Annotated in this window: 56 protein-coding genes and 1 other RNA gene (2 of these 57 running past the window's edge); 16 read left to right on the top strand and 41 right to left on the bottom strand. The window is 59.4% G+C overall.

Annotated features, from left to right (window positions below):
- The 4 genes from Q0864_RS10985 to Q0864_RS10970 form a co-directional block, all read right to left on the bottom strand.
- On the bottom strand, positions 1-785 hold the 5' portion of the coding sequence (locus Q0864_RS10985; protein WP_298569222.1) for an oligopeptide/dipeptide ABC transporter ATP-binding protein. The gene continues 190 nt to the left of window position 1, outside the view; the window shows 785 of its 975 coding nt (coding positions 1-785); the start codon lies at positions 783-785; its stop codon lies beyond the left edge, outside the window.
- A gap of 12 nt (positions 786-797) precedes the next feature.
- On the bottom strand, positions 798-1,694 hold the full coding sequence (locus Q0864_RS10980) for an ABC transporter permease subunit (protein WP_298569509.1): 897 nt from the start codon (positions 1,692-1,694) through the stop codon (positions 798-800).
- 58 nt (positions 1,695-1,752) lie between these two features.
- Positions 1,753-2,676 (bottom strand): oligopeptide ABC transporter permease OppB, encoded by a 924-nt coding sequence (gene oppB / locus Q0864_RS10975; RefSeq protein ID WP_298569219.1) that lies wholly within the window; start codon positions 2,674-2,676, stop codon positions 1,753-1,755.
- 181 nt (positions 2,677-2,857) lie between these two features.
- Positions 2,858-4,480 (bottom strand): peptide ABC transporter substrate-binding protein, encoded by a 1,623-nt coding sequence (locus Q0864_RS10970; RefSeq protein ID WP_298569216.1) that lies wholly within the window; start codon positions 4,478-4,480, stop codon positions 2,858-2,860.
- Positions 4,481-4,814: 334 nt separating this feature from the next.
- Here Q0864_RS10970 and deoC point away from each other — a divergent pair, with 334 nt between their 5' ends.
- Both deoC and Q0864_RS10960 read left to right on the top strand, forming a co-directional pair.
- Positions 4,815-5,834: a deoxyribose-phosphate aldolase gene (deoC, locus tag Q0864_RS10965; RefSeq protein WP_298569212.1), complete on the top strand. Its 1,020-nt coding sequence runs from the start codon at positions 4,815-4,817 to the stop codon at positions 5,832-5,834.
- A gap of 10 nt (positions 5,835-5,844) precedes the next feature.
- Positions 5,845-8,196, top strand: coding sequence for an aldehyde dehydrogenase family protein (locus tag Q0864_RS10960; RefSeq protein WP_298569210.1), 2,352 nt, complete (start codon positions 5,845-5,847; stop codon positions 8,194-8,196).
- 65 nt (positions 8,197-8,261) lie between these two features.
- On the opposite strand, the gene Q0864_RS10955 is transcribed toward Q0864_RS10960, so the two are convergent.
- From Q0864_RS10955 to Q0864_RS10920, 8 genes are all read right to left on the bottom strand, one after another.
- On the bottom strand, positions 8,262-8,939 hold the full coding sequence (locus tag Q0864_RS10955; RefSeq protein WP_298569208.1) for a DUF1523 family protein: 678 nt from the start codon (positions 8,937-8,939) through the stop codon (positions 8,262-8,264).
- An 8-nt stretch (positions 8,940-8,947) separates the two neighbouring features.
- Positions 8,948-9,214: a hypothetical protein gene (locus tag Q0864_RS10950; protein ID WP_298569206.1), complete on the bottom strand. Its 267-nt coding sequence runs from the start codon at positions 9,212-9,214 to the stop codon at positions 8,948-8,950.
- A gap of 2 nt (positions 9,215-9,216) precedes the next feature.
- Positions 9,217-10,578: a DUF6638 family protein gene (locus Q0864_RS10945; protein WP_298569204.1), complete on the bottom strand. Its 1,362-nt coding sequence runs from the start codon at positions 10,576-10,578 to the stop codon at positions 9,217-9,219.
- Entirely contained in the window at positions 10,575-10,916 is a 342-nt protein-coding gene (locus Q0864_RS10940) for a hypothetical protein (RefSeq protein ID WP_298569202.1), read from the bottom strand. The genes Q0864_RS10945 and Q0864_RS10940 overlap by 4 nt, the downstream gene beginning before the upstream one ends.
- A 212-nt stretch (positions 10,917-11,128) precedes the next feature.
- Positions 11,129-11,506, bottom strand: coding sequence for a hypothetical protein (locus Q0864_RS10935; RefSeq protein WP_298569199.1), 378 nt, complete (start codon positions 11,504-11,506; stop codon positions 11,129-11,131).
- Entirely contained in the window at positions 11,507-13,441 is a 1,935-nt protein-coding gene (locus Q0864_RS10930; protein ID WP_298569197.1) for an ATP-binding protein, read from the bottom strand. It abuts the gene before it with no gap.
- Between the two features lie 18 nt (positions 13,442-13,459).
- Positions 13,460-14,626, bottom strand: a complete 1,167-nt coding sequence (locus Q0864_RS10925) for a hypothetical protein (RefSeq protein ID WP_298569195.1) — start codon at positions 14,624-14,626, stop codon at positions 13,460-13,462.
- Between the two features lie 426 nt (positions 14,627-15,052).
- On the bottom strand, positions 15,053-16,129 hold the full coding sequence (locus tag Q0864_RS10920; protein ID WP_298569192.1) for a hypothetical protein: 1,077 nt from the start codon (positions 16,127-16,129) through the stop codon (positions 15,053-15,055).
- Positions 16,130-16,328: 199 nt separating this feature from the next.
- Between Q0864_RS10920 and Q0864_RS10915 the strand changes: the two genes are divergently transcribed.
- Positions 16,329-17,606, top strand: coding sequence for an acetylornithine deacetylase/succinyl-diaminopimelate desuccinylase family protein (locus tag Q0864_RS10915; protein WP_298569189.1), 1,278 nt, complete (start codon positions 16,329-16,331; stop codon positions 17,604-17,606).
- Between the two features lie 37 nt (positions 17,607-17,643).
- On the opposite strand, the gene panC is transcribed toward Q0864_RS10915, so the two are convergent.
- Together panC and panB are read right to left on the bottom strand one after the other, a co-directional pair.
- Complete coding sequence (gene panC / locus Q0864_RS10910; protein ID WP_248367683.1) at positions 17,644-18,480, bottom strand: pantoate--beta-alanine ligase; 837 nt, start codon at positions 18,478-18,480, stop codon at positions 17,644-17,646.
- Positions 18,477-19,304, bottom strand: coding sequence for a 3-methyl-2-oxobutanoate hydroxymethyltransferase (gene panB / locus Q0864_RS10905; protein ID WP_298569181.1), 828 nt, complete (start codon positions 19,302-19,304; stop codon positions 18,477-18,479). The genes panC and panB overlap by 4 nt, the downstream gene beginning before the upstream one ends.
- A gap of 153 nt (positions 19,305-19,457) precedes the next feature.
- Between panB and Q0864_RS10900 the strand changes: the two genes are divergently transcribed.
- Positions 19,458-20,927, top strand: coding sequence for an ABC transporter substrate-binding protein (locus Q0864_RS10900; RefSeq protein WP_298569179.1), 1,470 nt, complete (start codon positions 19,458-19,460; stop codon positions 20,925-20,927).
- Positions 20,928-20,975: 48 nt separating this feature from the next.
- Here the strand turns inward: Q0864_RS10900 and Q0864_RS10895 are convergent, their stop codons facing one another.
- From Q0864_RS10895 to Q0864_RS10885, 3 genes are all read right to left on the bottom strand, one after another.
- The gene (locus tag Q0864_RS10895; protein ID WP_298569176.1) at positions 20,976-21,884 is read right to left on the bottom strand and encodes a DMT family transporter; all 909 of its coding nucleotides are present in this window, start codon (positions 21,882-21,884) and stop codon (positions 20,976-20,978) included.
- A gap of 92 nt (positions 21,885-21,976) precedes the next feature.
- A complete protein-coding gene (locus Q0864_RS10890) occupies positions 21,977-22,717 on the bottom strand; it encodes a YebC/PmpR family DNA-binding transcriptional regulator (RefSeq protein ID WP_298569173.1) in 741 nt (246 codons plus the stop codon).
- A 92-nt stretch (positions 22,718-22,809) separates the two neighbouring features.
- Positions 22,810-23,262, bottom strand: coding sequence for an Lrp/AsnC family transcriptional regulator (locus Q0864_RS10885; protein ID WP_298569506.1), 453 nt, complete (start codon positions 23,260-23,262; stop codon positions 22,810-22,812).
- Positions 23,263-23,335: 73 nt separating this feature from the next.
- On the opposite strand from Q0864_RS10885, the gene Q0864_RS10880 reads away from it, so the two are divergent.
- The gene (locus Q0864_RS10880; protein ID WP_298569170.1) at positions 23,336-23,929 is read left to right on the top strand and encodes a LysE family translocator; all 594 of its coding nucleotides are present in this window, start codon (positions 23,336-23,338) and stop codon (positions 23,927-23,929) included.
- A gap of 32 nt (positions 23,930-23,961) precedes the next feature.
- Complete coding sequence (locus tag Q0864_RS10875) at positions 23,962-25,743, top strand: SLC13 family permease (RefSeq protein WP_298569167.1); 1,782 nt, start codon at positions 23,962-23,964, stop codon at positions 25,741-25,743.
- A gap of 15 nt (positions 25,744-25,758) precedes the next feature.
- Here the strand turns inward: Q0864_RS10875 and Q0864_RS10870 are convergent, their stop codons facing one another.
- The 5 genes from Q0864_RS10870 to mgtE all read right to left on the bottom strand — a co-directional run bounded on the left by Q0864_RS10870 (position 25,759) and on the right by mgtE (position 31,312).
- On the bottom strand, positions 25,759-27,537 hold the full coding sequence (locus tag Q0864_RS10870) for an SLC13 family permease (protein ID WP_298569164.1): 1,779 nt from the start codon (positions 27,535-27,537) through the stop codon (positions 25,759-25,761).
- Between the two features lie 66 nt (positions 27,538-27,603).
- Positions 27,604-28,488 (bottom strand): DMT family transporter, encoded by an 885-nt coding sequence (locus Q0864_RS10865; protein ID WP_298569161.1) that lies wholly within the window; start codon positions 28,486-28,488, stop codon positions 27,604-27,606.
- The gene (locus tag Q0864_RS10860) at positions 28,485-29,309 is read right to left on the bottom strand and encodes a TIGR00282 family metallophosphoesterase (protein ID WP_298569158.1); all 825 of its coding nucleotides are present in this window, start codon (positions 29,307-29,309) and stop codon (positions 28,485-28,487) included. Before Q0864_RS10860 ends, Q0864_RS10865 begins: the two co-directional genes overlap by 4 nt.
- Before the next feature lie 51 nt (positions 29,310-29,360).
- A complete protein-coding gene (locus Q0864_RS10855) occupies positions 29,361-29,930 on the bottom strand; it encodes a 5-formyltetrahydrofolate cyclo-ligase (protein ID WP_298569155.1) in 570 nt (189 codons plus the stop codon).
- Positions 29,930-31,312, bottom strand: coding sequence for a magnesium transporter (mgtE, locus tag Q0864_RS10850; RefSeq protein WP_298569153.1), 1,383 nt, complete (start codon positions 31,310-31,312; stop codon positions 29,930-29,932). Before mgtE ends, Q0864_RS10855 begins: the two co-directional genes overlap by 1 nt.
- 128 nt (positions 31,313-31,440) lie before the next feature.
- On the opposite strand from mgtE, the gene guaD reads away from it, so the two are divergent.
- Positions 31,441-32,727: a guanine deaminase gene (guaD, locus tag Q0864_RS10845; protein WP_298569150.1), complete on the top strand. Its 1,287-nt coding sequence runs from the start codon at positions 31,441-31,443 to the stop codon at positions 32,725-32,727.
- On the opposite strand, the gene Q0864_RS10840 is transcribed toward guaD, so the two are convergent.
- The 4 genes from Q0864_RS10840 to Q0864_RS10825 all read right to left on the bottom strand — a co-directional run bounded on the left by Q0864_RS10840 (position 32,717) and on the right by Q0864_RS10825 (position 35,840).
- Positions 32,717-33,028, bottom strand: a complete 312-nt coding sequence (locus tag Q0864_RS10840; protein ID WP_298569147.1) for a 5-aminolevulinate synthase — start codon at positions 33,026-33,028, stop codon at positions 32,717-32,719. The two genes, guaD and Q0864_RS10840, sit on opposite strands and share 11 nt — an antisense overlap.
- A gap of 125 nt (positions 33,029-33,153) precedes the next feature.
- A complete protein-coding gene (locus tag Q0864_RS10835; RefSeq protein ID WP_298569144.1) occupies positions 33,154-34,485 on the bottom strand; it encodes an 8-oxoguanine deaminase in 1,332 nt (443 codons plus the stop codon).
- Positions 34,486-34,606: 121 nt separating this feature from the next.
- Positions 34,607-35,413, bottom strand: coding sequence for a histidinol-phosphatase (gene hisN, locus Q0864_RS10830; RefSeq protein ID WP_298569141.1), 807 nt, complete (start codon positions 35,411-35,413; stop codon positions 34,607-34,609).
- 58 nt (positions 35,414-35,471) lie between these two features.
- Positions 35,472-35,840, bottom strand: coding sequence for a helix-turn-helix transcriptional regulator (locus Q0864_RS10825; protein ID WP_298569138.1), 369 nt, complete (start codon positions 35,838-35,840; stop codon positions 35,472-35,474).
- A gap of 314 nt (positions 35,841-36,154) precedes the next feature.
- Here Q0864_RS10825 and Q0864_RS10820 point away from each other — a divergent pair, with 314 nt between their 5' ends.
- Positions 36,155-37,126 (top strand): NADPH:quinone oxidoreductase family protein, encoded by a 972-nt coding sequence (locus tag Q0864_RS10820; RefSeq protein ID WP_298569136.1) that lies wholly within the window; start codon positions 36,155-36,157, stop codon positions 37,124-37,126.
- Here Q0864_RS10820 and Q0864_RS10815 read toward each other — a convergent pair.
- Positions 37,123-37,977, bottom strand: coding sequence for a LysR family transcriptional regulator (locus tag Q0864_RS10815; RefSeq protein WP_298569133.1), 855 nt, complete (start codon positions 37,975-37,977; stop codon positions 37,123-37,125). The genes Q0864_RS10820 and Q0864_RS10815 overlap by 4 nt on opposite strands.
- Before the next feature lie 124 nt (positions 37,978-38,101).
- On the opposite strand from Q0864_RS10815, the gene Q0864_RS10810 reads away from it, so the two are divergent.
- The 3 genes from Q0864_RS10810 to Q0864_RS10800 all read left to right on the top strand — a co-directional run bounded on the left by Q0864_RS10810 (position 38,102) and on the right by Q0864_RS10800 (position 39,941).
- A complete protein-coding gene (locus tag Q0864_RS10810; RefSeq protein WP_298569130.1) occupies positions 38,102-38,314 on the top strand; it encodes a hypothetical protein in 213 nt (70 codons plus the stop codon).
- Positions 38,315-38,432: 118 nt separating this feature from the next.
- Positions 38,433-39,167: a Bax inhibitor-1/YccA family protein gene (locus tag Q0864_RS10805; protein ID WP_298569127.1), complete on the top strand. Its 735-nt coding sequence runs from the start codon at positions 38,433-38,435 to the stop codon at positions 39,165-39,167.
- 69 nt (positions 39,168-39,236) lie between these two features.
- Complete coding sequence (locus Q0864_RS10800; RefSeq protein ID WP_298569125.1) at positions 39,237-39,941, top strand: SGNH/GDSL hydrolase family protein; 705 nt, start codon at positions 39,237-39,239, stop codon at positions 39,939-39,941.
- A gap of 84 nt (positions 39,942-40,025) precedes the next feature.
- Here the strand turns inward: Q0864_RS10800 and rpmG are convergent, their stop codons facing one another.
- The 6 genes from rpmG to gatC form a co-directional block, all read right to left on the bottom strand.
- A complete protein-coding gene (gene rpmG / locus Q0864_RS10795) occupies positions 40,026-40,193 on the bottom strand; it encodes a 50S ribosomal protein L33 (protein ID WP_008034579.1) in 168 nt (55 codons plus the stop codon).
- Between the two features lie 153 nt (positions 40,194-40,346).
- An RNA gene (rnpB, locus tag Q0864_RS10790) (RNase P RNA component class A) lies at positions 40,347-40,736 on the bottom strand.
- Between the two features lie 12 nt (positions 40,737-40,748).
- Complete coding sequence (locus Q0864_RS10785) at positions 40,749-41,432, bottom strand: N-acetylmuramoyl-L-alanine amidase (protein WP_298569502.1); 684 nt, start codon at positions 41,430-41,432, stop codon at positions 40,749-40,751.
- A gap of 5 nt (positions 41,433-41,437) precedes the next feature.
- Positions 41,438-42,214 carry a hypothetical protein gene (locus Q0864_RS10780; protein WP_298569123.1) on the bottom strand — a complete coding sequence of 259 codons (777 nt, stop codon included), beginning with the start codon at positions 42,212-42,214 and terminating at the stop codon, positions 41,438-41,440.
- A 42-nt stretch (positions 42,215-42,256) separates the two neighbouring features.
- Positions 42,257-43,738, bottom strand: a complete 1,482-nt coding sequence (gatA, locus tag Q0864_RS10775; protein WP_298569120.1) for an Asp-tRNA(Asn)/Glu-tRNA(Gln) amidotransferase subunit GatA — start codon at positions 43,736-43,738, stop codon at positions 42,257-42,259.
- Positions 43,738-44,025 (bottom strand): Asp-tRNA(Asn)/Glu-tRNA(Gln) amidotransferase subunit GatC, encoded by a 288-nt coding sequence (gene gatC, locus Q0864_RS10770; RefSeq protein WP_247033108.1) that lies wholly within the window; start codon positions 44,023-44,025, stop codon positions 43,738-43,740. Before gatC ends, gatA begins: the two co-directional genes overlap by 1 nt.
- A 149-nt stretch (positions 44,026-44,174) precedes the next feature.
- Between gatC and Q0864_RS10765 the strand changes: the two genes are divergently transcribed.
- Positions 44,175-44,873, top strand: a complete 699-nt coding sequence (locus tag Q0864_RS10765) for a metal-dependent hydrolase (RefSeq protein ID WP_298569111.1) — start codon at positions 44,175-44,177, stop codon at positions 44,871-44,873.
- A gap of 3 nt (positions 44,874-44,876) precedes the next feature.
- Here the strand turns inward: Q0864_RS10765 and Q0864_RS10760 are convergent, their stop codons facing one another.
- Positions 44,877-45,329 carry a nucleoside deaminase gene (locus Q0864_RS10760; protein WP_298569108.1) on the bottom strand — a complete coding sequence of 151 codons (453 nt, stop codon included), beginning with the start codon at positions 45,327-45,329 and terminating at the stop codon, positions 44,877-44,879.
- A gap of 71 nt (positions 45,330-45,400) precedes the next feature.
- Between Q0864_RS10760 and Q0864_RS10755 the strand changes: the two genes are divergently transcribed.
- Positions 45,401-46,393 (top strand): pseudouridine synthase, encoded by a 993-nt coding sequence (locus tag Q0864_RS10755; protein ID WP_298569105.1) that lies wholly within the window; start codon positions 45,401-45,403, stop codon positions 46,391-46,393.
- 12 nt (positions 46,394-46,405) lie between these two features.
- On the opposite strand, the gene xseA is transcribed toward Q0864_RS10755, so the two are convergent.
- Entirely contained in the window at positions 46,406-47,914 is a 1,509-nt protein-coding gene (gene xseA, locus Q0864_RS10750; protein ID WP_298569102.1) for an exodeoxyribonuclease VII large subunit, read from the bottom strand.
- An 80-nt stretch (positions 47,915-47,994) separates the two neighbouring features.
- Between xseA and purD the strand changes: the two genes are divergently transcribed.
- Positions 47,995-49,257 (top strand): phosphoribosylamine--glycine ligase, encoded by a 1,263-nt coding sequence (gene purD, locus Q0864_RS10745; protein ID WP_298569099.1) that lies wholly within the window; start codon positions 47,995-47,997, stop codon positions 49,255-49,257.
- A gap of 104 nt (positions 49,258-49,361) precedes the next feature.
- Here purD and Q0864_RS10740 read toward each other — a convergent pair whose 3' ends face one another.
- From Q0864_RS10740 to Q0864_RS10720, 5 genes are all read right to left on the bottom strand, one after another.
- Entirely contained in the window at positions 49,362-49,685 is a 324-nt protein-coding gene (locus Q0864_RS10740) for a 2Fe-2S iron-sulfur cluster-binding protein (RefSeq protein ID WP_298569097.1), read from the bottom strand.
- A 394-nt stretch (positions 49,686-50,079) separates the two neighbouring features.
- A complete protein-coding gene (locus tag Q0864_RS10735) occupies positions 50,080-50,427 on the bottom strand; it encodes a hypothetical protein (RefSeq protein WP_298569095.1) in 348 nt (115 codons plus the stop codon).
- 102 nt (positions 50,428-50,529) lie between these two features.
- Positions 50,530-51,399 (bottom strand): 50S ribosomal protein L11 methyltransferase, encoded by an 870-nt coding sequence (locus Q0864_RS10730; RefSeq protein WP_298569093.1) that lies wholly within the window; start codon positions 51,397-51,399, stop codon positions 50,530-50,532.
- 83 nt (positions 51,400-51,482) lie between these two features.
- Complete coding sequence (msrA, locus tag Q0864_RS10725) at positions 51,483-52,127, bottom strand: peptide-methionine (S)-S-oxide reductase MsrA (RefSeq protein ID WP_298569091.1); 645 nt, start codon at positions 52,125-52,127, stop codon at positions 51,483-51,485.
- 37 nt (positions 52,128-52,164) lie between these two features.
- Complete coding sequence (locus tag Q0864_RS10720; protein ID WP_298569089.1) at positions 52,165-53,400, bottom strand: MFS transporter; 1,236 nt, start codon at positions 53,398-53,400, stop codon at positions 52,165-52,167.
- 133 nt (positions 53,401-53,533) lie between these two features.
- On the opposite strand from Q0864_RS10720, the gene Q0864_RS10715 reads away from it, so the two are divergent.
- Positions 53,534-54,601 carry a YeeE/YedE family protein gene (locus Q0864_RS10715; protein WP_298569087.1) on the top strand — a complete coding sequence of 356 codons (1,068 nt, stop codon included), beginning with the start codon at positions 53,534-53,536 and terminating at the stop codon, positions 54,599-54,601.
- A 164-nt stretch (positions 54,602-54,765) separates the two neighbouring features.
- Entirely contained in the window at positions 54,766-55,191 is a 426-nt protein-coding gene (locus tag Q0864_RS10710; RefSeq protein ID WP_298569085.1) for a GFA family protein, read from the top strand.
- Between the two features lie 49 nt (positions 55,192-55,240).
- Here the strand turns inward: Q0864_RS10710 and Q0864_RS10705 are convergent, their stop codons facing one another.
- Positions 55,241-56,659, bottom strand: the 3' portion of a protein-coding gene (locus tag Q0864_RS10705) for a primosomal protein N' (protein WP_298569083.1). Its footprint extends 777 nt past the window's final position; only the last 1,419 of its 2,196 coding nucleotides appear in the window; its start codon lies beyond the right edge, outside the window; it ends in the stop codon at positions 55,241-55,243.

Here is a 56,659-nt window from a genome sequence, read left to right as displayed (position 1 = left end):
TCGATATCAAGCCGCGGCACGGCCTTCAGCAAGCCCATCGTATAGGGATGGGTCGGCATCTCGAACAGCCCCCGTGTGGTGCCGTATTCCATCTGCTGCCCGCCATACATGACCAGGGTTTCCCTGCACGATCCTGCAATGACGCCAAGGTCATGGGTGATCAGGATGATCGACATCCCGAAATCTTTTTTCAGATCATCAAGCAATTGCATGATCTGCGCCTGAACAGTCACGTCCAGTGCCGTTGTCGGTTCGTCCGCGATCAGAATATCCGGCTTGCACAGCAGGGACATGGCAATCATGACCCGCTGGCGCATCCCGCCCGAAAACTCGTGCGGATACATGGTGATACGTTTCTTCGCTTCGGGGATACGCACCGCGTCCAGCAGCTCGACCGATTGTCGCACGGCCTCAGATTTCGAAATGCCCTTGTGATGGGTCAGCACCTCGGCCATCTGGTCCGAGACGCGCAGGAACGGGTTCAGACAGGTCATCGGATCTTGAAAGATCATCGCGATCTTTTCGGCCCGGATTTTGTTCAGTTTGCTGGTCGGGATGTTCAGAATCTCGTCACCTGCCAGCTTCACGGACCCCGTCGCGTTGCCGTTCTGGGCCAGCAGGCCCATGATCGCAAACACCGTCTGGCTTTTGCCTGATCCGCTTTCACCAACGACGCCAAGCGTTTCACCGGCCTCAAGATCAAAGCTGATCTTGTCCACCGCGGTCACAGTCCCGTCGGTCGTGTCGAAATGCACGCTCAGGTCGCGTACTTCAAGAAGTGCCATATCGCAAAACCCCTAGCGGTCTTTCGGGTCCAACGCATCGCGCAGACCGTCACCGATGAAGAAGAAACAGAAGATTGTGACCACAAAGAAGAAGAGTGGGAAACCCAGATGCCACAACGTCCCATAGTTCATGCTTTTCACGCCTTCCGAAATCAGCGCGCCCCAGCTGGTCAGCGGCTCTTGCACGCCAAGGCCGAGGAACGAAATGAAGCTTTCGGTCAGGATCATGGTCGGCACCAGAAGCGTCGCATAGACCACGACCACACCCAAAAGGTTGGGCACGATGTGGCGCAGGATGATCCGCCATGTCGGCACACCAATGGCTATGGCGGCTTCCACGAATTCGCGGTTCTTGATCGACAGGGTCTGGCCGCGCACGATGCGGCTCATATCAAGCCAGGCCGTCAGCCCGATGCCGACGAAGATCATCGTGATTGACCGACCCGCGACGACCAGCAGCAGGATCAGCACGAACATATAGGGGATCGACATGAAGATATCGACCAGACGCATCATGATCGAATCGACACGTCCCCCGATGAAGCCCGCCGTCGCCCCGTAAAGCGTGCCGACCAAAACCGCGATCACGGCGCCGACAATCCCCACCGCCAGCGAAATGCGGCTGCCCTGAACGACCCGGTTGTAAAGGTCACGACCGTTCTCATCGAACCCGAAGAAATGGCCGTTCTCGATCGAGGGGCGACCCGCCTCTTTCACGTTGCCAAGGATGTCCCAGTCGATGGTTTCATTGTCAAATTGGCTGAGGCTCTGGCCAAACAGGGAAAAGAGCACAATCAGCGCCAATGCGACCACTGACACCATGGCCGCTTTGTTGGACAGGAAACGCGCGCGCGCATCTGCCCAAAGTGACCGGCCCTGAACCTCTTGTTCCAGCATGCCTTGCGCCATTTCGGCGGTTTTCGCCTGCTGGAATGGTTGTGCGAGTTTGTCTGTCATGTCGCGCTCCTCACAACCGGATTTTCGGATCGATCCACGCGTATAGGATATCAACCACCATGTTAAACATGATCGTCATGGATCCCAGCAAGATCGTCAGGCCCATCATCACCGCATAGTCGCGGTTGAAGGCCGAGTTTACGTAGAAATAGCCAATGCCACCCGTGCCAAAGATCGAGTCAATGATGAACGAGCCTGTGACCATGCCGACAAAGGCTGGTCCAAGATACGATATCACTGGCAACAGTGAGGGCTTAAGTGCGTGGCGCCAGATGATCGTGCGATCAGGCAGCCCCTTGGCACGTGCGGTTCGGATGAAGTTCGATCGCAGCACCTCTAGCATCGAAGACCGCGTAAGACGAGCGATCGACGCCATATAGGACGTGGACAGGGCGATCACCGGCATCACCAGATATTGCCATTGACCGCCATTCCAGCCGCCACCCGGCAGCCAGCCAAGCCAGAGCGTGAAGATCAAGATCAGGATCGGCGCCATGACGAAGTTCGGCAAGACCTGTGCACCGATCGTGACGCCAACGGCGAAGTAATCCAGCATGCTGTTCTGGCGGATCGCAGCGGACATTCCAAGGATGCCGCCGACCACAATCGCAATCACAAACGAGATGATGCCGTAGGTCAGCGTGACCGGGAAACCCTGCGCGATAATGTCATTCACCGACCGGTCTTTGTATTTGTAGCTCGGGCCAAAATCGAACTGTGTGATGATGCCAATGACATAATCCCACAGTTGCTTGAGGATCGGCTGATCCAACCCGTATTTTGCTTCGATATTGGCAAGGACCTGCGGCGGCAGTGGGCGTTCAGATGTGAACGGCCCGCCTGGCGCGGTCTGCATCAACCAGAACGAGGCAATCAAAAGAATGATGAGTGTCGGGATCGCGACGGCAACCCTGCGTATGATGAAATTTAGCATCTTTTCCCCGTGAGATGCGGCGCTGAGTGATCCTGACTGGTTCTCCCCCCTGACAGGACCCGGCCACGTGCCAGATCGGGCGTCTATCGCAAGAGTTGGGCGAGCAATCGTTGATCTGGATCAGAAACGCGTAAACGGTTGGGGCACCGCATGATCGCGGTGCCCCATTAAGTGCGAGGTGTTATTCGGCAACCTTGTAGAGGTTTTTCGAATACCAGTTCTGCTCTACGTTCTCGACCGGCCAGTTCTTCAGATCGGTTTGGATCATGTAGTTACCGGCATAGTGATAGATCGGAATGATCGGCATGTCGGCGGCGATCATTTCCTCGACCTTGGTATAGTTCGGCTGAGGATCGTCCATGGTCTTGGCATCGGCCAGAAGCTTGTCCACTTCTTCGTTGGCATATTTGGCATCGTTGTAGCCCGAGCCAGACTGAACCAGATCAAGGAAGGTCGACGCCTCGTTGTAGTCACCACACCAACCAGCGCGCGCAACTTCGTAGTTTTGCTCGCCGCGGGTGTTCAGGAAAGTTTTCCATTCCTGGTTTTCCAAGGTGACATTCACACCAAGGTTCTGCTTCCACATCTGACTGACCGCCAAAGCCACCTTCTTGTGCGCCTCGGAGGTGTTGTAGATCAGCGTAATATCCAGCGGATTTGACTTGTCATAGCCAGCAGCCGACATCAGCTCTGTGGCTTTCGCGTTGCGTTCGTCCTGGCTCCAGGTCGAATAGTCAACGGCAGGCACTTCAAACCCTGCAGTCGCTGCCGGAGTGAACGTATAAGCCGCCGTTTGTCCGCCTTGCAGCACCTTCTCGGTGATGATGTCACGGTTGATGGCATAGGACAGTGCCTGACGAACGCGCACATCCTTCAGGAATTCGGGCGCATTGTCCGACACGTTGATTGTGTAATAATAGGAACACAAGCGCGGGAAGACCGTAACTTCGTCTGGGTTGGTTTCCTTCAGCGACGGATACTGACCTGCCGGAATTTCGGTGCGGTCCAGTTCGCCGGCTTTGTAACGGGTCAGGGCGACGTTTTCATCGTTGATCACCAGCGACACAACCTTGTCGATGATGGTGTTGTCGTTGTCCCAATACATCTCGTTGCGTTCGCGGACCAGACGTTCGTTGGCGACGTGCTCGGTCAGCTTGTAGGCGCCGTTAACCACGATGTTCTCGGGCTTGATCCAGTCAGACCCGTGCTTCTCGATCGCCCACTTCGGGGCCGGGAAGGTCGAGGTGTGCGTGGTCGTCTTCGCGAAGTAAGGCAGCGATTGCTCAAGCGTCACCTCCAGCGTGTGGTCGTCAATCGCCTTCACGCCAAGCTCTTCGACCGGCATGTCGCCAGCGCTTACGGCCGCGCCGTTCTTCAGCCCCATGATTTCGACATACCACTGGTATTCCGAAGCCGTTGCGGGATCAGCCAAACGCTGCCATGCAAAGACGAAATCGCCTGCGGTGACAGGGGTGCCATCCGACCACTTGGCTTCGGGGCGCAGGGCAAATGTGTATACGGTCTTGTCGTCGTTGGTCTCGTAGCTCAGCGCGACACCGGGCACGAGGTTACCCTTTTCGTCCTGATTATAAAGGCCCTCGAACAGATCGCGCACGATTTCAGAGCCGGAAACGTCTTCGACGATTTGCGGGTCAACCGACGTGTGTTCGTCCAACACGCGATAGGTGAATGTCTGGTCGTCTGCGAGCGTCTCGCCGGTCACGGGGTGTGTCCCGGCTGCCAGCGCAGGGCTGGCGAGCGCGAAGGCCGAGCTCAGCAGGGCAGCTTTGATGGATACGTTCATGAAGGTACTCCCTTGTCTATTGCTATGGATGACGCGTTATTACAGAACTCAACCGTTCCGAGAGAGACTCAGCCCCCAGCGCTCACCGATGCAGCATCCTATGCGCATCGTGACGGTCGAAACAACTCATTACGGTGAGACAGTTTTTCCAACCACCAACACACGCAAAAAGTTGCCCGAACGGGTCGATTATCGTAGATATGCCGGCGCTTTTCGTCAAATCGCCGGAAGAGCCGGCGAAAACAAGGTTCTTTGGCTGCAATATTGCCAATTCGGGGCACCCGTGCGAACCTTGTGACAACATGAACCCAATGGACGCATCCGAGGGAAATCCGTGAAAAGCGAAGCGACATCTACCCGCGCCAAAGGGGGGGATCGGGCGGCGGCGCAGTTGCCGCAAGTGACTCACCCGCGCAACCCAGGCATGGAACTCAATATGGACTGGGTGCGCGCCACCCAAGCCAATACATCTGCCATCGAACGCCGGTGCTCCGCGCTGCCCGGTCGGCGTAGTGTAAAAAAGGATCATCAGGCGGCATGGCTTTTAAAAGCCATCACCATGATCGACCTGACCACGCTTGCAGGCGACGACACGCCCGGACGGGTGCGTCGCCTGTGCGCCAAGGCCGCCCACCCGGTGCGCCCGGAAATCCTGTCGGCATTGGGTGTGGGCAACATAACAACCGGGGCGGTCTGTGTTTACCACGACATGATCGCGCCTGCGGTCGAGACCTTGCGCCATATGGGGGTGGCGTTGCCTGTCGCAGCGGTCTCAACCGGCTTTCCTGCAGGGCTCAGCCCGTATCACCTGCGAATCGAGGAAATACGCGAAAGCGTTCGCGCCGGGGCCTCGGAAATCGACATCGTGATCTCGCGCCGCCATGTGCTGACCGGCAACTGGCAGGCGCTTTACGACGAGATGCGTGACTTCCGAGAGGCCTGCGGCGACGCGCATGTGAAAGCCATTCTTGCCACGGGCGAACTTGGCAGCTTGCGCAACGTCGCGCGCGCCTCGCTGGTCTGCATGATGGCGGGGGCCGACTTCATCAAAACTTCCACCGGCAAGGAAAGCGTGAACGCAACTCTTCCCGTCAGCCTGGTCATGATCCGGGCGATCCGCGACTACTACGAGGCGACAGGATACCGCGTCGGCTACAAACCCGCGGGCGGCATCTCGAAGGCCAAGGACGCGATCACCTATCTGGCCCTGATCAAGGAAGAACTGGGCGACGACTGGCTGACGCCCGACCTGTTCCGCTTCGGCGCCAGCTCGCTTCTGGGCGATATCGAGCGCCAGTTGGAGCACCACGTGACCGGCCATTACTCGGCCACCTACCGCCACCCGATGGGCTGAGGATTTAGACATGACCGTGAAAGAAATCTTTGACACGATGGATTATGGCCTCGCCCCGGAAAGCGCGAAGGAAGCCTTGGGCTGGATTGCCGAACGCAAGGGCCAGTTTGGTCTGTATATCGGCGGGCGGATGACTGGTGTTGGTGACACGTTTGCCACCCGCAACCCCGCCAATGGCGAAGTGCTGGCGCAGGTCACGCAGGCCACACCTGACGATGTGGACACTGCCGTCACCGCCGCCCGCAAGGCGCAGCGCAAATGGGCGGCACTTTCGGGCCACGAACGAGCGAAATACCTCTATGCTCTGGCGCGTTTGGTCCAAAAGCATTCGCGGCTGTTTGCGGTGCTGGAAACGCTGGATAATGGTAAACCCATCCGCGAAAGCCGCGACATCGACATTCCGCTGGTCGCGCGCCATTTCTATTACCACGCGGGCATGGCGCAGTTGCAAGACGCCGAGCTTCCCGACCGTGAGGCGCTGGGCGTTTGCGGCCAGATCATCCCGTGGAATTTCCCGCTGCTCATGCTGTCATGGAAAATCGCGCCTGCGATTGCGATGGGCAACACCGTGGTTCTGAAGCCCGCCGAATACACGTCGCTGACCGCCCTTCTGTTTGCGCAAATCTGCGACGAGGCCGGACTGCCCAAGGGCGTGGTCAACATCGTTACCGGCGACGGGCGCGTAGGCGAAGCCATTGTGACGCATGAGGATATCGACAAGATCGCCTTCACCGGCTCAACCGAAGTTGGCCGGGTGATCCGCCGCGAAACGGCAGGGTCGGGCAAGTCCCTGACATTGGAACTGGGGGGCAAGTCGCCCTACATCGTGTTTGACGACGCCGATCTGGATTCAGCGGTCGAAGGTCTGGTCGACGCAATCTGGTTCAATCAGGGTCAGGTCTGCTGTGCAGGCTCGCGCCTGATCGTGCAGGAAGGCATCGCCGACCGTTTCTATGCCAAGCTCAAGGCTCGGATGGACAAGTTGCGCATGGGCGATCCGCTGGACAAATCCATTGACGTGGGCGCCGTGGTGGACCCTGTTCAGCACGCGCAAATCACGAAGCTGGTCGAGGCGGGCGCAAGTGACGGCGAACTTTACCAAGCCCCCTGCCCGATCCCGGACACAGGCTGCTTTTACCCGCCCACCCTGATCACCGGCCTGTCGTCGGCGTCCATGCTGATGCAGGAAGAAATCTTCGGCCCGGTTCTGGTCGCCACAACCTTCCGCACCCCATCCGAGGCCGTCGAGATTGCCAACAACACCCGTTACGGTCTGGCCGCCACGGTGTGGAGCGAAAACGTCAACCTGACCCTCGACATCGCACCCAAGCTGGCGGCTGGCGTGGTCTGGGTGAACGGCACCAACATGTTTGATGCGGCCGCCGGGTTTGGTGGCGTGCGCGAAAGCGGGTTTGGTCGCGAAGGGGGCTGGGAAGGCTTGCAAACCTACACCAAGCCGCGCGCCAAGGCGCAGTCGTTGAAACCCATCGCCGCCTTTGCCGCCCCGAAAGAGGCGAAAGTTGATGCGCTCGACCGCACCGCGAAATTCTACATCGGCGGCAAACAGGCGCGGCCCGATGGTGGTTACAGCCAAGCGGTTTGGTCAAAACAGGGCGACCTACTGGGCCATGTCGGCATCGCCAACCGCAAGGACATCCGCAACGCGGTTGAGGCTGCGCACGCGGCCGCCGGCTGGTCCAAGACCACCGGACACCTGCGCGCGCAGATCCTTTATTATGTCGGCGAGAACCTCTCGGCTCGTGCGGAGGAATTCGCCGCCCGGATCGACGCCATGATGGGCGGGCGCAATGGCAGGAAGGAAGTTGAGGCAGCCGTCAGCCGCCTGTTCACCTATGCCGCATGGGCGGACAAATACGACGGCGCCGCAAAGCCCGTGCCCATGCGCGGCGTGGCGCTGGCGATGAACGAGCCGGTCGGCGTGATCGGCGGCTTCTGCCCGGACGACGCCCCCCTTCTGGGACTGGTGTCCCTGATGGCCCCGGCCATCGCCATGGGCAACCGCGTGGTGCTGGCCGCAAGCGAGCCGTTCCCGCTGGCCGCGACCGATTTCTATCAGGTGCTCGACACGTCGGACGTGCCGGCGGGCGTCGTGAACATCGTTACCGGAAGCCACGCAGAACTGGCGTCGCCCTTGGCGGGCCACCTTGGTGTGGACGCTGTTTGGGCGCAATCGGGCGCAGACATCTCGGCCATCGTCGAAGGCGAAAGCGCGGGGAACCTGAAACGCAGCTGGGTCAACAATGCGAATGCCCGGGACTGGTTCGGGGCAGCAGGTGAAGGTCGCGAATTCTTGGTCCACGCCACCGAAGTCAAAACCATCTGGGTGCCCTACGGCGAATAAGCCAACACCATTGAACGACAAAACGCCGCGCAGAATATCCTGCGCGGCGTTTTTTTATGTCGATCTTACTTCTTGCGCCAAGACCCCAACCAGCGCGAGAACCGGCCCCGCGCTTTGTCTGCACGGGCATCAACCGCATCCCACGCCTCGCCCGCATCTTCCAGCGCCGGATCTATCGAGCGTTCGCGGAACTGTCGCCACAACGCGCGCACAAAGCCGATGATGACAGCCAGCACGATGAAAAACATGATGTTGAACCACGGGATGATGGTCACATCCGGGCCTGTCACTGGACGAATGGCCACCGCGTTCGGGAACGCCGAAATTAGCTCGTTTCGCCAGCCGTAGTGGGTGATCACAGCCCATTTCGGGTTCTCAGGCGTGGACCGCAGATCGTCCACTTCGGTCTGCAAGCTCGCGGTGTCGAACTTGAAATAGAACGGCCATCCCCACCCCGTATCCTCGTTGCGGTAAACCATCACCTTTTCCGCATCGCTGCGGATGAAGCCCAGAAGATAGGTCTTCTTCTTCACGGTCTGAACAAACTGAACGTCACGGTTGATCAGGTTGGCCGATTGATCATCCGGCTTCGACCAGAAGATACGCGTCCAGTCCCCCAAATCCTGCCGTTCCTGATAGGTGTTCACGACCCGCACGACGTCATGTTGCGGCAAGACATAGTGAAACACGCCAAACAGGATCAGCGCGAGCAGGATACGGATGGTGATACGAATACGGCGCATAGTGAACCTCAGTTGATTAGGACAAGCGAAAGGATAACAAAGAGTGTTGGCACCACATACACCAGCAGGATCAGCTTGGGCCGGAAGCTTTTCTTATAGTCTTCCATCCCTTCGCGCAGCCACGCGTCACGATCGGTCACATCGCCATCGGGGTGTTCCTCGGCCCATTGATCCTCCAGCTTTTCCAACCGGATCGAGCGGGAATACAAGCTGACCAGCACGTAAACGATGCTAAGCCCTATGAACCCGAAAATGACTAGTCGCACCAATCCCATCGTTACCTCCTGTTCACTGCGCCCCACGGGCCGACAATCTCGATCATATCCTCACGCGCCCGTTTGCGCGCCGTCCGCGGCACTTTCATCGGGTCTTTGCGCCCGCCGAACAACGCTTCGCGCGCACCGGCCTTGTTCGCCATATAGTCACGATGCAGGAATTCTGCCACAAATTCACGCTTTTCGTCCGGCCATGTGGCATATGCGGCATAGAAAAGCTCCTTGTGGCAGATGAACAGCTGGCGGAAGTCCATCGGCGCAAGCTCGGACAACAAGCGGTTGATCAGGTCGCGATCCGGGTGGTCTGGCCGCGCGCGCAGGGTATAGAAATAGGCCGGATGACGGCTGTCGATCCGCGGCCACTGCCCGCCCGCTTCCGCCCAGCGCACCATCGCCGCCAAGCCGTGGAAGGCTGCGGGCAGATGCGACCCCAACCGCTGCGCCACGTGGCGCAGGGTGCGCGATGACATGTCACCCAGATCCAGCCCGGCAGACGTTGCGGCGTCCACCAGAATGAACTCCATCTTCTGGCGCAGGATCGTGGCCCCCGCGTCACCGCGTTCACGAACAACCTGTTCGACCAGATCGTTCTTGCTCAGGAAACTGGCCAGCCTGTTGGCCTCGGACGTGTCCAAAACCTTGCCCAGAGGCGGCGTGGGCAGTCGATCTTTATCACCCGACACGATCACCGCCGGACTTTCCACATCACGAAAGACATACAGCCCGCCAAAATGCGCGGTCCAGAAATTGCCCTGCTCGTATTCCTGCACGCCAAGGTCCACCGGCACGCGGGTGACGTCGCCCGTTTCGCGCGCCAACTCGATCATCTCGCCAATCAGATCGTCGTCATACCAAGCGTTTGGCGCGGTCTGAAAATGGTCGATCTTGTCGGCCAGCAGGCGGGCGTTCTTGACGTGGCTTTGGGTCGTGTCGGCTTCGATCACGATCTTGCGGATGTCGAACAGGCGCGACGGGTCCGAGATGTCATAGACCGAGTCCATCAGTTCACCCGCCACCGCATCATGGGCGGTCAGCGCGAAAAGCTTCGCCTCGTTATCCGCAATGAACTGCCGCAAAATCCCGCGCGAGGTCGAGAACAAGGCATTCAAAAGCGGCGCCTTCTTCTGGTCCACCGTCAGAATGATGAACTGCCGGTTGCAGCCATTGGGGTTGAGGTAGAGCGGGTCTTTGAATTCTTCTCCGATCTCGGGCGAAAACCCAGAGACGTCGATGTGAAATTCTTTCAGCTTCGTCTGCTTGCCCGAAAGCCCCTTGAGCGCGCGGTTATAGCGTTCGATCAGCGCCGGGCTGTCGACTCGAATGAGATTGCCAAACATTAGGCCGCGTTGGATGAGGCGTTTCATATGTTGGCACTCCGCTTTGATGCCCCATGGCGCAGGATGAAGGTGAAGACCACCGACCAGACCAGCAAGTAAAGCATGCCGTTGCCAATCAACATGCCGATTGCCAATTCGAAATTGTGGGTCATATCGGGCGCTCGTGGAATGATGCTTAGACCAGCGTCAATCGCCCAAACGGTCGTGGCCGCTGTGAACGCGAAAACGCCCGGTAGGGCCGAGAAAAACCGTGCGCCGCGATGCGTTGTCCACCGCGCCGTGAACCATGGCAGGGTCGCAAAGATCAACAGAGCAATTGCGTTCGCGATAAACGAGCCTGTGTCCGAACCGTATGAGCCTTCCATTACGTGATCCCCTTGGCATGGCGTTCGACGCCTACAAAGCGATGCGCCCGGCCCGAGGGTGGGTGCGGAACGCGCCCGCCCTGTGGGACGGGTCGGGCGCATCGCGGCGTTGCCGCGTGGAACCAAAACATCGAAAGTTTCTTTTTCAAGCTGCCAGTTGCGCCAAAAAAAGAGTTCAGGGTTTTCTGCCGACTTGAGGAGCATCCAGATGGTCATAATACAGCATCCTCTTGACTATCCTTCTTACCCGATTCAGCCTCTGGCTCGCTTGCAGTTAAGCCTAGCGCCAAAGAAATCAACGCTGATAGACCAGCGGTAGCGAAACAAAAGCTTATGATGCGCTTAAAGCGCACAAATTCAAACGAAAACTCTCGCCCATCATCTAGACTGCCGAAGAACGGAATAGCAGGATAAATAGCTGATGCGATGAACAACAAAAACAGTGCCGCCAGCAGCGCACCGCGCAAGGTGAGGGTTCGCGAGGCGCGGTTTTTTCCGATCCACCAGCCGATGTGTATCAAGAGGAACACCGGAATGCTGGCGACTATCAGGATACTAAGTAACCCTCCCAATCCTCCTGCTCCTCCCATTCACTTCCCCTCCAAATACCGCTTCTTCGCCTCTTCCTGACGGCCAAAGTCACGCACCATCGCCTCGATGGCGGCTTCGTCTGACTTATCGGCATAGCGGAATTCTGAATCGGCGTAGCGGTTGACCTCTTGGATCACCATGTCCGTGGTGATGGGCACGCGCAGCTCCTCGATCATGTCTTTCTTGGTGTCATAGTCTTTCAACAGGAACAGCTCGGGGTTTTCCATCCATTCGTCGGGCAATTCAAAGTCCATCGCGCGAACTTTCACGGCGTCGGTGATGTTCTTGATCGACCGGCCAGTGAAGCGCTCGTCCGCCTCCTGAATTGCTTTCAGATAGGTGCCCATTTTGGAGATGTCATCCAACTCGCCGATCTTGTCATGCACACGATCAAAAACGGCCAGAAGCCCGTTTTCCTGCGGGCGGGCGTGCGCCGCAAAGCTGCGCGCCACGGCAGACTTGATCTCTTGCGCTGCGTAAAGGTCGTGGTCGCCCAGCGGGATCGCGTGGTTCTTGCCCATGAGCAGGTGCAGGATGTCGATATAGTCCTCGCGCGTCCGTGGCCCGTCCACCAGGAACCGCGCACCGGCGCGTTGGCGCAGGGCGTCGTCCACATTCTCTGGGTAGTTCGAGAACATGCCGAAGGTGCAATTCCCGCGCACCACCGTATTGGCACCCGAAAAGCTTTCCATCAGAACCGCCGTGACTTCCTGCTGACCCGCGCTGGATTGCCGATCCCCCCGCTTGCCCGCGATCTGGTCGATGTCATCCACGGTGCCAAAGCCGATCACGTTGGGGTCGAGCACATTGTTGATGAACGCCTTGGCATTCTGGCCCGACTTGCCCTGATAGCTGTCGATATTGTCGATGCCGAAATTCTGATAGCGGAAGGGATAGCCCGCCACCGCGCAGTAATCATTGATCAGCCCGGCCATCATCTGGATCAGCGTTGTCTTCCCAGTTCCCGGCTTGCCGTCGCCCATGAAGGTGAAGATGAAGCCACCCAGTTCCGCAAACGGGTTCAGTTTCCGCTCGAAATCATAAGCCATCAGCATCTTGGCCAGCTTCATCGCCTGATATTTCGCGATGTGGTTGCCGACGACCTCGTTCGGCTTCTTGAACGTCATCGTGATCTTGGACCCGCGATGGGCGCGGGCGGGGGTGAAGCCGGAAATCGTCAGGTCGTCCGCTTCGACCCGGTAATTGGCGGATGTGAAGGGGCCAAGATGCGACGCGGTCTGGGCGCGCAGGGCGACCTTTTCCATCAACTGTTCGACAAAGGCCAAGACAGTCGCGACCAGCTTGTCCTCGGAGGTCACAAAGGTCGCAAGTTCCTGATCCAACTCCCACAGCGCGCCTTTCAGGGCGAGCGGCGCATTGTCGGTCAGGATTTCCTCGACCGCGCCGACCTCGATCGAGGCCTCGCTGGCGTGGTCTGCCAACAGGAATGAGGTCGCATTGGCGAATACATGCAGGACGATCAGCGCCTCGGCAGTCAGAAGCTCCGAGAAGGCGGTTTTCTTGTCAGCCCCCAGACGCCCTTCCAGATTGGCGCGACGCAGAGCAGCCAGTTCAGTCTGCTCGGCGAACCCCTCGCCCACTGCCAATGCGACGGCAATCGCGCGGCGCAGCCCATGCAAAACAGTCGCCTGAAGCGGAGAGATCAGCGGGTCGTCCCCGTCCGATCCCTCGATCCGTTCGGCCAAATGCACACCTTCAGGCCGCGCGGTCGAACGCGTCACCAGACCCGGCGTGGTGGTGCGAAACCGACGCGAGCGGGCGATGCCGGGGCTGCGTTCAGGGGCGGGCGCGGCTTCCTTGGGTTTGGCAATCCGGGGCGTGTGGTCAAACCCATCCAGATGCCCGGCAGCCGCCGCGTAATGCGCACGAATTTCTTCCTCGCGAAGTTCCATCAAGTCGGCAGGCAGGCTCATGTGGGTCTCACTCCTAAATCAACGGTAACTCAGCACCCGGCCACCGGGGCTGACAACAAATTTACGCACGTCGTGGAACCCAGCGGGGTTTTTTTCAGCAAGCACCTGAAACGGACGTTGGGGCATGATGATTGCGCGTTCCATCCGGGTGGCACCGATGTTCGAGCCGGAACCTGCAAACGGGTCCAGTGCAAAAATCTCGCGCTCGACTTTGCCGAACCAGCCGGATTTCTCTTCCTTGACGCTTTGGCTTTTCAGTTCTTCAACTGTCCAGGCCAACGCCCAATCTTCACCGGGCGGGCTTTTCGCCTCGGCCAGCACCTCGCGCAGCGGGCCGGTCTGCTGGGTGAACGTATGGCTATACATCGGCCCCACATGGAACCGGCGCAGGCGCTTGGGGTGCAGGTCGTCGAAATCCTTGTCGAACCCGGTGGCAATGGTCACCAGTTTCAATCCCGCCATACTTTGCGCCATCAAATGCGACTGCACTTGCGGCCAGCGGCGTTCGTCCTTGGGCAGCGCGGTGCGGCCGGTATCCTCCAGCTCCATCAGATAGACAGTGGGCAGGTTCACCTCGCTGTCATAAACCGCCCAATGCGCCAGATAGACGCGACGCGCATCACGCCCTTCGCCTTTGTTCATCTGCCAGATCACGTCCGGGTGCATCTGCGGCCAGAACAAATCGCCCTTCGCAAGCTCTTCATAATAGAGCCGCTGGGACAGTGAATATTGCAAATCCTTCGGCACCGTCAGGTCGCCCACGATCTGGCTGACCATCTGGCTTTTCAGTTCATCGACCGAGGCCATGCCTTTCAGATGCGTCCCCGCCTGCGCAGCGTCCGAGGCCATCTGTAAAAGCTCCGCATGGACCGGAAACCCGCTGTCGCGCCGGTCAAAGGTCAGCGTCGCAGCACCAAGCCCATAGGCTTTGTCGGACATATGATACTTGTTGGCCAGCGCCTTGAAGCTAAGGCCTAGTTTGATGAGGTAGCGCGCCAGCACGTCAACCTCATCACGGGTGAGCTTCCCCTCAACCTCCATCTGCCCGGCGACACGGGCCAGATGCGCCGTGATCTTCTCGAACTTCGAGAAATACCGCCGCGTGATCCGCGTGTCGGTCAGCTCCGCATGGTCGCGCGGGGCGAAGCCAGCCGAGGTGCGTTCGGAGGTTTTGATGTCAGGCATCCGATTGATCTCCTGTCGAGTGTCCCTTCGCCGATGAATCCAGCCAGCGTTCCAAGAGGACTGCATAGCTCGTCAACACAGGTATCCAGTTTGATAGGACGAACAATAGTCTAGAACCAAAACGCCCAATAACTAGATTCGCCATGATCAAACCCACAAACGTAGTGACGGAAAAGAACTCGAACAACTGCCCATTGCCAGTTCCTCCGGCAACTACTGCGCCGAGAATAAGCAGCGCAACAACGGCAAAGAATACGACACGCAATCTTTGACGCTGTGTATAGTGTGCGCCAACCAAGTGAAAATGCCGATTAACCATAGGTTGCCTCGTAGAACTCAGGGCGGCGCCCGACCCTGGGTGGGTGCGAAGCGCCCTCCCGTGGGGAGGGTCGGGCGCTGCCCGGCCTGTCGATCGGGCAAAAGGCCTCAAGCCCCATACAGGTTCTTGTCGTGCTTCTCGACGATCTCGGCAAAGCGGCGGGCAAAGCGCTCGTCTGCCTTGGCCTTCGCCTCCAGCACGTCGCGGGCAAAGACCATCTGGTCTTCGTGGGCTTCCATCATGTCGGCCATCCGCTGGTTCGTTGCCGTGCCAATCGCGGCCATCGCGGCTTGGGCTTCCTTGTCTGTCTCGACGCCGATCTCGTTGATCCGGTGCGCCACGTCCTGCTGCTGCGCGGTCTTCAGCGACTTGGTCAGCGCATCATACAGCACCACGCGCTGCTTGGTGTCTGTCTGCAACTTGTTGATCAGCACCATCTGCGTTGCCGCTTGGTTTTGCAGTGAATCGACCCAGGTCTTGCCTTTCTCGATATACCGCTCAAGCGTCTGCGATTTAGCAAGCTTCACTTGCTCTTCCTGCACCATCTCGTTGTACTGCGTGTTCAGATCGGCCAATTGGGTTTCAAGCTGCGTGCGCTTGGCGGCGTCCTGTTCGTTGGCAATCTTGCCCTCAAGCTCGATGATCTTGGGGTCCAAACCAAGGATCTCGGCGCGTAGGGCTTCCAGTTCGCCCACCGTCATTTCACGCTCGTCCAGCGTGGTGGTCAGGTTAGCGCCCACCTTTTCCTTCTGCTCATTGAGCATCGCCAACTGGCCTTCCAGCAGGTTCACGATGCTGTCCGACTGCGCGATCAACTCTTGCAACTTGTCGTCTATGGACGCGGTGCGCATCCGTTCCTGCCGCATGCTTTCCGACTTCCCCTTCGAGAAGATCCCGACAAAGGATTCCCACCCGGTTTTCGACCGCATCTGGTCGAAATCCTGCGAAAAGCCCGAGGTCACATCGTCCAGCCCCATGATCAACTCGGCGATATTGGCGTTCATCGCTTCGGTATGGGCGTGCACATCTTCCAGCGTCGCGTTCTCGATATCGATCGAGATATCTTCGCCAGCCTCCGCCTTTGCACGTGCGGTTTCGATCCGCGTGGTCAGTTCAGCAATCTTGGACTGCGCTTCCTGAACCTGTGTTTGGCTTTCACGAATCTGCTTATCAAAACTGGACATCTGTTCTCCTTGGCTCCACCAACACACTAATAATTTTTCGCTGTAGCTGGGTAAAGTTAATCACTGTTACATTGCATTTAAGTTGAGGATAGCGCGATTTAAAGACCCACAACAGCGTTTTCCCTCTCACTAACGGTGAAATCGGCACGCCTTGCGACCTCCCATTGCCTACGCGGCGCAAGCTGCCTAGATTTCACTTATGCCTCAAGAAAACGACCCTCTTCTCGTTGAGATTACCAACCGTCGCGACGACTTGATCGCGCTGACCCAAGACCTGATCCGCATCCCGACGCTGAACCCACCGGGGAGGAACTATCGCGCGATCTGCGCCTATCTGGCCGAGCGGCTGGCAAAATCAGGCTTTGCCGTGGAAATGATCCGCGCAGAAGGTGCGATTGGCGACAGCGTGACATACCCACGTTGGAACCTCGTGGCCCGCCACGAAGGCGGTGCACCCGGCGAGTGTGTGCATTTCAACAGCCACCACGACGTGGTCGAAGTCGGCCATGGCTGGACCAAAGACCCGTTCGGCGGCGAGTTGGAAGACGGCCGCATCTACGGGCGCGGGGCGTGCGATATGAAGGGCGGTCTGGCGGCCTCAATCATTGCGGCGGAAGCCTTCGTCGCGCTTTACCCCAACCACAAGGGCGCGGTTGAAATCAGCGCAACGGCAGACGAGGAGTCCGGCGGATACGGTGGCGTCGCCTATCTGGCCGAAAAAGGTTACTTCGACCCGAACCGCGTGCAACACGTCATCATCCCCGAACCGCTCAATAAAGACCGCATCTGCCTTGGCCACCGCGGCGTCTGGTGGGCCGAGATCGAAACAAAAGGGCGCATCGCGCATGGGTCCATGCCATTCCTAGGCGACAGCGCGATCCGCCATATGGGCGCCGTGCTGGAAGAGATCGAGACGTATCTTTACCCGCTTCTCGCCACCAAACGCACCGATATGCCGGTCGTCCCCGAAGGTGCGAAACAGTCTACGCTGAACATCAATTCGATCCATGGCGGCGAGGCTGAACAAGACGTGGACTTCACCGGATTTCCCGCCCCCTGTGTCGCTGACCGCTGCCGCATCATCATCGACCGTCGCTTTCTGATCGAAGAGGATTTGAACGAGGTAAAGGCCGAGGTCCACCGGATGCTCGAAACCATCCGCGCCGAGCGGCCCAATTTCGAGTACGAGATCCGCGATATGCACGAGGTTATCCCGACGATGACCGACAAGGATGCCCCCGTGGTCACGTCCACCGCTGCCGCCATCGAGAAAGTGCTGGGCCAGCAGCCGTCCTATGTCGTCTCACCCGGCACCTATGACCAGAAACATATCGACCGAATTGGGCGGCTCAAGAATTGCATCGCCTACGGCCCCGGGATCCTTGACCTTGCCCACCAGCCCGACGAATGGGTTGGTGTCGAGGACATGGTCGACAGCGCGGGTGTCATGGCGTTGGTGCTGAAGGAACTGCTCTAAACCGCAGGCGCAGCCGCTGGTGACAAAGCCCCTTGGCCTAGACCTCGATATTGTCGATCAAGCGCACATCGCCCAGCATTGCCGCGACCAGCAACCGGGCAGGTTTGCCCAGCGTCTTGAGGGGGGTCAGGTCGCGCGCATCGCGCAGCTCCAGATATTCAACCGCGTCAAATCCAGCGTTTTTTATCTGCGCCTTGGCACTGTCCAGCACCACGCGAATGTCCGCACCGCGACGGATCGCGCGCGCCGCCCGGTCCATTTCGGTCTTCAAAACGGGTGCAATCGCACGTTGCTTCGGTGACAACCGGACATTGCGCGACGACATCGCCAAGCCGTCCTCTTCGCGGATGGTCGGGCAACCCAGCACCTCTGTCTCGATGTCCAGATCTTCGGACAAGCGGCGCACCAGCAACATCTGCTGGTAATCCTTTTCCCCGAAACAAGCGACGTCCGCGCGCGATTGGAGGAACAGCTTGGACACGACCGTCGCAACACCATCAAAGTGACCCGGGCGGTGTGCGCCTTCCAGGTCTTCAGTCAAACCTTTCACGCGCACATTGGTGGCAAACCCGTCCGGGTAAATCTGGTCCGGCGTGGGGACATACAGCGCGTCAATGCCGTAAGGGGCAAGCTTCGCGGCGTCCTCTTCTTCAGTGCGCGGATAGTTATCCAGATCGCCGGGATTGTTGAACTGTTTGGGGTTCACAAAGATGGTGACGATCACCCGGTCCGCGTGCTGTTTTGCAACCTCGACCAGTGACAGATGGCCCGCATGCAGCGCGCCCATCGTGGGCACGACGGCCACACGCTCGCCTTTGAAGATCCAAGAACGGCGCAGCGTGCGCAGGTCATCTTTCGTGCGAACAAGCTTCATGTCTTGGGAACCTCATCGGCAAACACATGCTCCGGGCCGGGAAACGTCCGCGCGCGCACCTCTTTTGCATAGGCTTCAATCGCTTTTTCGCCATCAGCCGCCAAAGTGCCATAACGCTTGGCGAATTTGGGCTTGAACGCGGTGAACAGGCCCAACATGTCATCGACCACAAGGATTTGCCCGTCACACCCGACCGAGGCACCGATTCCAATGGTTGGGATCGACAGCGCATGGGTGATTTCATCCGACAGGCTCTCTGGCACCTTTTCGAGCACGACCGAGAATGCGCCGGCGTCCTCAACGGCTTTGGCGTCCGCCAACACCCGCGCGCGATCTTCGCCGCGACCCTGCACTTTGTAGCCACCCAGCGTGTTGATCGCCTGCGGGGTCAGGCCCACATGCGCCATCACCGGGATCGACCGGCTGGTCAGAAAGCGGATCGTGTCCGCCATCGCCACGCCGCCTTCCAGCTTCACAGCCGCCGCACCGGTCACGCGCATCAGGCGGGCAGCGTTGCGAAAGGCTTGTTCGGGGCTTTCTTCATACGATCCAAACGGCATGTCGACGACCATCATGGCCTGCGTCAGCCCGCGTTTGACGGCGGCACCATGCAACTCCATCATCTCCATCGTGACACCAAGCGTATCGGGCAAGCCATGCACGACCATGCCGACGCTGTCGCCCACCAGAACGATGTCGCAATGCGCGTCCATCATCTGCGCGGTCGGCGTCGCATAAGCCGTCAAACAGACCAAGGGCGTGCCGCCTTTTCGCGCCCGAATGTCCGACGGTGTCGGCACCGTAATCTTTGCAGAAGCGCTCATGGTTTCTCCTCCCCTGATCCTCTTCTTTCGAGCACTATAATGCTGCATCGCAGAAAATCAAAGGGGAGTTGCCGCGACGGCTCCCCCTTGCGTTGAAAAAGAATCCCGCGTTTCATGGGGCTTGTCCCGCTTTTCGGGAAAGGAGGACCGACCATGACCAATCTGAAACTCACCGCCGCCGCTTGGGCGCTTATGGCGTCAACCGCGCTGGCCGGAAGCGACGCAATCACGCTTGGCATGGTGCTTGAGCCGCCAAACCTTGACCCGACCGGCGGCGCGGCTGCCGCGATTGACGAAGTGGTCTATGCCAACATTTTTGAAGGTCTGACCCGATTTGGCCCGGATGGATCGGTCCAACCCGGCCTTGCCAGCGAATGGTCGGTCAGCGACGACGGCCTGACCTATACGTTCAAACTGCGCGACGGCGTGACCTTCCATGACGGCACCACGATGGATGCGGAGGACGTCATCTTCTCGCTTGATCGCGCCCGCGCTGAGGATTCGACCAACGCCCAGAAAGCATTGTTCAAGGATATCGAGGCTGTCACTGCCCCCGACCCCCTGACGGTCGAGGTCAGACTGTCCGCCCCCAACGGCAACTTCCCGTTCAACATGGCGTGGGGTGACGCGGTGATCGTCGCGCCGGAAAGCATCGACAGCGCCGCCACCGCGCCCGTGGGCACCGGCCCTTTCACCTTCGTTGAATGGGCGAAAGGCGATCATGTGACCGTCGCGCGCAACGATGCCTATTGGGGCGAAGCGCCCGCGCTGGCCACGGCCACGTTCAAATTCATCTCGGACCCCAACGCCGCCTTTGCTGCGATGATGGCCGAGGATGTGGACGCCTTCCCCAACTTTCCCGCCCCAGAAACCCTGTCGCAGTTCGAAGTGGACCCGCGTTTCAACGTGATCGTCGGCTCGACCGAGGGCGAGACGATCCTGTCCATCAACAACAAATCCGGCCCGTTGGCAGATGTCCGCGTGCGCAAGGCCATTGCCCATGCAATCAACCGGCAAGACATCATCGACGGGGCCATGCATGGCTATGGCACGCCCATCGGCAGCCACTTTGCCCCGCACAACCCGGACTATGTGGATTTGACCGGCAACTCTGCCTTCGACCCGGACATGGCGAAATCCCTTTTGGCGGACGCTGGGGCCGAGGGTCTAACGCTGCGCCTGATGCTGCCGCCCCCCGCCTATGCGCGTCGCGGGGGCGAGATCATCGCCGCACAGCTTCGCGATGTCGGGATCAACACAGAGATTTCGAACCTTGAATGGGCGCAATGGATCGAACAGGTGTTCAAAGGCAAGGACTTCGACCTGACCATCGTCAGCCATACCGAGCCTGCCGACATCAACATCTATGCGCGACCCGAATACTATTTCCAGTATGACAACGCGGATTTCCAAGCGTTGATCGACAAGCTCTCGGTCACGTCGGACCCCGCCATGCGGTCCCAGCTGAACAAGGACGCGCAGCAGATGATCGCGGACGATTATGTGAACGGTTATTTGTTCCAGCTGGCGAAAACCGGTGTGGCAAACGCGAAGATCCAAGGTCTTTGGGAAAACGCGCCCACACAAGCCAATGACCTGACCGGGGTTAGCTGGGCGGACTAATCCCGCAACAAACTCGCAAGAGAAGGGCGTCCGCAGCGGCGCCCTTTTTCACGACTTTGCGGCGTTGGGGTTGGGCGTGATGCGTCGGTTCAACATCGCCTCACGCCACGTGATATAGCTGACCGCCGCGATGATCACGCCCGCGCCTGCAACCACCCATATGTCCACCGGTTCGGCAAACAGCCACGCTCCCATCGCAGCGGCCCAGATGATCTGCACGAATGTGACAGGTTGCGTCACCGACACCGGAGCTTCGGCAAAGGCGCGGGTCATGGCATAGTGTCCGGCGGTCGCGAAAAAGGCGACCAAAACGAGCCATCCCAACTGGGTTATCGTCGGCGCGACCCACACCACCCATGCCACAGGTGCCAAGCCAATGGTCACAGTGATTGACATCATCGCCACGACCACGGCGGCAGTGGTTTCCTGCGACAACCGCTTGGCGATCAGATACGACGCGCCAAGGAATATGGCGGTGAACACCATCGAAAGATGGCCCGGCCCAAGCTCGCGCAGACCCGGTCGCAAGATGATCAACACACCCAGAAATGCGAAGGCGACCGCGATCATGCGACGGGTCGAGAATGTCTCACCCAGAAACAGTGCGGCCCCCAACATCACATAGATCGGGTTCAGGTAGTTCATTGCCACGACTTCGGCCACGGTGATCTGCGTCATGGCGTAAAACCAGCACAGCACCGCGCCGCAATGGACCAGCCCGCGCAGGGCAAACAGCCGCCAGATCTTGCGTGAAAACTGGACACGTCGCACCTGCCCCAGTGCTGGCAGCACAAAAACCAGCCCAAACGCAAAGCGCAGAAACGCCGCTTGTGCAGATGGCAGCCCCTGCCCCACATGCTTCACCAGCGCATTCATCAGAACAAAGAACAGCCCGGCCGCCAGCATCCACAGGATACCGAAGAGGGGGCGTTGAACGGCTGGGGTCGCGATGCTCATCCGGCGACCTGACCCGAGAATGCCGCGAAAGACAAGAGACCCCGGCGCGGGTTTGCGGGCCGGGGTCTTAGATTATCAATCTGCGGGCCTGTTCAAAGCTGCGCCAAAACCTCGTCCGTGGCCTCAAAATTGGTGGTGACGCGCTGCACATCGTCATCATCCTCCAAGGCATCCACCAGCTTCATCAGCTTTTGCATGCCGTCAAGGTCAAGCTCGGTGGTCATGTTGGGCTGCCAGATCAGCTTGGTCGATTCCGACTCGCCCAACGCGGCTTCCAATGCATTCGACACGTCGTTCAGGTCGGTGTCAGCGCAGACGATCCGGTGGCCATCTTCCGAGCTTTCGCAATCTTCAGCACCGGCCTCGATCGCGGCTTCCATAACGGTGTCGGCGTCGCCAACCTCAACCGGGTAGGTCACTTCGCCTTTTCGGTCGAACATGAACCCCACGGACCCGGTTTCACCAAGATTCCCGCCGTTCTTTGAGAAGGTCGAGCGCACGGTGGATGCGGTCCGGTTCTTGTTGTCGGTCATCGTCTCGACGATCACGGCCACGCCATTCGGACCATAACCTTCATAGCGGATTTCGTCGTAATTCTCAGCATCCCCACCGATGGCTTTCTTGATCGCGCGATCAATCACGTCCTTTGGCAAAGACTGGCTTTTGCCTTCTTTCACGGCCATGCGCAGACGGGGGTTTTTATCGGGATCGGGGTCGCCCATCTTGGCGGCCACGGTAATTTCTTTGGCGAGCTTTGAAAACAACTTCGAGCGTAGTTTGTCCTGACGCCCCTTGCGGTGCTGAATGTTTGCCCATTTTGAGTGGCCAGCCATGGCGCCCTCCGATTTATTTCAAATATTGGTATGTTGCGCGGTTCAATACAGCAGGGGTTGGGGGGGCCGCAAGGGCGTTGCTGACACGATGTTCAGGCGCGCTCATCCTTAGGCGATCCCATCACCACATGGGTGACGATCTGGTGCACCTGCGGCAGCGTCCCCAGCTTGTCGGTGTGAAACCGTTTATAGGCGATCAAGTCTTCGGCCTCGACCCTCAGCAGATACTCGACCGTGCCGGTGATGTTGTGACACTCGCGCACCTCGTCATACAGCGCGACCGACCGTTCGAACCCTTCTTGCGCGGCCTTGGTGTGATCGGACAGGCCGACGGTGACATAGGCGACAAAACCAACACCCAACGCGACCGGATCAAGCACAGCGCGGTAGCCCTTGATCACGCCCTGCCGCTCCAACTCCTGCACCCGCCGCAAACAGGCCGAGGGCGACAGGCCGACCTTATCCGCAAGCTCGGTATTCGGTAGCCTCCCGTCGCGCAAAAGCTCTTGCAATATCTGACGGTTTACGCGGTCCATTTTCAGCATTTGTTGCAAACCAATCTTCCATAGCTGCAACAATGCAACCTTTCAGCGCCAATTTGGGGCGATTATTGCACTTATGTCAATCGAGCTTCTTTCCGCCTTCGTGGCCTTCGCCTTCGTCTCGTCGATCACGCCGGGGCCGAACAACCTGATGCTGATGGCATCAGGCGCGAATTTCGGGTTTCGCCGCTCCGTCCCGCATATGCTGGGGATCGGCATTGGCTTTACCTTCATGATCGTGCTGGTGGGCGTCGGTCTGATGACGCTGTTTGATCTTTACCCGGTCAGCTACACGATCCTGAAAACCGGCAGCGTGGTCTATCTGCTGTGGTTGGCGTGGAAGATCGCAAACGCCGCGCAACCCGGCACGGGCAAGGCGGGCGGCACGCCGATGACCTTTCTGCAAGCGGCGGCGTTCCAATGGGTCAACCCCAAGGCGTGGGCGATGGCCCTGACCGCGATCAGCGTCTATGCCCCTACCCGCGGCATATCGGCCGTCATCTTGGTCGCCCTGATTTTCGGCATCGTGAACCTGCCTTCGGTTTCGGTCTGGACCATGCTGGGTCAGAAAATTCGCGTCATCCTGACCAATCCGGTGCGCCTTCGGACGTTCAACGTGACGATGGCGCTGTTGTTGGTGGCGACACTTTTCCCCGTAATCTACGGGTGACGTTCCGGCCCACAGGCGGTAAGTCTTGAGCCATGACAACAGATCAAATCATCCTCTTTTCGCTTTTCGGTGCGGTGTTCGGCATGCTGCTGTGGGGCCGGTATCGCTATGACCTTGTGGCGTTCACCGCCCTTATGTTGGGGGTCGTATTAGGCGTCGTCCCGACCAAGGACGCGTTTTCCGGCTTTGGGCACCCTGCGACACTGATCGTGGCGCTTGTGCTGGTGGTGTCGGCGGGGCTGGTGCGATCTGGCGCTGTGTTCCTGATCACCCGCACGATGGTTGATGCCTCACGGTCACTTGGGGCGCATATCGCCCTTATGGGGGCCATAGGCGGCGTTCTGTCGGCTTTCATGAACAACGTGGCGGCCTTGGCCTTGCTGATGCCGGTGGACGTCCAAACCGCCCGCAAGGCTGGTCGAGAGCCTGGATTAAGCCTGATGCCCCTATCCTTTGCGACGATCCTTGGGGGTATGGTGACGCTGATCGGAACACCGCCCAACATCATCATCGCGTCCATTCGTGGCGAGGTGTTGGGCGAACCCTTTCATATGTTCGACTTTGCGCCGGTCGGCGGTGTGACCGCGATTGCCGGGCTGATTTTCGTCGCCCTGATCGGCTGGCGCCTGATCCCGCAGCCCGAAAGCACCGAAAACGGCTCGGACCCGATGGAGGAATTCGGCCTCTATGTCGCCGAATTGACCCTGCCCGAGGACTCGAAGCATATCGGCAAGCGACTGAAAGACCTGCTTGAAACGGCGGAAAAGAATGACGTCGCCATTCTTGGCCTCGTGCGGGGCGGGAAACGCCGTTATGGCACCCAGCACGCAACCAAGCTGCAAGCGGGGGATGCGTTGGTGCTAGAAGCCCGGCCCGAGGCGCTGGATGAATTTCGCGCAGCCCTAAGCCTGACATTCGCCGAAGCAGGCAACGAAGAAAAGCTGCGCGCAGAAGGCGACGGGCTGGCAAAGATCGAAATCGTGGTGCCGGAAAACGCGCGGATCGTCGGCAAAACGGCGCAATCCGTCGGCCTGAACTGGCGGCAACGGTCCGTCCTGCTTGGCATCTCGCGCGCGGGCAAACGGATCACCAAGCAAGTTCGTAAAACCGAAGTGCGCCCCGGCGACATCCTGCTTGTGCTTGTGCCTCAGGGGTCCGAGGCCGATGTTACCGAATGGCTGGGCGGCCTGCCCTTGGCCGAACGCGGGTTGAAGGTAACGCGAGACGAAAAAGTCTGGCTCGCCATCGGCTTGTTTGGCGGTGCAGTTGCCGCGGCAAGTTTCGGCCTTGTTTACCTGCCTGTCGCATTGGGCCTTGTCGTCGTTGGTTATGTTCTGACCAAGGTCGTGCCTCTGTCCGAGCTGTATACTCATATTGAATGGCCGGTCGTTGTGCTTCTGGGGTCGATGATCCCACTGGGCGCGGCACTTCAGACTTCGGGTGGGACCGAGTTGATTGCAGGCGCGTTGGTCGGCCTGACCCAAGGTCTGCCAGCATGGGCGGTTCTGACGGTTCTGATGATCGTGACGATGACCTTGTCGGACGTTCTGAACAACACCGCCACCACCATCGTCGCAGCCCCCGTCGGCATCCAGATGGCGCAGACCCTGGGCAAGAACCCCGATCCTTTCCTGATGGCTGTCGCTGTCGCGGCAAGCTGTGCGTTCCTGACCCCCATTGGGCATAAGAACAACACGCTGATCCTTGGCCCGGGCGGATACCGGTTTGGGGATTACTGGCGCATGGGCCTGCCGCTTGAGGTTCTGGTGGTCGCCGTCTCGATCCCTGCCATTCTGGTGTTCTGGCCATTGTGATCCGCGCGGGATCGCTTAGAGCGGCCAGATGAATGGGATCAGAGCCGAGGCAAGAAGCCCAACCGACAAGTTCAGCGGAATACCCACCTTTAAGAAATCCGAAAACTTATACCCCCCCGGACCATAGACCAGCGTGTTGGTCTGATACCCGATGGGCGTGGCGAAACTAGCCGAAGCTGCCACCATCACAGCCACCACCAAGGGACGTGGGTCTAACCCCAACGCGTTGGCAAGACCGATTGCGATCGGCGTGACTACCACTGCAACCGCGTTGTTTGACACAAGCTCGGTCAGGATCGAGGTCAGCAAATAGATCGCCCAGACGATCAGGAACGGCGGCAGCTTGCCCAACACGGGCGCTGCACCTTCGGCAATCAGCCGCACAGCGCCCGAGTTCTCTAGCCCCGCGCCAATGGCCAACATCGAAAAGATCAGGACCAGCAGCCGGCCATCAACCGACCCAAAAGCCTCGTCGGCGTCAATGCATCGGGTCAGCAAGACCACCGCCACTGCAAGAATTGCCAACAGAAAGATCGGCGCGACGCCAAACCCCGCCAATGCCACCAACCCGAACAGGGCCGCGATGGCAATCGGCGCGTGGCCCCGGCGGTATTCCCGCCCCGAGGGTTTGGAGACATCCAACAGGTTCATGTCCTGTGCAAGTCGGTGAATATCCTCGGGCGCGCCTTCCAGAAGCAAGGTGTCGCCAACCCGAACCACAAGGTCATCCAACTGACGCCCGATATTCTGGTTCTTGCGGTGAACCGCCAAGGGATAAACACCATACCGGCGGCGCAGACGCATCCGGCCCAGTTGCTTGCCCACCATGCCGCAATCGGGCGTGATCAGCACCTCGACCGTGGTGGTTTCGACCGCTGACACCTGATCCACGCGTTTCAGGCTTTTGTCGCGCTGCAGGCTCAAAAGCTCGGTCACGGCCGTGCGCAGAACCACGCGGTCGCCGACCTGCAAGGTGACACCGCTTAGATCGCGCCGAAGCGAGGCATCGCCGCGGACCACATCGACCAGCCGCACACCTTCGCGCTTGAACAATTGCACGCCATTGACCTCGCGCCCGATCAAGTTGCTTTCAGGCGGAACGACGGCTTCGGTGAAGAATTTTTTCCGCGACCGGTCCGACAGCAGCGACGCCATGCTGTCGCGGTCAGGCAGGATCTTCGGGGCGATGAAATAGAGGTAGAACATCCCCCATGCCACAAGTGCGATGCCCAAAGGCGTCACCTCGAAAATCGTAAACGCCTCAAGCCCATTGGCACGCGCCACACCATCGACCAGCAAATTGGTTGATGTGCCGATCAAGGTCAGTGTGCCACCAAGGATGGCGCCATAACTGAGTGGGATCAAAAGCTTTGACGGCGATGTGCCGATCTTCTTGGCCAGTTGTACGAAGACCGGGATCATCACGACGACGACCGGTGTGTTGGACACCACCGCAGACGAGATCACGACAAACCCCATCAGGGCCGACAGGGCGACGAGCGGACTTTTCTCGGCTTTCCTTTCGGCAATCTGGGTGAACCATTGCAGCGCACCTGTGCGCACCAACCCCCCCATCACGATGAACATTGCCGCAATGGTCCAGGGCGCAGGGTTCGACAACACCGCAAGGCCTTGCTGATAATCCAGAACGCCGGTGAGCAACATGAAAGCTACCCCACCGATGGCCACGACCTCGGTTGGATAGGTTTCACGCACGAACATGATGAACATTCCGACAACAATCAGCAGTGAAAGAACCGCCTGTGTCGTGTCGCCAAACTCGAAAAGCCCCATCTATGGCCCCTGTTTTGTTCTATGGATCAGTTTTGCCTGCAGTCGGCACGCGGGGCAAGCGTGGTTTTAGTCCAGAAAGGCACGAGGCTGCACCAAGAAGAGCCCCAGGAACATCGCGCCCAGCGCGCCCCAGACCCAACCTGTATAGCTTTCACCCAGCAAGACCATCGCCCAGACCACCCCTGATCCGGTGACAAGATAGCTGACTTGCGCTGCAAAGCTGGCGCCGGCGCGACCAACGAGCCACACATATCCCGAATAAACAAATGCATGAATGACCGAGCTTAGCACAATCAAGCTCTTGGCAGGCGACCAGTCCCCGAACGGGCTGACCCACCCGCCCGCTGCCTGTGCCAGCCCGGCAGACAGAACCACACCAATCGCAGAGGCCCCCAGCAATGTCTGGATTGGATCAAGCCCTGCGGTCCCAAACCGCGCAACCACATTTCCTTCAAGCGCATAAAGCAGGGGGGCGATCAAGGCGATCAGCACCCAGACCGCGGACCCCACTGGCAAGGCCGCTTGCGGCCCGGCAAGAAGCGCGACACCTGACATGCCGGCCAGCAGACCCAGAAAGCGCGAAAGCTCAAACCTCTCCGACCCTAGCGCCAACGCAATGGGGAAAGCGAACATTGGAACCGCCGCTATGATGATCGCCATGATGCCCGCTGGCAAATGGGCGATGGCAAAATAACTTGCCGTATTGGGCAGCAGCGTGCCGCCCAGCGCGATGAACAGATACAGCGGCAAATGCGTCCACCCGATCGGCAACCCCTTGCCGCGAACACGGGTCAGAACGCCCAGCACAACCACGCAAATGGCCATCTGCCAAAAGATTACACCAAATGGATGATGACCCGCTTCGATGATCGGCTTGGCCAAAACGCCGGTCAGCCCCCACCCAGCCCCGAGAAGTGCCAGAAACCCGATCAACCCGGCGTGGGTTGTCATGCGCCGTCCAGCGGCGTCGATTGCGCCAGCCGGCCGCCAACGCGGACCATCTGGATGTGTGTGGCTTTGCCTGAACGGTCGTCGGTTTCAACGAACAGACCCGACAATGTGGCTTCGCCCGTGGCAGGCGTGAAGCGTCCCTTCGACATGCCGGTGATGAAACGGCGCATCGGTTCTTCTTTTTGCATACCAATCACGCTGTCATAATCACCGCACATGCCGGCATCGGTCAGAAACGCTGTGCCTTTCGGCAGGATCTGCGCGTCACTTGTCGGCACATGGGTGTGCGTGCCGACCACGACGCTGGCGCGCCCATCACACCAATGGCCCATCGCCATTTTTTCGGACGTGGCTTCGCAGTGGACATCTACCAGCGTGGCTTGCACAGCGCCCCCAAGCGGGTGGCGTTTCAAAACCGCATCCACCGCCGAGAATGGGTCATCGAAGGGGCGCTTCATGAACACTTGCCCCAGCACCTGCGTTACCAGAATTTTGCGCCCGCGCGCATCGCTGAACACCCGCGCCCCTGTGCCGGGGCTTTCCTTGGCAAAGTTGAGCGGTCGGATGATGCGCGGTTCCTGTTCGCTGAAGGTCAGCATCTCTCGCTGATCAAAAGCATGGTCGCCAAGCGTGATAACGTCTGCACCCGCCTCCAGAAATGTGCGCGCGTGCGCAGCGGTCAGCCCCGCACCGCCAGTCGCGTTTTCGCCGTTCACCACAACGAAATCGAGCTTCCAATCCGCGCGCAACGTCTTGAGTTGCTCGGTCACCGCGCGTCGGCCCGCGCGCCCCATGATGTCGCCTAGAAAAAGTATCCTCATGGCTCAAGCCCTAGGACGGAAAGGCGAAAAGGGCAAGCCAAAGCGTTTGGTTCAAACCCAATGCACACCATCGTCGGTGACAATCGCATCCAGCAATTGATCCGTTGGCTCAAGCGGAACCGCCGCGACCTCTTGCGCACTGTAGGCATATCCGATGGCCAGCGTCGGGCGTTTGGCGCGCAACCGCTCTAACGTGCGATCGTAAAATCCGCCACCATACCCCAGACGCCCCCCTTTGCGGTCAAACGCCAGCAATGGCACGATCAGCACTTCGGGTTCAATGAACGTGAGCTTTGCGGGAATATCAGCGCCAAAACTGCCCTTGGTCATCTCACAATCCGGTGTCCAGCGGGCAAAGCGCAACGGCAATCCCACCTTGCCGATCACAGGAACACAGACAGGACCATGGGCGGCCATCGCGGCCATCACCGGAACCGGGGTAATTTCCGTGCGTATCGGCATATAGCCGGATAGGACCTTGCCCTTGTGATCTGCGACCACCGACAGAAGGTGCGATACGCCGCGGGTCGAGCGTGCTTCGCTCTGCGCCTCTTTCCGGCGGGCGAACGCTGCTTTGCGCGCTTCCACCTTGATCGCGGTCAGATCATCTTTTTCGGTCATTACAAAAGCATCATTGCTGCCAACCCCAAAAACGCGAAGAACCCCACAACATCCGTGACGGTGGTCACAAACGCCCCCGAGGCCAGCGCGGGGTCGATATTCAAGCGGTCCAACACAACCGGGATCATAACGCCTGCAAGCCCGGCCACGACCATGGTCACGACCATCGCAATCGCGATCACGACACCCAGCAAGGGCGTCGAGAACCAGACAATACCGACGATGCCCATCACCACAGCAAAGACGATCCCATTGATCAGCCCAACAATGGCTTCGCGCCGGATCACCCGCCAAACGTTGGCCGAGGTCAGGTCTTTCGTAGCAAGAGATCGCACCGCCACGGTCAGTGACTGCGTGCCAGCATTGCCCCCCATCGAGGCAACGATCGGCATCAGGACCGCCAGCGCCACAAACTGGGCAATCACGTCTTCAAACTGGGCGATGACCAGCGACGCAAGGATCGCGGTCATCAGGTTCACAGCCAGCCATGGAAACCGGCGTTTGGTCGTATCGACCACCCGGTCAGACAAGCGGCTTTCACCAACACCCGCCAGACGCATGATGTCTTCTTCATGCTCCTCGTCCAAAATGACCATGGCGTCGTCGATCGTGATGACACCGACAAGCCGATCATCTTCGTCCACGACGGGTGCCGAAATCAGGTGGTACTGGTTGAAGGCATAGGCAACCTCGCCTTCGTCCTGCAACACAGGGATCACGCGGAAGCTATCCTCTGCAATCTCGGTCAGCTTCACACCCCGTGCGCTGCCCATCAAGCGACCCAAAGTCACATAGCCGGTTGGGCGCATACGCGGATCGACAAGAATGACGTGATAGAATTGCTCTGGCAGGTCATCCTGATTGCGCAGAAAATCAATGGTTTGCCCGACATTCCAATGCTCCGGGGCGACGACCAGCTCGCGCTGCATCAAGCGTCCGGCACTTTCCTCGGGGTACGACAGCGACTGCTCGACGACGACCCGGTCATCTTGGTCCAGTGCCCCAAGCACCGCTTCGGCCTGTGGCTCGTCCAAATCTTCGATCAGGTCGACGACATCATCGGTTTCCAGTTCACGGACCGCTTCGGCCAGCACCTCCGGGGACATTGCGCCGACGACATCTTCGCGCAGGCTTTCGTCCAGTTCCGATAGAATCTCGCCGTCGAGTTCGCGACCATAAAGGCGCACCAACGCGACCCGGTCCTCTTGCCCGAGCTGTTCAAGAAGGTCGGCGATGTCAGCCGCGTGCATCGGCTCAAGTGCGGCAATCAAGGCCGCTGCGTCACCTGCTTCTAGAGCCGCCAGAATGGGGCGGACGGTCTTTACGTTAAGTTCATAGTCCCCGTCTTCGGGCGCATCATCGCTATAGTGATCGTCCAGCATCGCGGCGCCCTCCCTGATCTGTAGCGTGAACATATGACAAGCGGTGCGCCAATGGAACCGCAAGAAAGGCGTTGCGTCACCAAAACCACCCTCATAGGCTGATCGGTGGCGTATCAGCGAGGTTAGACATGGACCTGCTTCTGGGACAGACGATTATCTATACGGCGGACCCGTTCAAGGAAGATCTGGCCGATTGTGTATCACATGAACGCCATGGCGCCGTTGCGATTGAGGGCGGTAAAATCACGGATGTCGGGACAGCCGAGCGGCTGCGTGCGGAATACCCACAGGCGACCGTGACCGACTATGGCGCTGCGCTGATTTCGCCCGGATTTGTCGACACGCATGTGCACTATCCACAAACCGCTATCATCGCGTCGTGGGGCAAGCGACTGATCGATTGGCTGAATACATATACCTTTCCCGAAGAATGCCGGTTCAGTGATGGCACATATGCGACTCAGGTGGCTGAAACCTATTTCGACCTTGTGACCGCCACGGGCACCACGACCACGGTCAGTTATTGCACCATTCACCCCGAAAGCGTTGACGCCTATTTCACGGCCGCACGAAAGCGCGGACTAAGAGTGCTTGGTGGCAAGACCTGCATGGACCGCAACGCCCCTGACGACCTGCGCGACACGGCCCAAAGCGCCTATGACGACAGCAAGGCTTTGTCGGCGCGCTGGCATGGGCAGGACCGGCTGTCGTATGTGATCACGCCGCGCTTTGCTCCCACCTCGACCCCAGAGCAGCTTGAAGCGCTCGGGGCATTGTGGGCCGAACAACCAGACCTTCTGATGCAGACCCATATCAGCGAACAACATGAGGAAATTGCGTGGGTCGCAGACCTGTTTCCCGACGCCACCGATTACCTTGATGTATACGAACGCTTCGGTTTGGTTGGTCCCGGTGCACTTCTGGGCCATGCCATCCACCTGACCGACCGCGAACGAGACCGAATTCGCGAGGTGGACGCGAGCCTGATCCACTGCCCCACCTCGAACATGTTCATCGGGTCCGGCGTGTTTGACATGCACGGTTTGATGGAACAGGGCCACCGGATTGGATTGGCGACAGACACCGGAGGCGGGTCATCCTTTTCAATGCTGCGCACGATGGCTGCGGCCTATGAGGTTGGGCAACTGAACGGCCATCCCATCCACCCGGCACAGTTATGGTGGCTGGCGACCGAAGGGTCGGCACGCGCCCTGCGGCTGGAAGACCGAATAGGCACGCTTGCCCCTGGATCCGAGGCAGATCTTGCCGTAATCGACCTTGCCTCGACACCCGCCATCGCCCAGCGCGCCGCGCACGCCGAAGACATATGGCAGGAAGTTTTCCCGACCATCATGATGGGCGACGACCGCGCCGTGAAGGCGGTCTGGGCAAATGGCGCATGCCTTAGAAGCTGACCAGGGCGATCCCGACCAATACGAACACCGCGCCCGCCATTTCCTGCCGTGTCAATCCTTCGCCAATGGCGAAGGAATAGCACAACACCAATACGGTCTCGGTTGCGATGATGGCAACATAGGCCAAAGCCAGATTGACCTGTCGTAACAGGAATACTTCTGCCGCGATTGTGCCAACAAGGACCGCGACCAAAAGAACTGCCGGTAGATACGCAAAGTTTAGCGAATACTGTTTAATCAAAACGGTCGAAATGCTGTAACCAAGTGCCGCTGCCAAAGCTAAAAATGTTTTGTCACTCATTACCGAAAGCATGGAATCCCATCCTTTCCGCGGATAATCCCGCTTATATCGTGATTAAAATAAGCGCGCACTATAGCATGGTTTGTGCCGGTCTCCAAAAAGGAAGTGCCGTCAGGCTATGTGGATCACCCCTGCAAACCCGCTGCCAGCCGGTTCTGAACCTCAATGACGCGCGGCAAATCGATCGTTGTGATCTGCCCGTCACGCACCACCTGCCGCCCCTCGACAAACAGGTCGCGCACGCGCCGAGGCCCGGCCAAAACCAAAGCCGCCGGATCCCAACTGCCAGCACTTTCCAGTTTCGAGACATCCCAAATCGCTATGTCAGCGCGTTTGCCCACCGCGATTTGCCCGCAATCGGCACGCCCCAACACGTCGGCCCCGCCACGGGTGGCAATACGCAACGCTTCGCGGGCGCTCATCTTGTCGGCCCCTTGCGCAACGCGCTGTAACAGCATCATCTGGCGGGCCTCGTCCATCAGATTGCCAAGGTCGTTCGAGGCCGAGCCATCAACCCCCAGCCCCACTTTCACACCCGCATCCCGCATCTGGCGCACCGGGGCGATGCCTGACCCAAGTCGGCAATTTGAACAAGGACAGTGCGCCACACCAGTGCGCGTGTGGGCGAACAGGTCAATCTCGGTGCTGTCCAGCTTCACGCAATGGGCATGCCACACATCATCACCGACCCACCCCAATTCTTCTGCATATTGTCCGGGGCGGCACCCGAACTGCGCCTTGCTGTAAGCTATGTCTTCGTCGTTCTCCGCGAGGTGAGTGTGCAGCATGACCGCCTTGTCGCGCGCCAAAATGGCGGCGTCCCGCATCAGATCGCGACTGACCGAGAAGGGCGAACATGGGGCGACACCAACCCGCACCATCGCCCCATCGGCAGGGTCGTGAAAGGCATCAATCACGCGGATGCAATCCTTGAGGATGGCGGCCTCCGCCTCCACCAGACTGTCAGGCGGAAGGCCGCCTTTGCTTTCGCCGATGGACATGGCGCCCCGCGTCGGATGAAACCGAAGTCCGATCTCGCGCGCACCGTCGATCGTATCATCAAGCCGTGCGCCGTTGGGATAAAGGTATAGGTGGTCGGAGCTCATGGTGCAGCCTGACAAGGCAAGCTCTGCCAAGCCGGCAAGGGTGGACACCCGCATTTCATCCGGTCCAAAGCGTGACCAGATCGGGTAAAGCGTTTGCAGCCAGCCAAACAGCAGCGCATCCTGCCCACCCGGCACAGCGCGCGTAAGGGTTTGATAAAGATGGTGGTGCGTGTTGACCAAGCCCGGCGTGACCACGGCGCTGGCTGCGTTGACAACCTCGCCTGTGGTTTGCAGACCTTCACCAATTTCCGATATCTGGCCGCCCGTGATGCGAATGTCAGCCGCCGACAGCTCTCGCCCGTCGTCGTCCATTGTCAAAATCGTCTTAGCGTTGCGAATGAGGTATTCCATGCTGTCTCCTACGACCCATTTCGGAGACACACACCCGGCGGCGACAGAAAGGGCAAAGGACTCGCGCGCAACTCCAGCTTGCCATGAACCGGGCCGGTCGCTCAAGTCTTTGCTGCGCGGCTCAGGCGTCCGACAGCACAGCCAGCGCGGCGGCGTGCACTTGCGCATTGGCCGCTGCGACAATGCGGCCACCAAGGTGAGCAGGACCACCCTGCCAATCCGTGACGATCCCACCCGCCGCTTCAATCACCGCCATTGGTCCCTGGATGTCATAAGCTTGCAGACCGGCCTCGACCACAAGGTCGATATGGCCAGACGCCACCAGCCCGTAGGCATAGCAATCCAGACCGTAGCGAGTCAGCTTGACCTGCCTGGACAGGGCCTGAAAGGCGCGCCCTTCCGCCTTGGTGCCAACTTCCGGGAATGTGGTGAACAGGATGGCCTCGGACAGATCGCGGGGGCCGCGGGTCTTCAAAACCCTTTTCCCATGCGGCCCGACAACCTGCGCCAAACCGAACCCACCAAGAAAGCGTTCGCCAATATAGGGTTGGTCAATGATGCCCAACTGCGGGCCGTTGGCGTCACCGACCGCAATCAGCACACCCCATGTCGGTGTGCCTGACAAAAAGGCGCGGGTACCGTCGATCGGATCCAGAACCCAGGTTAACCCGCTATCGCCCGCTTGCGCGCCGAATTCTTCACCCAAGATCCCATCTTGCGGACGCAACTTGGCAAGCACGTCTCGCATGGCTTTCTCGGCCGCGCGGTCGCCTTCTGTGACCGGGTCAAACCCCTCGGACAGCTTGTTGTCTGCCGTCAATCCCTCGGCGCGGAAGAAGGGCATCACCGCATCGCGCGCGGCATCGGCCAAAGCCTCTGCCACGTGGCACAATTCGTTTTTGGTGTCTTGATCCAGATCGGTCAGCATCGCCCCTCCGCACGCTTTGTATCAGCGCGGTATCAGGGGGACGCAGGCAGCGTCAAGCTCAGGCGACGTCTGACAGGACGCGCGCAAGTTCAAACAGACGGCGGCGTTGGTTGTCCGGAATAGCATAATAGCTGCGAACAAGTTCCAAAGCTTCTTTGTCGGCCAGAATATCACCGGGCACCGTGCTGTCTGCTTCAATCGCCGCGGAACTTTCAAGGCCTTCGAAGAAGAAGCTGACCGGCACCGACAGTGCAGCCGCGATATCCCAAAGACGAGACGCGGAAACGCGATTCATGCCAGTTTCGTATTTCTGGATCTGTTGAAACTTGATCCCGACTTTTTCAGCCAGTTGCTGTTGCGTCATTCCGACCATCCAACGACGATGGCGGACGCGCTTTCCAACATGGACATCTACAGGATGTTTCATAGAACAGCTCCTCGTTAAAAGATTGTATCACGCAACCAGAGATAACGTGATCGGGGGACACCTCAACCTGTCTTTTTGGACATCCGGAGAAGTCGGCAGGAAAAGGTTTGAATTCAATGCCCTAAGGCGGCAAGCCTGTGAAAACGGCCTCACCACCACAGCGAAAGTGTGTCCCCAGTCTTTACACGCAAAAGCTGTTTAGCAAATTGCTTTGCATTTTGCAACGATTCTGAGCGAGAGTCCGCTGAGCGATTCTTCTGGCTGCCTCTCGATTTTCGGGATCGAACCGCCTAAGACACCGAACAGGAGGCCCCATGAAGACCTATCGCATCACCGATTTTGACCATCCCGCCACCCTGACCGAGGTCGTCCCACCCGTGCCGGCAAAGGGTCAGGCGCTTGTGGATATCCGCGCATGTGGCCTGAACTTCGCAGACCTTTTGATGGCGAAGGGCAAATATCAGGACACCCCCACAGTTCCGTTCTCGTTGGGCATGGAGCCTGCGGGGACTGTGCTGGCGCTGGGGCCCGAAACGACCGGTCCAAAGCCCGGAACCCGCGTGGTTGTGTTTTCTGGCAGCAATGGCTTGGCTGACCAAGGCGTCTTCGATGCTGATCGCTGTCTGCCGCTGCCTGAAAACATGAGCTATGAACATGCCGCCGCGTTTCAGGTCGCCTATGGCACCAGCCATGTTGCGCTGGACTATAAGGCGCGGCTTCAGCCCGGCGAAACACTTCTGGTCCTTGGGGCTGCGGGCGGGGTTGGCCTGACTGCGGTCGAGATTGGCAAAGTCATGGGCGCGCGTGTCATCGCCTGCGCACGCGGGGCCGACAAGTTGGACATCTGCCGCCGTGCTGGCGCGGATCACGTGATCGACAGCCAGACCGACGACATTCGCACCACGGTCAAAGCGCTTGGCGGTGCCGATGTGGTCTATGACGCCATCGGAGGCGCCCAATTCACAGATGCGTTTCGTGCCTGCAACCCCGACGCCCGCATTCTTTTGATCGGGTTCGCCAGCGGCGACCTGCCCGAGGTTCGCCCAAACCATATGTTGGTCAAGAACATCACCTTGATCGGGTTCTATTGGGGGGGATACCTGACGTTTCGCCCCGAGGTTTTGACCGACAGTCTGCGCCAATTGCTGGCGTGGTATGAGAGCGGCAAGATCAGGCCCCATGTCAGCCACAGCCTGCCGCTTGAGCAAGCGCCCGAAGCCCTGAGCCTGTTACGCGACCGAAAATCGACCGGCAAGGTTGTTGTCACGATGGACCCCACCCGTTAGAGCGCCGCAAAGGCCTTTCGGATCATCGTCAACAGATCGTCAACGGCCTGACCGCCATTGCTTTGCGCCGCATACATATTCACTTGCGTGACCGCCAGATCCGGCAGGGCGCCGCCATGGTCGATCACCTCAAGATAGGGCTGCACCGTGCCTTCGATAATCGCATAGACCGCCAGATCGGCCGAAAGTGAGGCTTCGATTGCGCGCGTTGTGTCGCTCTCGACCCCCATTTCCCACGGTATACGCGCCTCGTCCAGCGCCTGCTGAACACCCTTTCGAAAGATGCAATTGTATTCGAAGGCAAGCCGCAAAGGGCGGTTGCGCCACGCCTGCCCACCGGGGGCGCCCACCCACACCAAGGGCAATGTCGTCAATGTTTCGCCCCCGGCGTCCATTGTGTCTTCGGTGGTCAGCACGATGTCGCATTCACCGCGCGCGAACATCGCCTTCAACCGACTTGTATAGGAGGATATCAACTGAACGCGCATGCGCGGATATTCAGCGTGAAACTGCTTCAGCACCTCTGGAATTGCGGGATAGACCACATCTGCAGGCACCCCCATAACGACCTCTCCTTCATAGGCTTGGTCGGTCAGGCGGGCGTAAACCTCGTCATTCAGCCGCAACATCCGTCGCGCATAGCCCAACAGTTGCTCGCCATCTGCAGTCAGCGACACGCCACGCCCGGAGCGATCCAACAAGGTGCGTCCCAAGCTGTCCTCAAGCCGTTTGATCTGCATCGAGACGGCAGACTGCGTCAGGTGCAAAAGACCAGCGGCACGCGTCACGCCGCCTGCATCCGCCACAGTGGCGAAGCTGCGCATTGCTGTCAGATCGAGGTTTCGTGGCATATCACACCTATTGATGGGTTGACGCAAAAACATTCATTTTACTTATCTTTCACCAACAAGCATAAACATCAAGAAAATTGATGCAATGCGGATAACCTATCCGTTTTGACGAAGGAGAGCCGAGATGACTGCCGTAACCTGCACCAACACCCCCGCCGCCAAAAGCGTTTTCTCGCCTTTGGCCTGGTTCGTCCACGCATGGGAAACGCAGCGCGAACGTCGCGCCCTGGCGCGGTTGGATGCTTCGCGTCTTGAAGATATCGGTTTGAATTATCGCGAAGCGCATCGCGAAGCAAACCGCCCGATCTGGGATGTTCCGGCCCATTGGACACACTAATCAGCCGTTCGAACGATAAAACCAATACCCCTTGAAAAGCGCGCCGCCCTTGCCGATATTACAGCCAAGGGCGGTTTCTGTTCGGAGCCGCCGAATATTGCTTTTTCTGGAGGTCTAGATGGCTGAATTTGACACGATTCGCTCAGGTGCCGGCACGCGCGCTGCGATCGATGAAGGGCTTCGCGCCCACATGAACAAGGTCTACGGAACCATGTCCATCGGCGTTTTGCTGACGGGTGCGGTATCGTGGGCGTTTGGTTCGAACGACGCTTTGCTGTCGATTCTGCGTGATCCTGCAACGCTGTCGCCCAACATTCTGGGCTGGATCGTAATGTTCCTGCCGTTGATCATGGTGTTTGCATTCGGTGCGGCCATCAACCGCTTGTCAGCCGCAGGTGCGCAGCTTTTCTTCTATGTCTTCGCAGCCGTCATGGGCTTGTCCATCAGCTGGATCTTCGCAGCCTTCACCGGCATCTCGATCGCGCAGACGTTCTTTATCACGGCAATCGCCTTTGCCGGTCTCAGCCTTTACGGCTACACGACCAAACGTGATCTGTCGCCGATGGGCGCGTTTTTGATCATGGGCTTGATTGGCCTGATCGTGGCGTCGATCGTCAACATCTTCATCGGTAGCTCGATGGTGCATTTCGCGATCTCAGTGATCGGTGTTTTGATCTTCGCAGGCCTGACCGCTTGGGATACCCAAAAGATCAAAACGGACTATCTCGCTCACGCGCACGCGATGGACAGCGAATGGTTGGCGAAATCCGCGATCATGGGTGCGCTGAGCCTGTATCTGGACTTCATCAACCTGTTCATGTTCCTGCTGCAGTTCCTTGGCAATCGTGAGTGATGCGAACCAACTGAAACCCAAGGGGCCGGTCAGCGTGACCGGCCCTTTTTGTTTACCAAGACTCGTCCCATGAACCGCTTCTTTGAGACCATCGTTAAGCTGATACTCAGCCCATATCTGGCCACACAAGCACTGAAAGTCCGCAAACTGGCGAAAGTCCTGCCGGAGCCTCCGGGGCATCGCAGCGGTGTGACCGGCACCGGGCCTGACTTGTCGTTGATGATTGTTGGCGACAGCTCGGCGTCGGGTGTCGGCGCACCTCACCAGACCATGGCACTGTCCGGTCAGATGGTGAATTTTTTGGGTGCCTCATACCGTGTGAAGTGGCGCGTGATGGCCCGCTCTGGTGCCACCTCGTGCACCGTCCGGCCGATACTGCGGTCACAAGATCCGCAAAGGGCGGATGTGGTGCTGGTTGTTCTTGGGGTCAACGACGTGACGAGTCAAATGCCACTACACCGCATCCTGGCCTGTCGGGCTGAGCTTTACACATTGCTGTTTGAAAGCTGGCAGGCGAAACGTATCATCGCAACCGGGGTCCCCCCAATTGATCGCTTTCCGCTTTTGCCCAACCCGCTGCGCTGGGTCCTGGGCCTGCAAGCCCGCCGCTTCGACAAGGCGCTTGCCGAACAAGCTAAAGCAATAGGTGTGGAATACATGCCATTCGATGTTCCGCTTACACCTGAAATGATGGCCGAAGATGGCTTTCACCCGGGTCCGAATGCCTATTACCTCATTGGGCAAAAAGTGGCGACGCAGATCCTGCACCGCTGAGGCGGGCAATTTCGCTCTACAATCGCACAACAAAAAAAGCCGCGCATCTCAGCGCGGCTCTTTTTCGTTCAGGGTCACAAGATCTTACTTGATCTTGCCTTCCTTATACTCGACGTGCTTGCGCACAACCGGGTCGTATTTCTTCACAACCATTTTTTCGGTCATGGTGCGAGCGTTTTTCTTGGTCACATAGAAGTGGCCGGTATCCGCGGTCGAGTTCAGGCGGATTTTGATAGTGGTCGGCTTCGCCATGTCGTCAGCTCCTCATCGGGTGGGCGCACCCCGCCCGGGTAAATCTCTGGAACCCGCCTTTTACCGCCATTGGCCCCCGAGTCAACAGGCAAATGGGATTTTCGCGCGGGTTCCGAAACTACGCGCGCAACGGCGCCCAAGCGGCATGAATTTATGCGCGGATGGCCTGTAAGCCGGATTCTGTCCAGGTGTTGCCACCATGGATGACCATTCCTCTAGGATGCCTGTTACCAGACACCTCAAGCTGCCAACCCGGACCTTTGGGCCAAGACTGCCCTGGGGTTGCCCCCGCAAGGTCCCTATTAGGCATTGCTCCCGGTGGGGCTTGCCGTGCCGCCCTTGTTGCCAAGCGCGCGGTGGGCTCTTACCCCACCGTTTCACCGTGGCCTGCGACATGCGCGGGCCGTCTCTTCTCTGTGGCGCTTTCCCTCGGGTTTCCCCGGCCGGGCGTTACCCGGCACCGTTGCCTTGTGGAGTCCGGACTTTCCTCGCGTCACGACAGGGCAAGCCCTGCCAGTCACCCGCGGCCATCCAGCCATCCGCGCGAGGATCGGCTTAGGCGATGGAAGAGGGCGGGTCAACGGGGAAGCGCGCGGCAAGGTCTGCAATGATCCCCATGTCACGCGGCGCCAATGGCCCGGTCGCCCAAGGGCGAAAGCGCTGGCGCATCGCATCCAGAACCGCCTCCAACCCGGCCGAGCACGCATAGCCGAACCGCGCAGCGTCAGCCAGAAAGGCCTGTTCATCAGGCGCGCGATGATCCGCGCGATCCGGCCAAACCGCCAAACCTTGCTGCGCCAAACGCGCCCAGTCAAACCGGCGTCCTGGATCGCGCTTGCGATCGGGGGCCAAGTCGCTATGCCCGATTACGGCTTCGGGCGGAATGCCCCAACGGGTCATGATCTCTGGCAGCAGCGCCTCCAGCGAAGCCATCTGAGGCTGCGAAAAGGGTGACATCCCGTCATTGTCCAGCTCGATACCAATGGATCGCGAGTTGATATCGTTCAGTCCACGCCAGGATCCAGCGCCCGCATGCCATGCACGCTTGTCTTCGTCGACCATTTGGAAAAGACCGCCAGCGCGGTGGATCAGGTAATGCGCCGACACCTCATGTTCTGGTGCGCACAAGCGATCCAGCGCGTCGTCGGGGTCGGCCATCGCTGTATAGTGAAGCACCACAAAGGAAGGGCGCAAACCGTCCCGGCGCGGTCCACAATTGGGCGACGGGTAAGGCGTGATCCGCACTATTCGCTCGAGATGTTCAGCGTCGCACCCGGCAGCGGCACAGGGTCCGGATCGGGAAGAGGGGTGGGGGTGGGCGCAGGAGCGGGCGCAAGCGCGGGATCGACCACAGGCACCTGAGTGTCCGTCTCGATGCCAAGCGCTTCAAGCTCAGCCTTGCTGACGGCTGTTTCCTCGGTCACAATGGTGGGCGCGGTCTCGCCGCGCGCTGTGCGGAAAGGCGCGGGATCCCACCCACAGGCAAAGCCGTCGCCATCTGGGTCCAGCCCGTTCTTGTCGCGCTTGGGGCCGCCAGCTTCAAGAAACGCGATCTGGGCGAAATCTGCGGATGTGTAGCGCGCGCAGTTGCGTTCAGCCCTTGCCGTTCCGGACAAAGCTGACCGGGTATGGATTGGCTGCCCAACACTGTTGGTGGTGGACAGGGCGTATTGCACGATTGACACCGAACTGTCAGCGGGCCGCTCTGGCACAGCCTCTGGCTCGACTTGTGTGTAAGCCGCCTGGTAGTTCTCGATACGCTGCGCATCGCTTTCAATGCTCTCACGGGCGGCCACGGCGCTGAAATCCTGTTCGTCCGAGATGCCGGGCGCGGCATTTGCGCCGCCCGCGTCGTCCAGCAACTGGCTTGTGACAGAGCCGCCTTCAATCATGGCAGACAGGGGCGCACCGGAAACTGGATCCGTCGCGGGTGCCACATTGGAAGGCGCCCGGCTGTCGGGAACATTGCTGACGCAAGCCGAAACCGACGCGACGGCGACAAAGCCCATTAGATACCGCATAGAACCTTCTTCCTCGCAGGCTGATTGGTTAATCCGCTCGGATTACCACCATTTCTGGGGCTTTGCTACAAATCCGGCGCGTGCTTCGACCTCGTGAGCGATATTCAGCAGATCGCCTTCTTCCCATGGACGTCCGATCAGTTGCAGACCCAACGGAAGACCTTGCGCGTCCAGCCCGGCGGGAACCGAGATACCGGGCAGCCCGGCAAGGTTCACCGTGACCGTGAACACGTCGTTCAGATACATCTTGACCGGGTCGGCATTCTCCATCTCGCCCAACCCAAACGCGGCAGACGGCGTGGCAGGTGTCAGGATGGCGTCGATGCCTTGCGCGAACACATCGTCGAAGTCTTTCTTGATCAACGCGCGGACCTTGCGGGCGCGGTTGTAATAGGCGTCATAAAAGCCCGCCGACAGAACGTAGGTGCCAACCATCACGCGGCGCTGCACCTCGTCGCCGAACCCTTCAGCGCGGGTTTTCTCGTACATCTCCGTAATGCCATCACCCGCCGCGAGCTTGGCGCGGTGGCCATAACGCACCCCGTCATAACGGGCGAGGTTCGACGACGCCTCAGCCGGTGCAATCACGTAATAAGCAGGCAACGCGTATTTCGTGTGCGGCAGCGAGATATCGACGATCTCGGCCCCTGCATCGCGCAGCATGTCAGCCCCTTTGGTCCACAGCGCCTCGATCTCGTCCGGCATGCCGTCCATGCGGTATTCCTTGGGGATACCGATTTTCTTGCCCTTGATGTCGCCTGTCAGCATCGCCTCGAAATTCGGCACTGGCAGGTCTGCGCTGGTCGAATCCTTAGGGTCATGGCCGCACATAGCCTCCAGCATGATCGCCGCGTCGCGCACCGATTTGGTCATCGGGCCAGCCTGATCCAGTGAGGATGCAAACGCCACGACACCCCAGCGCGAGCAGCGGCCATAGGTGGGCTTGATGCCCGTGATACCGGTGAAAGCCGCAGGCTGACGGATTGACCCGCCCGTGTCTGTGCCGGTGGCAGCGAGACAAAGGTCAGCGGCCACTGCCGAGGCCGACCCGCCCGAGCTTCCGCCCGGTGTCAGTTTGCGGTCGTCCACCTTCCACGGGTTCACCGCGTTGCCGTAGACGCTCGTTTCATTCGACGACCCCATCGCAAATTCGTCCATGTTGAGCTTGCCCAACATAACGGTGCCATTGTCCAGAAGGTTCTGGCTGACGGTCGATTCGTATTCCGGAATGAAGCCCTCAAGGATGCGGCTGCCCGCCTGCGACGCCACGCCCTTGGTGCAGAACAGATCTTTAATGCCCAACGGAATGCCGCACATATCAGGCGCGTCACCTGCTTTGATCCGTGCGTCCGCCGCCGTGGCCTGTTCGCGCGCCAAATCGGGGGTGTTATGGACAAACGCGCCCAGCGCGCCTGCGCCTTCGATTTCGGTCAGACACGCCTCGGTCAATTCCGCCGAGGTCAGATCGCCCTTGCGCATCGCATCGCGGGCCTCGGCAATCGTCAGTTTATTCAGGTCAGCCATTATTCCACCACCTTCGGCACCGCAAAGAAGCCTTCGCGCGCATCGGGCGCGTTGGACAGGATCTTGTCCTGCATGTCGCCATCGGTCACCACGTCTTCGCGACGCTTCAGGCGCATCGGCGTGACCGAGGTCATCGGCTCGACGCCGTCGACGTCCACCTCGTTCAACTGCTCGATAAAGCCGAGGATCGCGTTGAAGTTTTCGGCCAGCTCCGGCAGGCGGTCGTCTTCGACCTTGATGCGGGCCAGATGCGCAACCTTGCGCGCGGTTTCGATGTCGATCGACATGGGTGGCTCCCGTGTATGTTTCGCCAGATCGTTTAGCGCGCGCATGGCCCGCCCGCAAGCCATGTGCGCGGGTTGCGGTGCCGTCCCGCAGGTGACAGGGGCGGATTTGCTGCTAGTCTGACCATGAACGATCAAAAGGGAGGCTTTCCATGAAAATCACATTCCTTGGACATTCCGGTTTTCGGATCGAGATTGAAGGCGCGGTCTTGCTGGTCGATCCATGGCTGGATGGTAACCCGATGTTTCCAGAGGGTCGCCGGGACGAGGCCACCGCCGGCGCGACTCACATCCTGATCACCCACGGACATGGCGACCACGCGTCTTCCACTTTGGCCATCGCGCGCGAGAAGGGCATTCCGATTGCGGCGATCCACGAGCTTGCCACTTTCTGGGGCAATGAAGATGGGATCAAGACGCTGGGGTTTGGCAAAGGTGGCACCATCGACCTGAACGGGGCGAAGGTGACGATGGTGAATGCCTCGCATTCCGCCAGTTTCGATTATCTGGGTGGCGATCGGCCACTCTGCGCAGGCGCCGAGGTCGGGTTCATGATCGCAGGCGAAGGCCACGTGATCTATGTCTCTGGCGACACGGACATCATGGCGGATATGGAGTGGATGGGCGATCTGCACAAACCCGATATCGGTATCCTGTGCGCGGGTGGGCATTACACGATGGATATGGCGCGGGTGGCTTACGCGACAAAACGGTACTTCGATTTCAAGACCGTGATTCCCTGCCACTACAAGACCTTCCCCGTTCTGGCGCAGTCCGCTGATGCATTGGTCGCTGCACTGCCCGACGTGAATGTGATTGAACCAGAGGTTCTGAAGCCGATAACGATCTAAGGATCAGCGCCGGGACGCGAAGAAGTCCTTCAATATCCGCTCGGCCTCGTCCGCGCCGATGCCGTCATAGACCTCGGGGACATGGTGGCATTGCGAATGCGTGAAGATGCGCGCGCCATGTGCCACGCCGCCTGATTTCGGGTCCGCAGCGCCGTAATAGACCCGGCGAATACGCGCCGCCGACATGGCGGTTGCGCACATCGCGCACGGCTCCAGCGTCACGTAAAGGTCGTGGTCGGGCAGGCGTTCCGACCCGGCCTGAGCGCAGCCTTCGCGGATCACCAACACTTCGGCGTGGGCCGTAGGGTCGTTCAACTCGCGCGTCCGGTTGCCTGCCGCAGCGATCACCTTGCCGTCCGGCGACACCAGCACCGCCCCCACGGGCACCTCACCGCGCGCGGCGGCAGCACGGGCTTCTGCCATTGCGGCATCCATATGGCTTTTAAAACGGCTCATGCCCCCTTTTGCCTTGGCGCCGACCGCTTGCCAAGGCTTCCCCTTTGCCCCGCCCCGCGCTATGCGAAGGCATGACAGACAAAAAACGCCCCCCCGTTCCCAAATCGGCCCGCAAGCCCGCCCCGAAAAAGCCGGACGCCGCGACGGCTGATCCGTCCAAAGGCGACCGCATCGCCAAGGTGCTGGCCCGCGCCGGTGTCGCCAGCCGTCGCGAGGCTGAACGGATGATCGAAGCGGGCCGCGTAACCGTGAACGGAAAAGTGATCGACAGCCCCGCGCTGAACGTCACCGCCAAGGACACGATCCTGTTTGACGAAGCCCCTTTGGCAGAACCGGAACCGCCCCGCATGTGGTTGTATTACAAGCCCATCGGCCTTGTGACGACCGAGCGGGATGAGAAGGGGCGCGACACGGTATTCAAAAACCTGCCCGACGACCTGCCCCGCGTGGTCAGCGTCGGGCGGCTCGACATCAATTCCGAAGGCCTGCTGCTTCTGACCAACGATGGCGAGGTGAAGCGCAAGCTGGAACTGCCCTCGACCGGGTGGTCACGCAAATACCGCGTGCGGGTGAACGGGCGACCCACCGAGGACACACTGGCGCCGGTGCGCAAGGGTTTGACGATTGATGGCGAGCGGTTCCAGCCGATGGCCGTGTCGCTGGACCGGCAACAAGGCGCGAACGCGTGGCTGACCGTGACCCTGCGCGAAGGGAAGAACCGCGAGGTGCGCCGCGCGATGGAAGCAGTCGGGCTGACCGTCAACCGCCTGCTGCGCGTCAGCTACGGCCCCTTCCAACTGGGTGAATTGAAACCCGGCGAGGTGGAGGAAATCCGCCAACGCGTTGTGCGCGACCAGCTTGGGATGGAAGACGCAAAGCCGGCGCCAGTGCGGACGCGCAAAGAGATCCCGCGTGGCAAGCATGGAAGCAAACCGGGGGCCAAGCCTGCATTCAAAGGTGGGCGGCCCGGAGGGAAACCAGGTCAACGTCCGGCGGGAAAAGGCCCCGGCGGCAAAGGTCCGGGCGGCAAGCCCCAAGGCCGCCCCGGTTCGCGCAACAAGTAGCATGGTTACCGGCTAGAACAGCGATCCTTGATCGGGGGCGTCCTTTTTGGGCATGGGCTTTGTTGCGGGTTTGATCGGCTTCACCGCCGATGTCCCTGACCCATCCAGCGCCAATCGACCATCCGCGAACTCGATCTCAAGCGCTTTGGCTTTTGCGGCAGCGGCTTGGTTGGTCACCACATCTCCGTCGCCCCGCACAACCGCATACCCACGCTTCAACGTCTCGGTATAGCCCAGCGTTTGGCGCATTCGTTCAAGGCTGGTCAGCCGATCCTCGTGCCGCTTTGTATTTGCCAAGAAGGCCCGATCCAATCGCGCAGACAGTCCAGTGATCTCAACCGTTCGGCGTTTGTTGGCGTCTGTGATGCGGTCGGGGTCCAAGCGTGCGCTTGCCATATTTAGCCGGTCCCGCATCGGGGCCAGTCGCGCGGTCAAAACGCGCGGGCGCAGACCTGCGGACGCCTCGGTCAGCTTGACTCGCCTCACTTGCGTCATGCTGCGCAGGGCTGAGGGCAGTTTGTGGCTGGCGGTATCAAGCCGCTGGCGTGGAGTGTCCAACAACGCCTCGGGGCGCGGCAGGGCGCGGGCCACGTCACGCAGGCGCTGGCCGCGTTGCGTCAACGCCTGTTCCAACGAACGGGTCAAGCGGGTGCCTTGTTCCTCGGTCCACGCTAGCAATTCCAGACGCACTGGCACGGCATGTTCGGCAGCCGCGGTCGGCGTCGGCGCGCGCAAGTCAGACACGTAATCAATCAGGGTCGTGTCCGTTTCGTGCCCCACCGCCGAGATCAGGGGAATATCCGACGCAGCAGCGGCGCGCGCGACGATTTCCTCGTTGAACCCCCACAGATCCTCGATTGAACCACCACCGCGCGCAACGATCAGCAAGTCAGGACGCGGCAGCGCGCCGCCCGGTTGCATACGGTTGAAACCTTCGATTGCGGCGGCGACCTGAGGCGCACACGCCTCGCCCTGCACGGCGACGGGCCAGATCAGCACTTTGCGCGGGAAACGGTCCCGCAGGCGGTGCAAGATATCGCGGATCACCGCACCGGACGGTGATGTGACAACGCCAATCACTTCGGGCAGGAAAGGCAGCTTTTTCTTGCGTTCGGGCGCGAAAAGTCCCTCTGCCGCCAGCGTTTTCTTGCGCTTTTCCAACATTGCCATCAACGCGCCTTCGCCCGCGACGACGACATCATCGACGTTCAACTGGTATTTCGACTGGCTGCCAAAAGTGGTCAGCTTGCCGGTGACGATGACCTCCATGCCTTCTTCGGGCTTGATCGACAGGCGGCTGACCTGCCCTTTCCAACTGACCGCGGCCAGAACAGATCGGTCGTCCTTCACGTCGAAATACAGATGACCGGACCGCGCCAGCATGACCCGCCCAACTTCGCCCCGCACGCGGACACGCCCAAATGCCCCCTCGATTGTTTTCTTCAGCGCGCCGGAGATTTCCGAGACGGTGAACTCCGGTGCGTTTTCGCCGGGCTGTGGATCGTCGATCAGGTCGGACATGGGCCGGTGTCTCTTTCCTTGTGATTTCAGCGCCCCGACCTTAGAACGCCGATGACAGAAGGCCAAGCGGGGGAAGAGCCATGAACATCCTTATTCTGGGCAGCGGCGGGCGTGAACATGCGCTGGCGTGGGCTGTGATGCAAAACCCGAAATGCGACCGCCTGATTGTGGCCCCCGGAAATGCCGGCATGGCGCAGATCGCGGAGTGCGCATCGCTGGACATCGAAGACGGTGACGCGGTCGTGACGTTTGCCCAGCAAAACACCATTGATTTCGTGATCATCGGGCCGGAAGCGCCCTTGGCCAAAGGCGTGGCCGACCGTCTGCGCGAGGCGGGCGTCAGTGTCTTCGGCCCCTCAGCCGAGGCCGCGAAGCTTGAGGCATCCAAGTCCTTCACGAAAGAGGTCTGCGATGCCGCGGGCGCGCCAACCGCTGCCTATGGTCATTTCACCGACGCAGATGCCGCCAAGGCCTATATTCGCGAACACGGCGCACCGATTGTCGTCAAGGCCGACGGTCTGGCAGCCGGCAAAGGCGTGATCGTTGCAATGGACGAGCAGACGGCGCTGGACGCCATCGACGACATGTTCGGTGGCGCGTTTGGCGGGGCTGGCGCGGAAGTCGTGATCGAAGAGTTCATGGAGGGCGAAGAGGCATCTTACTTCATCCTCTGCGACGGCAAGACCGCCCTGCCCATCGGCACGGCGCAAGACCACAAACGCGTGGGCGATGGCGACACAGGGCTGAACACCGGCGGCATGGGTGCCTATTCCCCTGCCCCCGTTCTGACAGACGACATTGCCGCCCGCGCCATGCGCGAGATCATTGAACCCACCGTGGCCGAAATGGCCAAGCGTGGCACACCCTATCAAGGGGTGCTTTATGCGGGGTTCATGATCAAGGACGGGCAGGCACGGCTGGTCGAATACAACGCGCGCTTTGGTGACCCGGAATGTCAGGTGTTGATGATGCGGCTCGGCGCACAGGCACTGGACCTGATGCTGGCCTGTGCCGAGGGGCGGCTGGATGAGGCCCAAGTGAACTGGGCGGATGATCATGCGATCACCGTGGTGATGGCAGCCAATGGCTATCCCGGCGCTTACCAGAAAGGGTCAATCATCAACGGGTTGGACGATCTGCCGGAAGACTCGAAAAATATGATCTTCCATGCGGGCACCACCGAAGTGGACGGCAAGATCACAGCCACCGGCGGGCGCGTTCTGAATATCACCGCACGCGGCGACAGCCTGCAAGAGGCCCGCGACCGTGCTTATGCGATGATCGACAAGATTGATTGGCCGGGCGGGTTTAATCGGTCAGATATTGGGTGGCGGGCGCTCTGAAAGGCGCAAGACGCCAAGCGCGGGCCATCATGCGCAACAGATATAACGCACCGCGCACGACCGACCGCCAAAAGGGAGAGGGTCGACGCGGTGCACCAAGGCCATCAAATTTGTTTTTCGGGCATATGCACGACAAGGCCATCCAGATCGTCGGTAATCTTGATCTGGCAGGTCAAACGCGACCGTTCTGCGTCCGGCTCAAACGCAAAGTCGAGCATGTCTTCTTCCATCGCATCCTTGGCAGGCACCTTGTCGACCCACGCCGCGTCCACATAGACATGGCAGGTCGAACAGGCACAAGCGCCACCGCAATCCGCCTCGATCCCCGGAATGTTGTTGTCGCGCGCGCCTTCCATCACAGTCAGGCCGTTTGCAACGTCCACGACGTGTTTCGTTCCATTGTGCTCGACATAGGTAATCTTTGCCATCTGGCGTCTCCAATCTTTTGCTCGGGCCTTTCTAGACAAGGCAGATAGGCAAGGCAAAGCAGTTTTGCCAGACTAAAACACGAAACTTGAAGCGCCGCCGGGACGCAAAGCTCATCGGCTTGGCCAAGCGATACAGCCAGGCTCGTGCCGAGACAATCCGCTTCAAGGCAAGGAGGCGCCCTTCAGAACCGCAATCGTTACGCCGAAACGGTCATTTACAGAACGAGCTTTCGAAGGGCCCGACGCTGGTGGCACCAGGTGACGGGCCGAAAGATGCGCGCCAGATTGGCCCGGCATCGGTCGATGCCTGAACGGCTGGCAGATGCAAAGGCGCAATAAGAAAACCCGCGCAAAAAGCGCGGGTCCAAATGGTAAACTTTCTGCTGAGTTGCGCTTATAGGTACCCTGCAAGAAGCTCTGCAAGTCGTTGTGTCAGGGGATCGGCTTGCATCACCCAGCCCCCGGCCTGTTCCAGCGCGGTGCCTTTCGACAAAGCCTGAACCCGATCATTGTAATTGATCGCCCCGACCTGATCGAACAGAAATGCCTTGAAAGCGATGAAGCCAACAACCGTGATGATCAGGCCTTTGATCGGAAAGCCCCGACGCGCACGGCGCGAGGTTTTCGGAACCAACAATCCGTCACGTTCGACCAGTTGCACATATCCCTGCGACAGCTTGCGGTGCTGCTTGCTAATACTACGGACGCGCTTCTGAAAGTCCTGAACTTGTGCATCAGTCATAATAGACCCTTTCCCCCTAATTATTTAAACACCCTTCCCACGTCAGAATAAGGCAAAAACGTGACAAACTCCAGCAAACCGACTGTTTATTGCAATAATTATCTAGTTTTTCACAAGAATTAACGTCGTCCAGTCAACAATTTCATCTCTGTTAACCAGATTGAACCCGTTTTGTGCATAAACCGAAATCACCTCGTCGGCCTGCGGGTTTAGGATGCCGGAAAGAATCGCATAACCTCCGGTTGAAACATGCCGCGTCATGTCCGGGGCCAGTCCAATCAACGGCCCCTTAAGGATATTCGCGAACACCAGATCGAAGGGTGCGGCCCGTTTAAGGGTTGGTGATGCAAAGCCTGCGGCCTCGACACAGGTGACGCGATCGGACAGCGCGTTGGCGTCGACATTGGCACGGGCCACATCAACCGCCACTTCGTCGATGTCGCTGGCCAGTACCGGATCAGGCCAAACCTGCGCCGCTGCCATGGCCAGCACCGCCGTGCCGCAGCCAATATCGACAACACGTCGCCCAACAAACCCGTCGTCGATCAAATGGTCCAACGCTCTGAGACAGCCGAGTGTCGTTCCATGGTGGCCTGTCCCAAACGCCATTGCCGCGTCAATCAACAAGGCGATCCTGCCTTCCGGGATTTTGTCGGCATCATGACTGCCATGCACAAAGAAACGCCCGGCTTCGACCGGGGTGAGCTCTCGTTTGACATGGGCGACCCAGTCGATTTCGGGCAGTTCAGACACGGCGAAATCCTTGGCGCTGCACATCTTGGTCAGAAGGGCCAAGCCCGCCGCATCCGGCTCTTCCACGAAATAGCCGCCGACTTCCCAAAGTCCGCTGCCATCTTCGACTTCGAACACGCCGATGCCGGTCGGCTCGGGCGTCAGGTTTTCCATTGCCGCGCCCAGCGCGTCGGCGGCGTCCTGACCTTCTATGGTGGTCAATGCGGTCCATGTGGGCATGGCTGGATCCTTTCTATGCTAGAAGGGGCCTAGCCGCATGCGAGTGAAGGGTCAACCACCGCAGATCCCATTCAAACCGGTCGCTAAGCGCCTGTTCCGATCGGACAACTGACGCCTGTGCCACCGATGCCGCAATACCCTGCCGGGTTCTTCGACAAGTATTGCTGGTGGTAGGCCTCGGCCAGATAAAACGGTCCGGCAGGGGCGATTTCCGTTGTGATCGGGCCAAAGCCCTTTGCGGCAAGCTGCGGCGCGTAGCGCGCGGCTGACGCCTTCGCAAGATCCAGTTGCTGTGCATCCGTCGCATAAATCGCTGAACGGTATTGCGTGCCCATATCGTTGCCTTGCCGCATCCCTTGCGTGGGGTCGTGGTTTTCCCAAAACACTTTCAGCAATGCGTCATAACTGGTCACCGCGGGATCATACACGACCCGCACCGCTTCGGTGTGGCCGGTCTGTCCGGTGCAGACCTCTTCGTATGTCGGATTGGGGGTCACACCCCCCGCGTTTCCGACCATGGTCAGCCAAACGCCGGGAAGCTGCCAGAAAATCCGCTCGACCCCCCAATAGCAACCCATGCCGAATATGGCGACGTCGAACCCGTCTGGCACATCCATCGTCAGGGGGCGCCCAAAAACATGATGGGTCGAGGCTGTCGGGATCGGGTCTGCACGCCCCGGCAGGGCCGCGTTGCGATCAACCATCGTCAGTTTTTTCCGTCCAAACATCCTGCGTCCTCCTGTTTGCGCACCTTTAAAGGTGGCGTCACTGGGCCGCGTGTGCAACCACGCGCGAAAGCACAGTCTCGTTACCCTTTTCCGGGTGACGCGGGATCAACAAGGCCAGCATCAGCGAAACGCTTGCCATGGCGGCCGCCAATCCAAAGACCGCGCCCGGCGACACCACCCAAAGATACCCCAAAAGCGCCGGCAAGAACACGGCCGCAATATGGTTGATGGTGAACGCGACCGCCGCTGTGGGCGCAATGTCTTGCGGGTCCGCAATCTTTTGGAAATAGGTTTTCAGGGCAAAGGCCAGCGCAAAAAACAGGTGATCAACCACATAGAGCGTTGCCGCCAGCACGACCCCCCAGCCGAAGAAATAGATGCCGCCATAGGCCAGAAACACACAGATCAACCCGACATATTCAAACGCCAAAGCGCGCCGTTCGCCCCAAATGGCCACCGCCTTGCCCATCAAGGGCGCAAAGAAGATGTTGGCGACATAGTTGATCAGGAACAGCGCGGTGACCTCGTGCACCTCAAAGCCGAATCGTTCGACCATCATGAAGGCCGCAAAGACCGTGAATATCTGGCGCCGCGCACCTGCCATGAATTGCAGCGCATAATAGAGCCAATAGCGGCGTCGCAAGACAAACTGCTTGAGCTGCGGTTCAGGGCTTTCAAACTGCGGGTAGGCGAAGAAACAGAAGATCGCGATGGCGAGCGTGGTGCCTCCGGCGATCATGTAGACAAGGTTATAGCTTAGGTCGAAGGCCTTCCAGGTCAGCACCAGCAGCCCGTAGCTGACCAAAGCCGCCGCCGAACCGACCGACATGATCCAGCCCAGCATCTGCGGGGCGCGTTTCTTGTCGATCCATTGCAGCTGAAGCGACTGGTTCACCGTCTCGAAATAGTGAAACCCGATCGACGACAACATTGTGATGGTCAAAATCCCGCCAAAGCTTGGAAACCACGCAGTAATCGCAGTGGCGGCCCCCAGCATCCCAAGTGCTACAACCCCCAGAACCTGCTCGCGAAACAGCATCAACAGGGCGATGACCCCGATCGCCAGAAAGCCCGGTATCTCGCGCACGGTGTGCAGCCAGCCAATCTCGACGCCGGTGAACCCTGCGGCTTCGATCACGAAGTTGTTCAACAGCGCCGACCATGTGAAAAACGCAATCGGCATGGCCGCTGCCATCAGCATCAACAGGAAGATGGGGCGGCGCCAAAAAGGTTGGGCGCGGGCCTCCTCCAGGGTCAGAATTTGGTGTCTCATGCCCCCGCAATAAGCCTGAATTCACCCGGTGGCGAGGCCAAAACGCATTCACACAACAAGATGCGATTATGATATATGTCAAGGCAGGCGCGCATCAGAATTGGCAAAATCCCCTGCAATTAAAGGAGGTCCAATGGATATCGTCCCCCTGATCGACCGCATCGGAGAGCAACCGACAGCCGCCGTTTTCGGCCTGATCACCGGCATCGTGTTTGGCGTGTCTGCCCAGCGCTCACGCTTTTGCCTGCGTGCCGCAACGGTCGAGTTCGCGCGAAGAATGATGGACAGTTCCGTTGCGATCTGGCTTTTGACCTTCTCGACCGCACTGGTCTGGGTTCAGAGTGCATCGCTTCTGGGCCTGTTGCGACCCGAAGATGCACGCATGATGGCCGTGACCGGCAGTTGGTCGGGCGCTGTCATCGGTGGTTTGATGTTCGGGGTTGGTATGGTGCTGGCGCGCGGCTGCTCGGGCCGCCTTCTGGTGCTGGCGGCCACGGGAAACCTGCGCTCGGTCGTATCCGGCCTGATCTTCGCCGTTGTCGCCCAGATGAGCTTGCATGGCTGGCTATCGCCGACCCGCGACTATCTTGCCCGTCTTTGGATGACCGAAGGGGGCGTAAACGTGAACCTTTTGACCGCAATCGGTGTTCCAGAATGGTCAGGTCTGGCCCTTGGCCTGATCACGGCAATCCTTGCGATCTACATCGCGCGGCGGTCGGGTATGGGTTATAAACGACTGGTTTTCGGGTCTGGAGTAGGCTTCGCCGTCGCGCTTGGCTGGGTGTTGACCTATCAACTGTCGCTGGCTGCGTTCGAACCGGTGTCTGTCACCTCGGCCACCTTCTCTGGCCCCTCGGCCAACACGCTGATGTTCTTTTTGATCCCCGACCCCGTGCTTGAGTTCGACGTGGGCCTAGTGCCGGGCGTCGTGATCGGCGCTTTCGCCGCCAGTTGGTTCGCGGGTGATTTCAAGTTCCAGGGGTTCGATAATGAGGCCATCATGCGTCGCTCAATGTTCGGTGCCGTCCTGATGGGCTTCGGCGCGATGCTGGCGGGTGGCTGCGCGATTGGCGCGGGCGTCACGGGTGGCTCCATCTTCGTCGGCACCGCATGGCTTGCGCTTTTGTGCATGTGGATCGGTGCGATAGTGACAGATGCGCTGGTGGATCAGCGCGGAGCTGTTGGCGTGGCGGCAGAGTAAGGTCTGTCCAAAACTCGACTACATTCGCTCATCCGGGCTTTGAACCCAATCCTGGCGCTTTCCGTCTTTTCGCGGACTAGGCGTTCGCCATTAAAGTAGGCTACGGCCAACTGTGATAACATTGCCTGAGGCGTTGGTAGAAATGAACGTAGGGAGGTTAAGCTATGGAGTCCAAGTTTGAGCTAACCGGCAAATGCATGTGCGGTGCAGTCAAGTTCACCGGCACTGCGAACAAACCAACAGTGGCAGCGTGCCATTGCGACATGTGTCGCCGATGGTCCTCTGGGCCGTTTTTTGAGATTTCCTGCGAAAACGTATCGTTTCAGGGCGAAAACAATATCAGCAAGATACGATCATCTGATTGGGCCGAACGTGGTTTTTGCAACAAATGTGGTTCAAATCTGTTCTATCACATTCTCGATAGCAACGAGTTCCAAATAGCCGCCGGGCTTCTTGACGATCAATCGGAGCTTCAATTGACATTGCAGGTTTTCATCGATGAAAAGCCACCTTTCTATACCTTGGCAGACAAGACAGAAACGATGACTGGAGCAGAGCTCTTTGCTGCATACGCTCCAAAGTCGGATTAGATCGGCGACATCGGAAACATGTAGAATGTGGATTTAGTCGACTGGTGCTTCAATAAAAACTCTGCGGATCAATATCTACGGACACGCGCATATCCCCTTTGATCTGGAACTGTGCAAGCCAGCGTTTCAGCGCCGCTTGAATGGGCGCACCCTTGTCGGCCTTCACCAGCAATCGCACCCGATGTCGTCCTCGAACACGCGCGATGGGTGCTGGAGCGGGGCCATAAAGTTGTGCGCCGATCTGGATCAATGGTTCTGATCGCCGCGCCATCTCGGCGCCCAGATCAAAGACCGCTTGGATGTCGGGCGAGGACAGGACAATGCCAGCCAGACGGCCATATGGCGGCACACCTGCGGCTTGGCGCTCGCTCGCCTCAGCGCGCCAGAATTTCTCTTCCTCGCCCGCCAAAATCGCGCGGATTACTGGGTGCTCGGGCTGGAAAGTTTGCAGCAGCGCGACGCCCGGAGTCTCTGCGCGCCCTGCCCGACCCGCGACCTGCCGGATCAGTTGAAACGTGCGTTCAGCAGCGCGCAGGTCGGAGCCTTGCAGGCCAAGGTCTGAATCGATCACCCCGACAAGGGTGAGCTTGGGGAAATTGTGCCCCTTGGCGACCAGCTGCGTGCCGATGATGATGTCCGCGCCACCGTCGGCAATCAGTTCGATCTGCTCTTTCAACGCGCGGGCCGACCCAAACAGGTCGGACGACAACACCGCCACGCGCGCTTCAGGAAAGCTGGCACGGACCTCTTCCGCCAACCTCTCCACACCCGGCCCGACAGGGGCGAGTTTCCCTTCGACCTCACATTCCGGGCAGGCGTCTGGCATCGGTTTCGTCTCGCCGCATTGGTGGCAGACCAAGCGTTTCTGAAAGCGGTGTTCGACCATGCGTGCGTCACAATGGTCACAGCCAATCTGGTGCCCACAGGCCCGGCAGATCGTGACAGGCGCATAGCCACGGCGATTGATGAAAAGCAGCGATTGCTCGCCCTTCGCAATGCGCAGGGTCACGGCCGCTTTCAGCGTGGGCGAAATCCAGCTTTGTGACGGCAGGTCCTCCTGCCGCATATCAATCGCGCGCATGTCGGGCATGACAGCGGGGCCGTAGCGGCTGGTCAGCTCGATCCGGTTGTATTTGCCCGCTTCGCAATTGGCCCAAGTTTCCAGCGAGGGCGTGGCAGAGGCAAGCACCACTTGCGCGTCACAGATGGACGCGCGCAGGACCGCCATGTCGCGGGCGGAATAGAGCACACCGTCTTCTTGCTTGTAGGAACTGTCGTGTTCCTCATCCACGATCACCAATCCAAGGTCACGGAAGGGCAAAAAAAGGGCGGACCGCGCGCCGACAACCAGCGAGGCATCCCCTTGCCCCACCATTCGCCAGCAACGGCGGCGTTCGGTCATGGTGACACCGGAGTGCCATTCGGCGGGACGCGCGCCGAACCGTTCCTCGACCCGCTTCAGAAACTC

This window comes from uncultured Aliiroseovarius sp. (assembly GCF_947497285.1).
Lineage (GTDB): Bacteria > Pseudomonadota > Alphaproteobacteria > Rhodobacterales > Rhodobacteraceae > Aliiroseovarius.
The sequence above is the reverse complement of the archived record's forward strand: the minus strand, read 5'-3'. Positions and strand labels throughout refer to the sequence as shown.

Bases quoted from the DNA above. Each gene is read 5' to 3' on its own strand.
- Q0864_RS10980 (WP_298569509.1), bottom strand. From the start codon at position 1,694: ATGGCGCAAGGCATGCTGGAACAAGAGGTTCAGGGCCGGTCACTTTGG.
- oppB (WP_298569219.1), bottom strand. From the start codon at position 2,676: ATGCTAAATTTCATCATACGCAGGGTTGCCGTCGCGATCCCGACACTC.
- Q0864_RS10970 (WP_298569216.1), bottom strand. From the start codon at position 4,480: ATGAACGTATCCATCAAAGCTGCCCTGCTGAGCTCGGCCTTCGCGCTC.
- Q0864_RS10960 (WP_298569210.1), top strand. From the start codon at position 5,845: ATGACCGTGAAAGAAATCTTTGACACGATGGATTATGGCCTCGCCCCG.
- Q0864_RS10955 (WP_298569208.1), bottom strand. From the start codon at position 8,939: ATGCGCCGTATTCGTATCACCATCCGTATCCTGCTCGCGCTGATCCTG.
- Q0864_RS10950 (WP_298569206.1), bottom strand. From the start codon at position 9,214: ATGGGATTGGTGCGACTAGTCATTTTCGGGTTCATAGGGCTTAGCATC.
- Q0864_RS10945 (WP_298569204.1), bottom strand. From the start codon at position 10,578: ATGAAACGCCTCATCCAACGCGGCCTAATGTTTGGCAATCTCATTCGA.
- Q0864_RS10940 (WP_298569202.1), bottom strand. From the start codon at position 10,916: ATGGAAGGCTCATACGGTTCGGACACAGGCTCGTTTATCGCGAACGCA.
- Q0864_RS10935 (WP_298569199.1), bottom strand. From the start codon at position 11,506: ATGGGAGGAGCAGGAGGATTGGGAGGGTTACTTAGTATCCTGATAGTC.
- Q0864_RS10930 (WP_298569197.1), bottom strand. From the start codon at position 13,441: ATGAGCCTGCCTGCCGACTTGATGGAACTTCGCGAGGAAGAAATTCGT.
- Q0864_RS10925 (WP_298569195.1), bottom strand. From the start codon at position 14,626: ATGCCTGACATCAAAACCTCCGAACGCACCTCGGCTGGCTTCGCCCCG.
- Q0864_RS10920 (WP_298569192.1), bottom strand. From the start codon at position 16,129: ATGTCCAGTTTTGATAAGCAGATTCGTGAAAGCCAAACACAGGTTCAG.
- Q0864_RS10915 (WP_298569189.1), top strand. From the start codon at position 16,329: ATGCCTCAAGAAAACGACCCTCTTCTCGTTGAGATTACCAACCGTCGC.
- panC (WP_248367683.1), bottom strand. From the start codon at position 18,480: ATGAAGCTTGTTCGCACGAAAGATGACCTGCGCACGCTGCGCCGTTCT.
- panB (WP_298569181.1), bottom strand. From the start codon at position 19,304: ATGAGCGCTTCTGCAAAGATTACGGTGCCGACACCGTCGGACATTCGG.
- Q0864_RS10900 (WP_298569179.1), top strand. From the start codon at position 19,458: ATGACCAATCTGAAACTCACCGCCGCCGCTTGGGCGCTTATGGCGTCA.
- Q0864_RS10895 (WP_298569176.1), bottom strand. From the start codon at position 21,884: ATGAGCATCGCGACCCCAGCCGTTCAACGCCCCCTCTTCGGTATCCTG.
- Q0864_RS10890 (WP_298569173.1), bottom strand. From the start codon at position 22,717: ATGGCTGGCCACTCAAAATGGGCAAACATTCAGCACCGCAAGGGGCGT.
- Q0864_RS10885 (WP_298569506.1), bottom strand. From the start codon at position 23,262: ATGCTGAAAATGGACCGCGTAAACCGTCAGATATTGCAAGAGCTTTTG.
- Q0864_RS10880 (WP_298569170.1), top strand. From the start codon at position 23,336: ATGTCAATCGAGCTTCTTTCCGCCTTCGTGGCCTTCGCCTTCGTCTCG.
- Q0864_RS10875 (WP_298569167.1), top strand. From the start codon at position 23,962: ATGACAACAGATCAAATCATCCTCTTTTCGCTTTTCGGTGCGGTGTTC.
- Q0864_RS10870 (WP_298569164.1), bottom strand. From the start codon at position 27,537: ATGGGGCTTTTCGAGTTTGGCGACACGACACAGGCGGTTCTTTCACTG.
- Q0864_RS10865 (WP_298569161.1), bottom strand. From the start codon at position 28,488: ATGACAACCCACGCCGGGTTGATCGGGTTTCTGGCACTTCTCGGGGCT.
- Q0864_RS10860 (WP_298569158.1), bottom strand. From the start codon at position 29,309: ATGAGGATACTTTTTCTAGGCGACATCATGGGGCGCGCGGGCCGACGC.
- Q0864_RS10855 (WP_298569155.1), bottom strand. From the start codon at position 29,930: ATGACCGAAAAAGATGATCTGACCGCGATCAAGGTGGAAGCGCGCAAA.
- mgtE (WP_298569153.1), bottom strand. From the start codon at position 31,312: ATGCTGGACGATCACTATAGCGATGATGCGCCCGAAGACGGGGACTAT.
- guaD (WP_298569150.1), top strand. From the start codon at position 31,441: ATGGACCTGCTTCTGGGACAGACGATTATCTATACGGCGGACCCGTTC.
- Q0864_RS10840 (WP_298569147.1), bottom strand. From the start codon at position 33,028: ATGAGTGACAAAACATTTTTAGCTTTGGCAGCGGCACTTGGTTACAGC.
- Q0864_RS10835 (WP_298569144.1), bottom strand. From the start codon at position 34,485: ATGGAATACCTCATTCGCAACGCTAAGACGATTTTGACAATGGACGAC.
- hisN (WP_298569141.1), bottom strand. From the start codon at position 35,413: ATGCTGACCGATCTGGATCAAGACACCAAAAACGAATTGTGCCACGTG.
- Q0864_RS10825 (WP_298569138.1), bottom strand. From the start codon at position 35,840: ATGAAACATCCTGTAGATGTCCATGTTGGAAAGCGCGTCCGCCATCGT.
- Q0864_RS10820 (WP_298569136.1), top strand. From the start codon at position 36,155: ATGAAGACCTATCGCATCACCGATTTTGACCATCCCGCCACCCTGACC.
- Q0864_RS10815 (WP_298569133.1), bottom strand. From the start codon at position 37,977: ATGCCACGAAACCTCGATCTGACAGCAATGCGCAGCTTCGCCACTGTG.
- Q0864_RS10810 (WP_298569130.1), top strand. From the start codon at position 38,102: ATGACTGCCGTAACCTGCACCAACACCCCCGCCGCCAAAAGCGTTTTC.
- Q0864_RS10805 (WP_298569127.1), top strand. From the start codon at position 38,433: ATGGCTGAATTTGACACGATTCGCTCAGGTGCCGGCACGCGCGCTGCG.
- Q0864_RS10800 (WP_298569125.1), top strand. From the start codon at position 39,237: ATGAACCGCTTCTTTGAGACCATCGTTAAGCTGATACTCAGCCCATAT.
- rpmG (WP_008034579.1), bottom strand. From the start codon at position 40,193: ATGGCGAAGCCGACCACTATCAAAATCCGCCTGAACTCGACCGCGGAT.
- Q0864_RS10780 (WP_298569123.1), bottom strand. From the start codon at position 42,214: ATGCGGTATCTAATGGGCTTTGTCGCCGTCGCGTCGGTTTCGGCTTGC.
- gatA (WP_298569120.1), bottom strand. From the start codon at position 43,738: ATGGCTGACCTGAATAAACTGACGATTGCCGAGGCCCGCGATGCGATG.
- gatC (WP_247033108.1), bottom strand. From the start codon at position 44,025: ATGTCGATCGACATCGAAACCGCGCGCAAGGTTGCGCATCTGGCCCGC.
- Q0864_RS10765 (WP_298569111.1), top strand. From the start codon at position 44,175: ATGAAAATCACATTCCTTGGACATTCCGGTTTTCGGATCGAGATTGAA.
- Q0864_RS10760 (WP_298569108.1), bottom strand. From the start codon at position 45,329: ATGAGCCGTTTTAAAAGCCATATGGATGCCGCAATGGCAGAAGCCCGT.
- Q0864_RS10755 (WP_298569105.1), top strand. From the start codon at position 45,401: ATGACAGACAAAAAACGCCCCCCCGTTCCCAAATCGGCCCGCAAGCCC.
- xseA (WP_298569102.1), bottom strand. From the start codon at position 47,914: ATGTCCGACCTGATCGACGATCCACAGCCCGGCGAAAACGCACCGGAG.
- purD (WP_298569099.1), top strand. From the start codon at position 47,995: ATGAACATCCTTATTCTGGGCAGCGGCGGGCGTGAACATGCGCTGGCG.
- Q0864_RS10740 (WP_298569097.1), bottom strand. From the start codon at position 49,685: ATGGCAAAGATTACCTATGTCGAGCACAATGGAACGAAACACGTCGTG.
- Q0864_RS10735 (WP_298569095.1), bottom strand. From the start codon at position 50,427: ATGACTGATGCACAAGTTCAGGACTTTCAGAAGCGCGTCCGTAGTATT.
- Q0864_RS10730 (WP_298569093.1), bottom strand. From the start codon at position 51,399: ATGCCCACATGGACCGCATTGACCACCATAGAAGGTCAGGACGCCGCC.
- msrA (WP_298569091.1), bottom strand. From the start codon at position 52,127: ATGTTTGGACGGAAAAAACTGACGATGGTTGATCGCAACGCGGCCCTG.
- Q0864_RS10720 (WP_298569089.1), bottom strand. From the start codon at position 53,400: ATGAGACACCAAATTCTGACCCTGGAGGAGGCCCGCGCCCAACCTTTT.
- Q0864_RS10715 (WP_298569087.1), top strand. From the start codon at position 53,534: ATGGATATCGTCCCCCTGATCGACCGCATCGGAGAGCAACCGACAGCC.
- Q0864_RS10710 (WP_298569085.1), top strand. From the start codon at position 54,766: ATGGAGTCCAAGTTTGAGCTAACCGGCAAATGCATGTGCGGTGCAGTC.